Source organism: Micromonospora sp. RTGN7, from assembly GCF_033804645.1.
GTDB lineage: Bacteria > Actinomycetota > Actinomycetes > Mycobacteriales > Micromonosporaceae > Micromonospora.
The window spans coordinates 113547-169617 of sequence record NZ_JAPZLF010000012.1 but is presented as its reverse complement, the minus strand read 5'-3'; the positions used below and the strand labels follow the sequence as shown (position 1 = coordinate 169617).

Sequence of the window (56071 nt, the reverse complement as noted above, 5' to 3'; positions counted from 1 at the left end):
GCCGCCGCCCGCTCGGCCGGGGCGGTCGTCGCCCACTCGGCTGCGGCCTCCCGGGCGGCCTCCACCGCCTTGCCGACCTCGTCCGCCGTCGCCACCGGCACGGCGCTGACCGGGGTGTCGTCGGCCGGATCGCGGACGACCAGCTCGCCGCCCGCGCCGCCCGCGCCCCACACTCCACCGATGAGCTGCGAAACCGTATACATGCGGCAGCGGATCCCCCGGCCGACCCGACCCAAACGCGTTTCGCCTGGTGACCGGCCGGGTAGGCGGCTTCGATGATCTCGACGGGTGTCCAGACGGCGGATGCCGTGGTCATCGGCGCTGGCCACAACGGCCTGGTGGCCGCCAACCTGTTGGCCGACGCGGGCTGGGACGTGCTGGTGCTGGAGGCGACCGGGGCACCCGGCGGGGCGGTGCGCTCGGCCGAGGTGACCGCCCCCGGCTATCTCAGCGACCTCTACAGCTCCTTCTACCCGCTCGGGTACGCCTCCCCGGTGCTGGCCGGCCTGGAGCTGGAGCGGCACGGCCTGAGCTGGACCCACGCCCCCGACGTGCTGGCCCACCTGCTGCCCGACGGCCGGACGGCGGTGCTCAACCGGGACCTCGACGCCACGGCCGCCTCGCTGGAGGCGTTCGCGCCGGCCGATGGCGAGCGCTGGCGCAACGCGTACGCCGACTGGCTCGACATCGCCGGGCCGATGCTGGACACCATCACCACGCCGTTCCCGCCGGTGCGCGGCGGGGCCGGGCTGCTGCGCCGGCTGCGGATCGGCGGGGCGCTGCGGCTGGCCCGCCGCCTCGTCGTGCCGGTACGCAAGCTCGGCGACGAGCTCTTCGACGGCGAGGGCGGCACGCTCCTGCTCGCCGGCTGCGCCCTGCACACCGACCTCGCCCCGGAGGACGCCGGCTCCGGGGTGTACGGCTGGCTGCTGGCCATGCTCGGCCAACAGGTCGGCTGGCCGGTGCCGGTCGGCGGGGCGCAGAAGATCACCGACGCGCTGGTGGACCGGCTGGCCGCCCGGGGTGGCCGGATCCGCTACGGCGCCCGGGTCGAGCGGGTGCTCACCGCCCGGGGCCGGGCGATGGGGGTACGCGCCATCGGCGGCACCACCTGGCGGGCCCGCAGGGCGGTGCTGGCCGACGTCCCGGCCCCTGCGCTCTACCTGGACCTGGTCGGTGCCGCGGCGCTGCCGCCACGCCTCGTCGAGGACCTGGCCCACTTCCGGTGGGACGGCTCCACCCTCAAGGTCGACTGGGCGCTGTCCGGGCCGGTGCCGTGGACCAACCCGGCGGTGGCCGGCGCCGGCACCGTGCACCTCGGCGCGGACCTGGGCGGCCTGACCACGTACGCGGCCGAGTTGGCCCGGGGGGAGATCCCGAGGGACCCGTTCCTGCTGCTCGGGCAGATGAGCGTCGCCGACCCGAGCCACTCGCCACCCGGGACCGAGTCGCTGTGGGCGTACACCCACCTGCCGTTTCGGCGGCACTGGCGGGCCGAGGACGTCGCCGGGCACGTGGACCGGATGGAGGAGGTGCTGGAGGCGGCGGCCCCCGGCTTCCGTTCCCGCGTCGTCGGCCGGTACGTCGCCGGCCCGGCCGACCTGGAGCGGGGCGACCCGAGCCTGGTCGGCGGGGCGCTGGGCGGCGGCACCGCGGCGGCGTACCAGCAGCTGTTCCTGCGGCCGATCCCCGGCCTGGGCCGGGCGGACACCCCGGTGGACCGGCTCTACCTGGCCAGCGCCTCGGCCCACCCGGGCGGTGGGGTGCACGGCGCGCCCGGCGCGAACGCCGCCCGGGCGGCGCTGGCCCGCGACCGGGCCGTCACCGGGGGGCTCTACGCTCAGATGATCGGCGCGGCCCACCGGGCGGTCTACCGCTGACCCGCGACGGCGTCGCCACATACGCCGTGCCACGCCCGCCCCGGGCCATCCGCAGGGGTCCAGGGCGGGCGGTCAGCGCTCGATGTTGCGGTGCCGGGTGCGCAGCTTGAACGGCATCAGCGCACTTTCGATCTTGGTGGCGGTGGTCATCTTCGACAGCCCGTCGCGGCGCTCCTCGAAGCGGATCGGCACCTCCAGGATGGTGTGCCCGAGCTTCGTGGCCAGGTAGTGCATCTCCACCTGGAAGCTGTAGCCGTTGGACTGCACCCGATCCAGGCCGATGTCGCGCAGGGCGTCCGCCCGCCAGATCTTGAACCCGGCCGTGAGGTCGCGGATGCGCACCCGCAGCAGGGTGTGCACGTAGAGGTTGGCCCAGCCGCTGAGCGCGCGCCGGTACAGCGGCCACGCCTCGTCGAGCTGGCCGCCGGGCACGTAGCGGGAGCCGATGACCACGCCCGCCTGGGTGGAGAGCAGCGCGCCGAGCATCCCGGGCAGCGCCTCCGGCGGGTGGGACAGGTCGGCGTCCATCTGCGCCACGTACTCGGCGCCGCCGTCGAGCGCCCGGGTGATCCCGTCGACGTACGCCCGGCCGAGCCCCTCCTTGCCGGCACGGTGCACCACCCGGACCCGTTCGGGGTGCTCGACGGCCAGCTTGTCGGCCACCTCGCCGGTGCCGTCCGGGGAGTTGTCGTCGGCGACCAGCACCGTCAGGTTCGGCAGCGGCAGCGCGAGGAGCCGCTCGACCACCACCGGCAGATTGCCCGCCTCGTTGTAGGTGGGGACCACGACGGTCAGGCGCGCGTCCCGCCACGGCACGGGCAACTGCACGGGTTTGATCATGACGGACATCCTCGGTTCGCCGACAGGGTCATCAGAGAGGGTAGCCAGTTGCCCGCCCGGTGTCGTAAAGGCTCCCCGTCCGGCGGGTATGACGTGGTGTGTTGGCCCGTCCAGCCGTCGGCGAGGACGTCGAAGACGTGCCGGGGGGACGCCTCGATCACCTGGTCCACAACTGCCACTTCGCACCCGTACCCTGCCGCGAGCCGGCGCTAACGACCCGGGCGGGTTAGCTTCTCGGCGACGGCGGGTATCGCCGCACCGGAGGCGCGAGGCGCCTGCCACCGGGTGGGCGCGGTGGCGGTGGCGCGTCGGGGACGACGTTTACTCCCCGGGGCGCAGGGAACCCGCCGCGCGTGCGACGGGACCAGATGGAGCCGGATCGGCGCGAGTCAGCCCGGGTCGACCCGGGTGCTGACCGCCGGTGCGGTGGCGTCCTGTTCGACGCGGTGCTGCTGGACCGGGACGGGACGCTGATCGAGGACGTGCCGTACAACGGGGACCCGGAGAAGGTGCGGCCGGTGGCGGGGGCGCGGGAGGCGCTGGACCGGTTGCGGGCGGCCGGGCTGCGGCTGGGGGTGGTGACGAACCAGTCGGGGCTGGCCCGGGGCCTGTTCACCGCCGACCGGATGGCCGAGGTGCACGCCCGGGTGGAGGAGTTGCTGGGCCCGTTCGACTCGTGGCGGGTGTGTCCGCACGACGACGACGCGGGCTGTGGGTGCCGCAAGCCGGCGCCGGGGCTGGTGTACGCCGCCGCCGCCGACCTGGGTACGACGCCGGGGCGGTGCGTGGTGGTGGGGGACATCGGCCGGGACATGACGGCGGCGCTGGCGGCGGGGGCGGCCGGGATCCTGGTGCCGACACCGGTGACCCGGGGCGAGGAGATCGCGGCGGCGCCCTGCGTGGCGTCGACGTTGCCGCACGCCGTGGAGGAGATCCTGCGCCGGCAGGCGGCGGTGGTGCCGGTGCTGCCGCGGCGGGGTGGGACGGTGCTGGTGGTACGCGCCGACTCGGCGGGGGACGTGCTGGTGACGGGGCCGGGTGTCCGGGCGGTGGCGGCGCACGCCGAGCGGGTGGTGCTGCTGTGCGGGCCGCGGGGGCGGGCGGCGGCACGCCTGCTGCCGGGGGTGGACGAGATCGTCGAGTGGCCCCTGGAGTGGATCGACCCGGACCCGGCCCCGGTGGACCCGCGGCGCGTCGACCGTCTGGTGCGGCGGCTGGCCGCGATCGGGGCGGACGAGGCGGTGATCTTCACCAGCTTCCACCAGTCGCCGCTGCCGCTGGCACTGCTGCTGCGCCTGGCCGGGGTGGCCCGGGTGAGCGGGATCAGCGACGACTACCCGGGCAGCCTCCTCGACGTGCGCCACCGGGTGCCGGTGGGCGTGCCCGAGACCGAACGCGCCCTCTCCCTGGCCGCCGCCGCCGGCTACGCCCTGCCCGACGACGATCAGCCCCGACTGCGGCTGCGCCGAGACGCGGTCCCACCGCCGCCGCCCGAGGCCGACGAACCCGGGTACGTGGTGCTGCACCCCGGTTCGTCGGCCTCGTCGCGGGCCTGCCCGCCGGAGCTGGCCGCCCGGATCGTCCGGGTGCTCACCGGGGCGGGTTACCGGGTGGTGGTCACGGGAGGGCCCGACGAGCGGGACCTCACCGCCCGGACAGCCGCCGCCGGCGGCGTCGACCTCGGCGGGCGCACCGGACTCGCCGAGCTGGCCGGGATCATCGCCAACGCCGGCGCGCTGGTCGTCGGCAACACCGGCCCGGCGCACCTGGCCGCCGCGCTCGGGGTGCCGGTGGTCAGCCTGTTTGCCCCCACGGTCCCGTTCGGGCAGTGGGGGCCGTACCGGGTGCCGACCGTCCGGCTCGGCGACGCCGACGCGCCCTGCCGGGACACCCGTGCCGCCCATTGCCCCGTCCCCGGTCACCCCTGCCTGGCCGGGATCGACCCGGGCGCGGTGCTGGCCGCGGTGCGCCTGCTCGGCGTACCCCCGGGCACCGGCGGGCCGCGGACGCCGGCCCCGACCCGGACGGTCGTGCCGGCCGGCGGCGGCGGGAGCGGCCGATGAACGTCCTGGTGTGGCACGTGCACGGCTCCTGGGCCACCTCCTTCGTGCACGGCCGGCACCGGTACCTGGTGCCGGTCACCCCCGACCGGGGCGCCTACGGCCTCGGCCGGGCCCGCACCTACCCGTGGCCCGACAGCGCCGTCGAGGTCAGCCCCGACGCGCTCGCCCGGGCCGATGTTGATGTGGTGGTCCTCCAGCGTCCCGAGGAGTTCGACCTGGCCTGCGAGTGGCTGGGCCGCAGGGTCGGCCGCGACGTGCCCGCGATCTACGTCGAGCACAACACGCCCAAGGGCGACGTGCCCGACACCCGGCATCCGATGGCCGACCGCGACGACCTGCTCCTGGTCCACGTCACCGGGTTCAACGAACTCTTCTGGGACAGCGGCACCACCCGCACCACGGTGGTCGAGCACGGCGTCGTCGCACCGAAGGTCGAGTGGACCGGCGAGCTCGACCGGCTCGCCGTCGTGATCAACGAGCCGGTACGCCGCTGGCGGGTCACCGGCACCGACCTGCTGCCCCGGTTCGCCGCCGTCGCCCCGCTCGACGTCTTCGGCATGGGGGTGAGCGGGCTCGCCGACCGGCTGGGCCTGCCTGCCGACCGGGTTGTCACCCACGACGACGTGCCGCAGGAGTTAATGCACGCCGAGCTGGGCCGGCGGCGGGCGTACCTGCACCTGTGCCGGTGGACCTCGCTCGGGCTCAGCCTGATCGAGGCGATGGCCATCGGCATGCCGGTCGTCGCGCTGGCCACCACCGAGGCGGTGGTGGCGGTGCCGCCGGACGCCGGCGCCATCTCCACCCGGGTCGGGGAGCTGGTGGGGGCGACCCGCCGCCTCCTCGAGGACCCGGAGGCCGCCCGCCGGGCGGGCGCGGCGGCCCGGCGGGCCGCACGGGAGCGCTACGGCCTGGACCGTTTCCTCGCTGACTGGGACCGGCTGCTGGAGGAGGAAGTATGCGCGTCGCGATGATCTCGGAGCACGCCAGCCCGCTCGCCGTCCTCGGCGGCGAGGACGCCGGTGGCCAGAACACGCACGTCGCCGAGCTCTCCGCCGCACTGGTGGCCGCCGGGCACGACGTGCGGGTGTACACCCGCCGGGACGCGGTGGACCTGCTGGGAACGGTCCGTGGCCCCGACGGCTACGACGTGGTGCACGTGCCGGCCGGGCCCGCCGAGCCGGTCGCCAAGGACGCGTTGCTGCCGCACATGCCGGCGTTCGGCCGCTGGCTGGTCGACCGGTGGCGCGGCGGGGACTGGGCGCCCGACGTGATCCACGCGCACTTCTGGATGAGCGGCCTGGCCGCGCTCACCGCCGGCCGGCGGACCGGGGTGCCGGTGGTGCTGACGTACCACGCCCTCGGCACCGTGAAGCGACGCCACCAGGGCGTGCAGGACACCAGCCCGCCCGGCCGGATCGGCCACGAGCGGGAGCTGGGCCGCTCGGTCGACCGGGTGGTCGCCCAGTGCCAGGACGAGGTGGGTGAGCTGGTCCGGATGGGGGTGCCCCGGTCCCGGATCACCGTCGTGGCGTCCGGGGTCAACCTCGGCACGTTCGCGCCGCTCGGCCCGGCCGCCGAACGCGGCCCGGGGCGGGCCCGCATCCTCACCGTCGGCCGGCTGGTGGAGCGCAAGGGCTTCCAGGACGTGATCCGGGCGATGCCGCTGGTGCCCGAGGCCGAGTGCGTGGTGGTGGGCGGCCCGCCCGAGGGGCTGTTGGAGACCGACCCGCACGCCCGCCGGCTGCGGGCCCTCGCCGGATCGTGCGGGGTCGCCGACCGGGTCACCCTGGTCGGGGCGGTGCCCCGCGAGGAGATGGGCCGCTGGTACCGCTCCGCCGACCTGCTGGTCGCGGCCCCCTGGTACGAGCCGTTCGGGCTCACCCCGCTGGAGGCGATGGCCTGCGGCGTGCCGGTGGTCGGCACGGCCGTCGGCGGGCTGACCGACACCGTCCTCGACGGGGTGACCGGCGACCTGGTCCCAGCCCGTGACCCGGGCGCGCTGGGTGCCGCGATCCGGCGCCTGCTCGACGACCGGATCCGCCGGTTCGCGTACGCCGGCGCGGCCCGCGACCGGGCCCGCCGCAGCTACTCCTGGCCGGCGGCGGCCGAGCGGCTGGCCGAGTTGTACGGCCAGGTGGCAGCGGTGCGTCGGCCGACCCGGGTGGTCGCCTGATGGCCGCCAGGCCGACCCGACCGGCAGACCGGGCCGCCCCGTCGGTGCTCGACGCGCACCTGGAGAACCTGGCCGCCGCGCTGCCGCCGTTGCGCGGCTCGGAAGAGCTGCTGGCCCGGTGGGGCGGGGAGTTGGCGCACCGGCTGGCTGCCGGGGGGCGGTTGCTGGTGGCCGGCAACGGCGGCAGCGCCGCCGAGGCCCAGCACCTCACCGCCGAACTCGTCGGCAAACTCCGCGACGACCGCGAACCGCTCTCCGCCATCGCCCTGCACGCCGAGACCTCCGCGCTCACCGCCATCGGCAACGACTACGGCTACGACGAGGTCTTCGCCCGCCAGGTCCGCGCCCATGGCCGCCCCGACGACATCCTCCTGTTGCTGTCCACCAGCGGCGCCAGCAGCAACCTCCTCGCCGCCGTCGCCGCCGGCCGTCGCAGCGGCCTGCGCTGCTGGGCCTTCACCGGCCCCACCCCGAACCCCCTCGCCGACGCCTGTCACGACGTGCTCGCCATCGCCTCCCCGGACAGCCAGGTCGTCCAGGAGCTGCACCTGGTCTGCACGCACGTGCTCTGCGAGTACGTCGACCGGGTGCTCCCCGCCGCCCTCGCGGCGGCGGGCGCGACGGCGGCGCGGCCCCCGGGCGGCCCGCAGCCGTCGGAACGGCCGACGGTGCAGGCGGCCGGTGGGCCGGAAGGGCCTTCGATGGGCGCGGCCGGGGGACCGGACCGGCCGGTGCGCGCTGGGGTCGAGGTGGTGCTGGACGGCGAAGCCGACCGGCCGGTCGAGGCGGGATGAGGAGGCGAGCTGATGGCAGGACCGGTGGTGGTGCTCGGTGACATCCTGCTCGACCGGGACGTCGAGGGGGTGGTCAACCGGCTCTGCCCGGACTCCCCGGTCCCGGTCCTCGACGAGTCCACGGCCGTGGACCGGCCCGGCGGCGCCGGCCTGGCGGCGGTCTTCGCCGCCGCCCAGGGCGCCGAGGTGGCGCTGGTGACCGCTCTCGCCGACGACGCGGGCGGAGCCCGGCTCGCCGAGCTGCTCGCTGCCGCCGGTGTGCGGGTGTACGCGCTGCCGCTGCGCGGTGCCACCCCGGAGAAGGTCCGCCTGCATGCCCGGGGTCGGGTGCTGCTGCGGCACGACCGGGGCGGAGCGGACGGGGAGCCCGGTGAGCCGAGCGACGCCGTCCTGCGGCTGCTCGCCTCCGCGTCCGCCGTGTTGGTCAGCGACTACGGCCGGGGGGTGGCCCGGCAGCCGGCGCTGCGCTCCGCGCTCGCGGCGACCCGCGCGCCCGTGGTGTGGGACCCGCACCCGCGCGGACCGGCGGCGGTGCCGGGGGTGCACCTGGCCACCCCGAACGAGTCGGAGGTGCGGGAGCTGGTGAAGACCACGCCCGGTGCGTCCCGGCTGGCCACCGCGTCACGGGGCGCGCAGGAGCTGCGCCGGCGCTGGCGGGCCGGCGCGGTCACCGTGACCCTGGGCGGCGACGGCGCGTTGCTCTGCCACGCCGGATCGACCCCGCTGGTGGTGCCCGCGCCGGCCCGCGCCGAGGGGGACACCTGCGGCGCGGGCGACCGGTTCGCGGCGACCGCCACCATCGCGCTGTCGGACGGCGCGCTGGTCTCCGAGGCGGTGCAGGCGGCGGTCACCGAGGCGTCGGCATACGTCGCCGCCGGGGGAGTGTCCACCGCCCTGCCACCGGCCCGCCCGGTCACCGTGACGGGGTCCCGGCCGGCCGGCGGCGACCGGGTCGGGGTCGTCGCCGCCGCCACGGTGATCGCCGCGATCCGCGCCGGCGGTGGCACGGTCGTCGCCACCGGCGGGTGCTTCGACCTGCTGCACGCCGGGCACGTGGCCACCCTGGAGGCGGCCCGTCAGCTCGGCGACTGCCTGGTCGTCTGCCTCAACTCCGACGCCAGTGTGGCCGGCCTGAAGGGTCCGGACCGGCCGGTGGTGCCGCAGGGCGACCGCGGCCGGCTGCTGGCGGCGCTGGGTTGCGTCGACGCGGTGCTCGTCTTCGACGAGCCCACCCCGGAGGCGGCCCTGACCTGGCTGCGTCCGGACGTCTGGGTCAAGGGCGGCGACTATGCCACCGGGGGTGAGCCGGGGCTGCCCGAGGCGGAGCTGCTGCGCCGCTGGGGCGGGCACACGGTGGTGGTGCCGTACCTCGACGGGCGCTCCACCACCGACATGATCGCCGCCGCCCGTGCCGGCGGTGCGACGACCGGGCGCCCCGGCGACCGGACGCCCACCCCGCCGGGGCCGGGCGGCGCGGTGGGCGCGGACGGTGCGACGGCGAAGGGGGCACGATGACCGGCAACGCTGCGGGGACGGGACGGACCGTCCTGGTCACGGGTGGGTCGAGCGGGTTGGGGGCGGCCGTGGTGACGGCGGTCGCCCGGGCCGGCGGCCGGCCGCTGGTGCTGGACCGCAACGCGCCGGCCGACGGGGTGCCGTGGGTCGAGTGCGACCTGGCCGACACCCGGGCCGCCGAGGCGGCCACCCGGCAGCTCGCCGAACGCTCCGGCGGCCTCGACGCCGTCGTCACCGCCGCCGGCATCGACGTCCCCGGCAGGCTCGCCGACGTCCCGGGCGAGACCTGGGACAAGATCATCGCGGTGGACCTGCTCGCCACCGCCGCGGTGATCCGGGCCGCCCTGCCGTGGCTGGAGGCGTCCCGGGGCAACGTGGTCACCGTCGCCTCCACCCTCGGCGTCAAGGCGGTCAGTGACGCCACCGCATACTGCGCCGCGAAGTTCGGCGTCGTCGGCTTCACCCGCGCCCTCGCCGCCGAGCTCGCCGGCACCGTCGGCGTCACCCTGCTCGTCCCCGGCGGCATGCGTACCGCGTTCTTCGACACCCGGGACGCGCAGTACCGGCCGGGGCCCGACGCCAACCTGAACGACCCCGCTGACACCGCAGCCGCCGTCATGTTCGCCCTCTCCCAACCGCCAGGCAGCGCCGTGCGCGAACTGGTGGTCTGCGCAGAGCGAGAGTCGTCGTACCCGTGATCCTCGTGCTGCGCGCCCTGGGCGTCGGGGACCTCGCCACCGGGGTCCCCGCGTTGCGTGCCCTGCGCGCAGCCCACCCCGGCCGGGAGCTGGTCCTGGCCGCTCCCCGCTGGCTGGCACCCCTGGTCGGCCTCGTCGGCGGCATCGACCGCCTTTTGCCCATCGACGGCCTCGGCTCCCTTCCGCGAGCCGGTCCCGCCCCGGACCTCGCGGTCAACCTGCACGGACGAGGCCCCCGGTCGCACCGCGTGCTCGCCGCCACCCGCCCCCGCCGGCTGCTGGCCTTCGCCAACCCCGCGGCCGGCCACACCGACGGACCGCAATGGCGCGAGGACGAACACGAGGTCGACCGCTGGTGCCGCCTGCTCGCCTGGTACGACATCCCCGCCGACCGCTCCGATCTCGCCCTGCGCCGCCCCGCACCCGACCGGGTGCCGACCGGGGCCACCGTCGTGCACCCCGGCAGCAAGATCCCGGCCAAGCGCTGGCCGGCACGGCGGTTCGCGGCGCTGGCCCGGGAGCTGACCGACCGGGGCCACCGGGTGGTGGTCACCGGCTCGGCGGAGGAGCGGGAGCTGGCCGGTCAGGTGGCGTACCACGCGGGGTTGCCGCCGCAGGCGGTGCTCGCCGGCCGGACGGACCTCGGCGATCTCGCCGCCCTCGTCGCGCACGCCCGCCTGGTGGTCAGCGGCGACACCGGCGTCGCCCACCTCGCCACCGGCTACGGCACGGCGTCGGTGGTGCTCTTCGGACCCGTCCCGCCGGCCCGGTGGGGGCCGCCGCCGGACCGCCCCCGGCACCGGGTGCTCTGGGGTGGCGACGGTGGGCACCGGCACCCGGCCGACGGGCAACCGAGGGATTGGCCCGCAAATGATGGGGTGTCAACCAATTTGATGCTGGCGGCCGTCGGCGTCGACGAGGTGCTGGCTGCGGTGGACGACGTGGAACGGGCGGTGCGGGTCTCCGGTGCGGTTACGGCGTAGCGATCCGGGCAGCACGGGGTACGGCCGACGGCGACGCGGCCAGGGCTGGCTCTTCCTCGACCCGGCGGGCGAACGGGTCCGGCACCCCGACGAGCTGGCCCGGCTGCGGGACCTGGTGATCCCGCCGGCCTGGCAGCACGTGTGGATCTCGCCCCACCCCAACGGGCACATCCAGGCCACCGGGATCGACGCCGCCGGCCGCAAGCAGTACCTCTACCACCCCCGATGGCGGCAGAAGCAGGACGAGGCGAAGTTCGACCATGTGCTCCAGGTCGCCCATCGGTTGCCGGTGCTGCGCGAGCGGGTGGAGCGTGACCTGTCCGGCCGTGGCCTCAACCGGGACCGGGTGCTCGCCACCGTTGCCCGCCTGCTCGACATGGGGATGTTCCGGGTCGGTAGCGACCAGTACGCGGTCGGCGACGACGCCACCTTCGGCGTCGCCACGCTGCGCCCCGAGCACGCCCGCAGCCGGGGCGGCTGCGTGGTGTTCGAGTTCCCGGCCAAGGGCGGGATCGACCAGGTGCGGCGGATCTCCGACCCGGAGTTGTGCCGGGTGCTGATCGACCTGCGCCGCCGCCGGCGCAGCGCCGAGCGACTCTTCGGCTACTGGGACGACCGGGACTGGCGGGACGTGCGCAGCGACGAGGTCAACGAGTACCTGCGCGACGCCAGCGGCGGCGAGATGACCGCGAAGGACTTCCGCACCTGGCACGCCACCGTGCTGGCCGCCACCGAGCTGGCGACCAGGGGGCCGGCCCGCTCCGCCACGGCCCGGAAGAAGTCGGTGGCGGCGGTGATGCGCGAGGTCGCCGAGCTGCTCGGCAACACGCCGACGGTGGCCCGGAACTCGTACGTGGACCCCCGGGTGGTCGACCTGTTCCACGACGGGGTGGTCGCGCCGGTGGACCCGGACATGCCCCGGGGCGAGGCCGAGCGGAGGGTGTTGGAGCTGCTGGAGGACGCCTGAGCCGGCCCCGCCGACACCGGGCGGTCGCCCGCGACCGCGCGGGTCGCGGGCGCCTCGCCACGGCCCCCCGTTACCTGTGGGCCGTCGCACCGGTTGCCCGGTGGCCGGCCCAGGCCCAGTATGCGGCGCGGGCCGGCCGGGGAAGTTGACCGTCGACGCCGGGCGGTTGACGATCCGTGCCGACTCCGGGTCGGCGTGTCGGCGTCATCCGGGCGGCGGGTCGCCCTCCGGCCGCTGCCCCTCCCGCCAGGCCCGGGGGCTGACCCCGTACGCGGCGCGGAATGCGCGGCTGAAGTGGGCCTTGTCGCGGAAACCCCAGCGGGCGGCGACGGCATGCACGGTCTGGCCCTGCAGCAGCAGGTCGGCCAGGTCGCGCCGGCAGCGTTCGAGCCGGCGGCGGCGGATGGCGCCGCTGACGGACTCGTCCTGGTCGGCGAAGAGCCGGTGCAGCGTGCGCAGGGCGACGTGGTGGGCGTCGGCGACGGACTGGGGGGACAGGTCGGGGTCGGCGAGGTGGCGCTCGATGAAGTCGTGAACCTGGATGAGCAGCGCCTGCTGGCGTACCTCGGCCGGGAGCGCGGTCTCGGCGTCGAGGTGTCGGGCGAGCAGCAGGGAGATCAGGGTGAGGGTGATGTCGGCCAGGTGCGGGGCGTCTGCGGCGCGGAACTGTCGGGGGTGGCGGGTGATCTGGTCCAGGTGCCGGGCCAGTAGCGCCCCGGGGCCCTCAGTGCCCGGCATCCGGGCCGTGGCGAGCCGGTCGACCCGGTCCGGGTGCAGGGGCAGCCGCGAGCGGGGGAACAGCGCGGTGACCGAGCTGGTGGGTTGCCGCCCGTCGTCCCGGCCGAGGTGCAGCAGCTCGTGCGGCCGCCCCCAGTCGAGCAGGGTGAAATCGCCCACCGGGATGGTGTTCGTGGCCCGGCGTGCGCCGATCGAGCTGGTGCCGGAGAGGGTGAGGGCGACCTGGTACACCTCCGGGTCGGCCTGCCGGATCAGGCGCGGCGTGCGTCGGCCGACGAGGGACTGGTAGCGGAACCGGCTCAGCTCGATGCCACCCAGCGCGATGATGTCGGCGCTGGCCCGAAAGTCCGCTGTGTGCTCGCTGTCCATGGCCATCGGGGCGGAGACTCGGGAGGCGATCTCCGTGAAGTAGGCCCAGCGCTCCGCCTTCGGCCGCCGCGTTGTGTCCAAACTCTCGACGTGCAGCCCGCTCATCACCGACCTCCCCCAGATGTTGCCCGTGCCGGGTCCATGACACGGCCGTCGATCAATCATCGCCAACCGACACGTTTGTTGCCCAGGTTCTTCGCTGTGGCATAAATCCATTCTCGACGGTCTCCGTCGTCGACGCGGTAAGCGGCCGGGCGGATGACCGCGAGGAGGTTCTGTGCGGCGGTAGCCGGTCACCGGTCAGGCCGACGAGGGCGGCCAGGCGGAATGACCGCCATCGTGCTCCACGACCTCGGCAACCGCGCGAAGCGCACGCCTGGTTCCGCACCGCAGCACGCGCCGGCCCCGAGGGAATCAACCGCCGCTGGAACTCCCCATAAGGGCCGGGCCGTTTGGTGCTGTGCCACCGCGTTACCGCTACGAGGAGATCGCCGACGATCTCGCCGTACGCATCGCGGCGGGAGAGTTCCCGCCCGGCTCCAAACTGCCCAGCCGACGAGAGCTGATTGAGCAGTACGGGGTCACCGAGCCAGTGATCGACCGTGCCATGCAGGTCCTACGGATCAAGGGAATGACCGAGACGCTGCCGGGTGTCGGCGTCTTCGTCGCCGAGTAGCCCGCCCCGGACGATCAGCCATCCTTTCGCGCCCGATTCCTGGTTCGGCCACTGCGAACAGAAACACCGGGCGCACCTCTCCCATGCCCTCACCGGGCTCGGCGAGACCACCCGAGCCGGCAGAATGGGGAACGGTGGTGCCACACCGGCGACCGGCCCCGCCACACCCGTCGCCGCTTCAGGAACCCATTAGGAACCCATTGGGCCCTCGGTGCGGGCTCGACCCGGCCGTCCCCGCACCGGGGACGGCCGGCGTGACGCCTGCGGATCAGTCGTTCAGCACCTGGGAGAGCCGGTCGCGGAACCGCCGCTCGGAGTCGCTGACCTGGTCGCCGCCGAGGCCGAGGATGCCGCCGCTGGAGGACGCGCCCACCACCTGGTCGGCGACCTTCGTGAGCCAGTGCTTGTAGGCGCCGGCCTCGCCCTCGTCGACCTTGTCGGACAGCAGTCGGGCCGCCGAGGCCGCCCGGTTCAGCACGTCCTCGATCATCGCCCGCGGGTCGGCGGGTGCGATGACCGGCAGTTCCTCGCCGGCGTCCGGGTCGCCCACCCGGGAGACGATCTCGCCCGCCACGGCGGCGACGAGAGGGCTGGCCGACTCCCGGCCGGCGGCGATGGTCTCCAGGCCGGCGGCGTTCTCGGCCATGGTGCGGCGGGCGCTGTCGTGCTCGGCGGCGCTCGCCGCGGTCAGCACCGACTGCGGCAGGCCGACCAATAGCCCCCACTCCGCGTCGGAGAAACCGAAATCGGTGTACGCAGGCTGCTCGATCACGGCCGCGCTCCTCTCATCTGATCTTATTCGGCTCGACTGCCGCCGCCCCGGTCGTCGGGGCCCGGCTCAGGCTAGTTGAGGGTCAGCAGGCCCTGTTCGGACACCACGCGCACCGACAACGTCTTGTACCCGACCTCGTCGAAGAGCACCGTCATCCGGTCCTCCTCGTAGCTGAGCACCATGCCGGGGCCCCATTCCGGGTGCCGCACCTGGCTGTGCACCGGGAACGGCCCGCTGGACCCGTCGTCGGCGACGCTCGTGCCGGCCAGACAGTTGTCGCAGTGCCCGCAGACCTCGGTCATCTGCTCGCCGAAGTAGGCCAGCAGCGACTGCCCCCGGCAGCCGGTGGTCTCGGCGAAGGCCCGCATCATGTCGGTGCGGGAGCGGGTCACAGTCTGCTGGCGTTCCGCCTCGGCTCGCGCGGCCTCGCCGGCGTCGGCCGGCTTCGGGGCGTACCGGGGCACGCCGATCCGCTGCTGCGACCGCGGCTCGGCGGCCCCGACCTGTTCCAGCAGGGCGAGGTGCTGGCCGAGCTTGCGCGGCCCCAGGCCGGTCAGCTCCCGTAGCTCCTTCTTCGTGATCGGCTTCTTGCGCAGCAGGGCGGCCAGGTCGCGAAGCTCGGTGGCGTCCGGTAGGCCGCCGGAGAAGAAGCGTTGCAGCCCGACGTCCTCGGCCTGCCACAGCAGCAGCACCCGGGCCTGCGCCCCGTCGCGGCCGGCCCGACCGATCTCCTGGAAGTAGCTGTCCGGCGAGTCGGGCAGGGCCATGTGCACCACCCAGGCGATGTTGGGCTTGTCGATGCCCATGCCGAACGCCGAGGTGGCCACCATGATCGGCACCCGGTCGGCGAGGAACGCCTCGTGCAGTTCGTTGCGCGCCCCGGTGGCCATGCCGCCGTGGTAGTACTGCGCCGGGTAGTCGGCGTCGGTGAGCCGGGCGGCCAGTTCCTCGGCCGCGCGTCGGGTCGGCACGTAGATGATCCCGGGGCGCTGGTCCTCGCGCAGCAGCGCGATCAGCCGCCGCCACCGGTAGTCCTCGGTGGGGCAGTGCGCCACCTCCAGGAAGAGGTTCGCCCGGTCCAGCCCGGAGACCACCACCTCGGCGTCGCGCAGCCGCAGCCGGGCGATGATGTCGTCGCGTACCGGCGGCGAGGCGGTGGCGGTCAGGGCGACCACCGGGGGCCGGCCGATGCCCTCGATGAGGTGGCCCAGCGCCAGGTAGTCGGGGCGGAAGTCGTGCCCCCACGCCGAGATGCAGTGCGCTTCGTCGATCGCGACGAGGGCCGGCTTGAGGGACTTCACCTCCGCCATCCGGTCGGGGTTGGCGAGCTGCTCCGGGGTGATGAACAGGAACTCGGCCCGGCCCTCCCGGATCTCCGCGACCGCCTCCGCCTGCTGGGCGGGTGTCTCGTCCGAGCTGATCCGCACCGCCCGCAGTTCCGGGCGCTGGCGCTCGTTGAGCGCCGCGATCTGGTCCTGTTGGAGGGCGAGCAGTGGGGAGATCACCACGGTCGGACCGGGGATCAGGCTGGCCGGGATCTGGTAGATCGCCGACTTGCCGGCGCCGGTGGGCAGTACCACCAGGGCGTCGCGTCGCTTCATCACCGCGCGCATGGCGGCGAGCTGGTTGGGTCGCAGGGCGGTCCAGCCGAACAGGCTGCGTGCCGCGCGGCGCAACGTCATCGCGTGCGTGGACAGTTTCATCGAGGTCCGGAGGTACCCGAGACGATCACTGGTGAAACCCGGTGCGGGGAGAGCTCGCGGGCTCAGCGCCGGCCGAACATCGCCCGGATGGCGGCGAGCAGGAGCAGGCCGCCGACGACCAGGCCGAGCAGGCGCACGCCCGGCACATCGGCCGCCCCGGTCGCGTCGGCGAGGGGCACGAGTGGCATATGGGAACTCTCCCATGTGCGGCCGGCCCACGCCACAGCGCAACAGTAAAGTTTCTTGACTATTTAGGGGTGCCGGTGTGACCATGGCAAGCGGCCGCCGCAGCCGGCGGCTGGTCGGGCAACGGAACGAGACGGGGGTACGGCAGCCGCATGAGCAGCGCATCGACGGGGAAGCTGGCGAGCTTGGCGGCCGCCGTCCTGCAACCGGGATTCGTCGGCACCACCCCACCGCCCTGGGTCTGCCGGTGGCTCGGCGAGGGGCTCGGCTCGGTGGTGCTCTTCGCCCGGAACATCGTCGATCTCGACCAGGTCGCCGCCCTCACCGCCACCCTGCGCGCGGAGCGGCCCGACGTGATCGTCGCCATCGACGAGGAGGCCGGCGACGTCACCCGGATCGAGTCCGCCCGGGGCAGTTCCCGCCCCGGCAACTTCGCCCTCGGCACTGTGGACGACCCGGAGCTGACCCGCGAGGTGGCCGGCGATCTCGGCCGCGAACTGGCGGCGGTCGGCGTCACCCTCAACTACGCCCCGGACGCCGACGTCAACTCCAACCCGGCCAATCCGGTCATCGGGGTGCGCGCTTTCGGCGCCGACCCGGCCCTGGTCGCCCGGCACACCGTGGCGTGGGTCCGGGGCCTCCAGTCCGGTGGGGTCGCCGCGTGCGCCAAGCACTTCCCCGGCCACGGCGACACAAAGGTCGACTCGCACCACGACCTGCCCCGCATCGGCGGGACCCGCCAGCAGCTCGACGCCGCCGAACTGGTCCCGTTCCGAGCCGCCGTGGCGGCCGGGGTGCGGGCCGTGATGACCGGCCACCTGCTCGTCCCCGCGCTGGACCCGGAGCTGCCGGCCACGCTCAGCCCACGCATCCTCGGCGGCCTGCTCCGCGACGAGCTCGGCTTCTCCGGTCTGGTGGTCACCGACGCGGTGGAGATGCGGGCCGTCGCCGACCGGTACGGCTTCGCGGGGGCAGCCGTCCGCGCCCTCGCCGCAGGCGCGGACGCGATCTGCGTCGGCGGCGAGCGGGCCGACGAGGACGCCGCCCGCGAGCTGCGCGACGCCATCGTCGCCGCCGTGCTGGCCGGCGAGCTGACCGAGGATCGCCTGGCCGAGGCGGCCCAGCGGGTCGGCCAACTCGCCACCTGGACGACGGCCGCCCGGGCCGGCCTCCCGCCCCACCGCAGTGGGGCGGACTGCTCCCCGGTCGGGCTGGCCGCCGCCCGCCGGGCGGTCCGGGTGACCGCGAGGCTCGGCGCCGAGTCGGCGCTGCCGCTGGCCGCCGCCCCGCACGTGGTCGAGTTCGCGCCGCCCCACAACATCGCCATGGGCCCCGAGACCCCCTGGGGGCTTGCCGCCCCGCTCGCCGGCCTGCTCCCCGGCACCACCTCGCTACGCCTCGGCGAGGCCGACCTGCCGGTCGACCCGACCGCCGGGGCATCCGGCCGACCGCTGGTGTTGGTGGTCCGTGACCTGCACCGGCACGAATGGATGGGCGTCGCCGTGCGGCGGGCCATCGCCACCCGCCCCGACGCGGTGGTGGTCGAACTCGGCGTGCCCGCCCTGGTCGCCGGAGCGGTCCACGTGGCCACCCACGGCGCCACCCGGGCCGGCGCCTGCGCCGCCGCCGAACTGCTCGCCGGCACCCGATCCGCCGCCGAACCGCTGCTGGCCGACCTCGGGGATACCGTCGTCCGCTGACGGGCCCGCGGCCGGTTGTCGGGCCCGCCGGTGGGAGGGGGCCCGCCGGTGGGAGGGGGCCCGCCGGTGGGGCCTGCGGGTCAGACGGTGGTGACGAGGTCCGCGTACTCGGGGTGGCGCTCGATGAATGCCGCCATGAAGGGGCACCTCGGCACCAGCCGGTCGCCGCGCTCGCGGACCTGGTCCAGGGTGGCCCGCATCAGCGCGGAGCCCACCCCCATGTTCTGGAAGCCAGGGTCGATCTCGGTGTGGGTGAAGACCAACACCTCGCCCCGGGGCAGGTACGCCGTGAAACCGGCCAGCGCGTTGTCGACCAGGATCTCGAAGCGGTGGCGGGCGGGATCGTCCTCGACCAGGAAGCTCACCCTGCCATTCTGCCCCCGCACTCCGCCAGCCGGTCCAGTTCGGCCAGCAGCCGGTCCACCTCGTCGACGGTGTTGTAGTGGTACACGCTGGCCCGTACCGCGCCACCGCTGTCCCGCAGCCCCATCGCCTGGAAGTACTCGTAGGCGTAGTAGTCCCCGTAGGAGAGGCAGAGACCCCGCTCGCCGAGCGCCGCGGCGGTGTCGGCCGGGGTCAGCCCGGCCACCCGGAACGACACCGTGGGACAGCGCCGGGCCGGTGACCCGTACACGGTGATCGCCGGCCGGGCGGTCAGGCCGGCGAGCAGTCGGTCGAAGACCTGCTCCTCGTGCATCTGGGCGGCGGCCAGCCCGGCCCGCACACGCTCCCGCCGGTCGCCGGTGGCGGCCGGGTCCAGCCCGGCCAGGTGGTCCACGGCGGCGGCCACCCCGGCGAGCAGCGGAAAGCTGGGAGTGCCCGCCTCGAACCGGTCCGGCACCGCGTCGGAGGAGGGCCGCAGCTTGGCCGGGCGCAGGGTCTCCCACCCGGCGGGGTCGGCGACCATCGCCGCCAGGTGTGGCCCGGACCACTTGTACGCGCTGGTCACCAGGAAGTCCGCGCCGAGCGCGGCGACGTCGGTGGGACCGTGCGGCACCGAGTGCACCCCGTCCACGCAGACCAGCGCCCCGACCGCGTGCGCCACCTTGGCGATCGCCGGCACGTCCGGCACCGTGCCGATCGCGTTGCTGCCGGCCGTCACCGCGACCAGCCGGGTCCGCTCGCCGATCAGGTCGGCGTACTGGTCGGTCGGCAGTTCGCCGGTGGCCCGGTCGAACTCCGCCCAGCGCACGGTCGCCCCGGCCGCCTCCGCCGCCTGCACCCAGGGCCGCACGTTCGCGTCGTGGTCCAGGCGGGAGACGACCACCTCGTCGCCCGGCCGCCAGCCCGCCCCGAGGGTACGGGCCAGCGTGTATGTCAGCGCGGTCGCGCTCGGCCCGAGCACCACGCCCTCCGGCCGCGCCCCGAGCAGGTCCGCCACCGCCGAGCGGGCAGCGGTCACCATCTCCAGCGACCGACGACCCGGGACGAACGCGGCGCTGCGGTTGCCGACGGCGGCGCGCATCGCGGCGGTGACCGCGTCGACGACGGGCGCGGCGGTCTGGGTGCCCCCGGCGCCGTCGAGGTGGACGTAGCCCTCGGCCAGGGCGGGGTAGGCAGCCCGGATGCGGGCGAGGTCGAACGGCATGAACCGCACCCTAGTCCCGCAGCCCCACCGCAAGAAGGGGATCCTGCTCTACCCGGAGGCGTTAAGAAGGGGCTCCTTTTCCTTATCCCAAGGTGGTCGCGGGCGTCTCGTACCCTTGATCGGGTGACGAACCGACCCGGTATCCCCCCGTCCACCCCCATCCGCCGGGCCGCCGGCCTGCTCGCCGGCCTCGCGCTGGGTGCCGCCCTGCTCGCCGGTTGCAGCTCCGAGGGCGCCTCCACCGACTGTGGCCTGGACGCCTGCACGGTCACCTTCGACCGCGGCGTCGAGGCCAGCGCCACCATCCTCGGCGTCGAGGCCAAACTCATCGGTGCCCAGGGCGACCAGGTAACCGTCGAGGTCGCCGGCGAGCAGCTCTCACTGACCGTGGGCCAGCAGGCCACCGAGGTCGCCGGCTTCGCGGTCACCCTGGACGGCGTCACCGACCAGGAGGTCAAAATCCGCGTATCGCGTAATCCCAGCAACTAGCGCCGCCCGCGAGGCGGTGGCCGACGTTTGGGAATCTCCGTAATCGGAGATTGTGGCGCCATGTCACTAACCCGGAACGCCGAAGCCACCACCTCGCAGGCCGCGAACAGCCGGTGGCTCGAACTACTCGCCCGGGCCGGCTTCATCGGCTACGGCGTGGTGCACCTGCTGATCGCCTGGCTCGCCCTGCAGATCGCCTTCGGCGGTTCGGGCGGTAAGAGCGGCGACCAGTCCGGCGCGCTGAGCACCCTGGCCGAGAAGCCGATGGGCAAGTTCCTCTGCGTCGCCATCGCCGTCGGCATGCTCGCCATGGCGATCTGGCAGGCGCTGGAGGCGGCCGTCGGCCATCAGGCCGAGCGCGGCAAGGAGCAGATCTTCGAGCGCGTCACCTCCGCCGCCCGCACCCTGGTCTACCTCTACTTCGCGTGGACGGCCTGGAAGGTCTTCTCCGGCGCCGGCTCCAGCAACGCCGACCAGTCGGAGGCGCTGACCGGCAAGCTGATGACCTCCACCGGTGGCCGCTGGCTGGTCGGGCTGGCCGGGCTGGTGCTCGCCGCCGTCGGCATCGGCCTGGTGATCTACGGGTGGAAGAAGAAGTTCGAGAAGCGCCTGAAGACCGGGGAGATGAACGCACACACCCGGACCCTGGCCCGCCGCCTCGGCATGGCCGGCTACATCGCCAAGGGCGTCGCGTACGGCATCGCCGGCCTGCTGGTCGTGCTGGCCGCGGTCAACTACGACCCGGAGAAGGCCCGCGGCCTCGACGCCGCGCTGCGCACCCTGCGCGACCAGTCCTACGGTCCGGTGCTGCTCGTCCTGGTCGCCCTTGGGATCGCCTGCTACGGCGTCTACTGCTTCCTCCAGTCCCGGTACCGCAAGGTCTGAACTGGCCGGATCGGCAAGCAGCGGGCACCATTGGGCCTTTGCCCGGAATAGGGCTGTCCGCTGGAGGGGGAGAAACACCCGTGCAGAGCTTTCTCACGACGGTCGTCGCCGTGCTCGCCGCGGCGGCGATCGCCGTTTTTCTGGCCGGGGTGGTCCACCGGGCCACCAGGAGGTTCGGCCGGCGCTCCCTGCTGATGAGCGAGCTGGGTGACCACACGCACCGGCCGTTCCAGGTCGCCGCGACCGTTCTCGCCGTACAGTTCGCGGTCCGCTTCTCCACCGGCTACGCCGTCGGCGACTGGTGGCGGCAGGTCGTGCTGCACACGCTGGTGCTCGGCATCATCGCCACCGTGGCCTGGCTGGTCGCCTCGCTGCTGGTGGTGGTCGAGGACGTGGCCCTGGCCCGGTTCCGGGTCGACGTGCCGAACAACCGCAACGCCCGGCGGGTACGCACGCAGGTGGTGATGCTGCGCCGGCTGACCATCGCGGTGATCGTGATCCTGACGCTCGGCGTGATGCTGATGACCTTCCCGAGCGTCCGGGGGATCGGGGCGGGCGTGCTGACCTCGGCCGGGGTGGTCGGCGTGGTGGCCGCGCTGGCCGCGCAGAGCCTGCTCGGCAACGTCTTCGCCGGCCTCCAACTCGCCTTCAGCGACGCGGTGCGTCTCGACGACGTGGTGGTCATCGAGGGGGAGTGGGGCCGGATCGAGGAGCTGACCCTCAGCTACGTGGTGGTGCAGATCTGGGACGATCGGCGGCTGATCCTGCCCACCTCGTACTTCACCAGCAAGCCCTTCCAGAACTGGACCCGCACGGAGGCCGCGGTGCTCGGCACCGCCGAGTTCGACGTCGACTGGTCGATCACGGTGCAGGCGATGCGGGAGGAGCTGCGCCGGCTGGCGGAGAGCAGCGACCTGTGGGACGGGCGGGTCTGCGTACTCCAGGTGACCGACGCCACCGGCGGCATGCTCAAGGTCCGGGCCCTGGTCAGCGCGGCGGACGCCGGCAGCCTGTGGGACCTGCGCTGCCTGGTGCGCGAGCACCTGGCCGCCTGGGTCCGCGACCACCGCCCGACGGCGCTGCCCCGGATGCGCACCGAGGTCGGTGACGCCTCCGGTGCCCTGCCCTGGCAGTCGGTGCGGCCCCGCCCGGCGCGGCAACGCGCCGACGCGGACCTCCCCGACGACGCCCGGGTCTTCGGCGGCAGCGACGACGGTGCGGCCCGCAGCGAGGCTTTCGTCGGCCCGGACGAACCGGCCCCCCACGCCGAGGCGCCGGTGCCCATCTCGCACCCTGCCGGTTCTTCCCGCTGACCCTCCGTTCACCGCACCCGGTGGGGCGGTGTCGCGTCGCGCCCCCGGGGCCGGATCCCGAGTTTGCGGTGGTGACCGTGGGCGGGTGGGACGCGTTCCCGCGCCGCACCGGCCGCGTTTGGTGGCCGACCGGGGGTTTGACCCCGCGTTCCCGGGGGACTGCTGCGCGGCACGATCGGTGCGACTGGCCGCTCCGGACAGGATTGGCCGGCGGCGACTCCGGGCATACAGCGCGGTGATGATGAAAGGAGGACAGCATGGCTGACGTCGCGAATCACCGCACGTCTCGGACCGGGAGCGAGCCGTCCACCGCCGAACTGGTGCAGCGGGCCACGGAGCAGGTTTCCCGACTCGTCCGGGACGAGTTGGCGCTTGCTCGGGCTGAGCTGACCCAGAAGGGCAAGCACGCCGGCATCGGGATCGGCCTGTTCGGCGCCGGCGGGGGCCTGGCGTTCTACGGGCTCGGCGCGCTGATCACCGCCGTGATCCTGCTGCTGGCACTGGTTATGCCCGCATGGCTGGGGGCCCTGATCGTTGCGGTGGCGCTCTTCCTGGTGGCCGGGATCCTCGCCCTGGTCGGCAAGAAGCAGGTCAGCCAGGCGGTCCCGCCGGTTCCGGCGGCGGCGGTACGCAGCCTCCGGGCGGACGTGGACACCGTCACCGCCGCGGTGAAGGACAGGGGGCGGGCATGACGGGCAACGGGACCGGCGACACCGAGGCGCTCCGCGAGGAGATCCGGCGGACCCGGGTGGAGTTGGGCGAGACGATGGAGGCGCTGGCCGCCAAGGCCGACGTCAAGGCCCGGTTGAGGTCCTCCGCGGAGCAGGCGAAGGACCGGATGCGGGAGCAGACCGCGCAGACGGTGGCCCGGGTGCGGGGGCAGGTGGCGCAGAGCGTCGGGGCGTCCGGCAGCCGGACGAGCCTGGTCGGGTCCGACCTTCGGGGTGGCCCGGTGCCGTGGGTGGCCGTCGCGGCCGGTGCGGTGGCCACCGTGATCGTGTTGTTGATCGTTCAGGGGAGACGCAGGTGAGCAGGAGAATCGGCAAGACGGCGTACAAGCCGGTCGGGGTGCTGCTCGGCCTGGCGGCCGGCACGGTCGCGGGCGCGATCTTCCGGCAGGCCTGGAAGGCGACCGCCGGCGACGGCGACGCCCCGAGCGCCACCGACGAGGACCGCGGCTGGGGCGAGGTCCTGGCCGCCGCCGCCCTCCAGGGCGCGATCTTCGCGGTGGTCCGGGCTGCGGTGGACCGCGGCGGGGCGGTCGGGTTACGCCGGCTGACCGGTCACTGGCCCGACTGACGGGTCGGCATCGAGCACGGGCCCCTCTCCGCCTCGCGTGAGGAGGGGCCCGTCTGCGCGCCCCGGTCGGTCTCCTCGCCCGGCGGATCCGGCTCATCCGGCCGGGATTCTGACGCTCTTCGGGGCCCCTTTCGGAGAATCTCTTCGGGTACGCTGTGCGAAGTTTTCGTTACGTGGTTCGCTGTTCCGCGCTGTGAAAGACAGTGTGGTGTGAGAAGTCTCCTGCACAGGGGGCCGCCTCAGGCGCCGCTGCTCGAAAACGGCCAAACGGCCGCACGGCGTGCTCGGCCGCCAGTTTTAGAAGGAGATTCACATGGCGCAGGGAACCGTGAAGTGGTTCAACGCAGACAAGGGCTTCGGCTTCATCACCGTCGACGGCGGGGGTGCTGACGTCTTCGTCCACTTCTCGGCCATCCAGTCCAGCGGCTACCGCTCGCTGGAGGAGAACCAGCGGGTGGAGTTCGAGATCGCCCAGGGCCAGAAGGGTCCGCAGGCTGAGCAGGTCCGCCCGATCTGAGCAGCCCCGGTCGGCGGGCCCGTCCAGGGGCGGCCGACCCGGATCACCGTGAAGCCTCGCTTCCCTTCCGGGAGGCGGGGCTTTCCGTTGCCCGCGTCTGCTCGTGCCCGCGTCTACTCGTGCCCGCAGGTTGCTCGGGCCCGCGTCTGCTCGTGCCCGCAGGTTGCTCGGGCCCGCGTCTGCTCGTGCCCGCAGGTTGCTCGGGCCCGCTGCCGGCCAGCCGCCGGAGCGGTCAGGTCCGACGGCGGCCGCGCAGGCCGCGCCAGAGCGTCCCGAGTCCGATCAGGACCAGGAGCGGGCCGAGTAGCGCCCAGGCCCGCTGGTCGGTCATGACGCTGCCGCCGACGTAGCCGAGGCCCTGCACCGTCCAGACCGCGCCCATGACCACCGCGAGCAGGCCGAGGGTGAGCGGGAGCCACCCCTTCATCGCGTTCCTCCTCCGTCGGCTAGCCGGACCCGTCGGCCCGGTCCAGCATGCGCCTCGTCGCCGGGGTGCGCGAGCACCGCCGCGGGGCGGGTCACCACCGGTCGTGCACCTGGGGCCGGACCAACTCGTCGTAGGTGTCCCGGACGGCCGTCAGCTCCGCGGGGGTCAGCGGCGGCAGGCCGGCGGCGGCTGCGTTGCGGCGGGCCTGGTCGGCGTCGCGGGCGCCGGGGATGGCCACGGTCACGCCCGGCTGGTCGATCACCCAGCGGAGCGCGAACTGGGCCACGGTGCGTCCCGCCCCGGCGAGCGGGGCGAGCCGGCGCACGGCGGCCAGACCGGTGCCGAAGTCGACCCCGGAGAAGGTCTCCCCGACGTCGAACGACTCCCCGTGTCGGTTGAAGGCGCGATGGTCGTCGGCGGCGAAGGTGGTGTGCTCGTCGTACCGGCCGGAGAGCAGGCCGCTGGCCAGCGGCACCCGCGCGACGACGCCGACCCCGGCGGCCGAGGCGGCCGGCAGCACCCGTTCGAGGGGCTTGAGCCGCAGCGCGTTCAGGATGATCTGGACGCTGGCCACGCCCGGTCGGGCGATCGCGGTGAGCGCCTGGTCGCACGTCTCCACGCTGACCCCGTAGCCGGCGATCCGCCCGGCGGCGACGAGGGCGTCCAGGGCGTCGAAGACCCGGTCGTCGCCGAAGACCGCCGTGGGCGGGCAGTGCAGCTGCACCAGGTCCAGGGTGTCCACGCCGAGGTTGGCCCGGGACCGGTCGATCCAGGCCCGGAAGTTCTCCGCCGTGTACGCCTCCGGCCGCTGCTCGACCCGGCGGCCCATCTTGGTCGCCACGGTCAGCCCCGCGTCGGGCCGGGCCGCCAGGAACCGGCCGATGAGCCGCTCGCTGCGCCCGTCGCCGTACACGTCGGCGGTGTCGAGGAAGGTGACGCCGGAGTCCACCGCGGCGGCGAGGACGGCCATCGCGTCGTCCTCGTCAACCTGGCCCCAGTCCGCGCCGAGCTGCCAGGTGCCGAGCCCGACCACGCCGACGTGGCGCCCGAGCCGGGGGAAGGTGCGCTGCTCCATCCCCCGAGCCTAGTGATCGGCTTGCCCGGTCCCGCAGCGGGCCGTACGGTGAAACAAGACGGACGTACGGTTTGGGAGTGACGATGTGGGATCCGACCGCATACCTGCGCTACACCGACGAGCGGTCCCGGCCGTTCCACGACCTGCTCGCCCGGGTCCCCGCCGAACGGCCCCGCACCGTGGTCGACCTGGGCTGCGGGCCCGGCACGCTGACCGCCCGGCTGGCCGACCGCTGGCCGGCCGCCCGGATCGTCGGCCTCGACTCGTCGGCGCAGATGATCGACCGGGCCGCCGCCCTGGGCGCGCCGGTCGACTTCGCGGTCGGCGACGTGCGCGACTGGCGCCCCGGCCCGGACGTCGACGTGGTGGTCAGCAACGCGACGCTCCAGTGGGTGCCCGGGCACCGGGAACTGCTGACCCGCTGGGCCGCCGAGCTGCCCCTCGGAGCATGCCTCGCCGTCGCAGTGCCGGGGAACTTCGACGCCCCCTCGCACCGGGCGTTGCGCGAGGTGGCCGGCGCGGGGCCGTGGGCCGCCGAGCTGACCCCGCTGCTGCGCGAGGCCCCGGTCGACGACGCGGTCGGCTACGCCGCGCTGCTGACCGGGTCCAGCTGCGGGGTCGACGCCTGGGAGACTACCTACGTGCATCTGCTGCCGGCCCCCACCGACGCCGACCACCCGGTGCTGACGTGGATGGAGGGCACCGCGCTGCGCCCGGTCCGCGCGGCGCTGGACGGCCCCCGGTGGGCCGACTTCCGCGCCGCCCTGCGGGAACGCCTCGCGGCGGCTTACCCGGTCCGGCAGGGGCAGGTGTCCTTTCCGTTCCGAAGGGTCTTCGTCGTCGCCCGCATCAACGCCCACGTCTAGGAGAGCTCGTGACCGACCTGTCCACGTTCATCGCCGGACTGCCCAAGGTGGAGCTGCACGTGCACCACGTCGGCTCCGCGTCACCGCGCATCGTGGCGGAGTTGGCCGCCCGGCACACCGGGCGCAGCCCGGTCCCGGCGGACCCGGACGCCCTCGCCGACTACTTCGCCTTCCGCGACTTCGCCCACTTCATCGAGGTATACCTCAGCGTGGTGGACCTGATCCGGGATCCCGAGGACGTCTGGATCCTCACCCACGAGGTCGCCCGCGAACTGGCCCGCCAGCAGGTCCGGTACGCCGAGCTGACCGTCACCCCGTACTCGCACGTGCGCCGGGGCATCCCCGCCCCGGCGTTCTGCGAGGCGATCGAGGACGCCCGCAAACGGGCCGAGGCCGACTTCGGCATCGCGCTGCGCTGGTGCTTCGACATCCCTGGCGAGGCGGGGCTGCCGGCGGCCGAGGAGACCCTGCGGATCTGCCTGGAGGAGCGCCCCGACGGGCTGATCAGCTTCGGCCTGGGCGGCCCCGAGATCGGGGTGCCCCGTCCCCAGTTCAAGCCGTACTTCGACCAGGCCCGGGCGGTCGGGCTGCGCTCGGTGCCGCACGCCGGGGAGACCACCGGTGCGCAGACCGTCTGGGACGCGCTGCACGACCTCGGCGCGGAGCGGATCGGCCACGGCGTCTCTGCCGCCGAGGACCCGGCACTGCTCGCCCACCTCGCCCAGCGGCGGATCGCCCTGGAGGTCTGCCCGACCTCCAACGTGCGCACCCGGGCGGTGGCCTCCCTCGACGAGCACCCGCTGCCCCGGTTCGTCGAGGCGGGCGTGCTGGTGACGATCAACTCCGACGACCCGCCGATGTTCGGCACCACCCTGAACGAGGAGTACGCCGTCGCTGCCGGCCTGCTCGGCGTCGGCTGCGAGGGGGTGGCCGCGCTGGCCACCGACGCGGTGACCGTCTCGTTCCTGGAGCCGTGGGAGAAGGCCCGGCTCACCGCCGAGATCGATGCCTACCTGGCCGCGGCGGCCCGCTGACCCGTACCGTTGCCGGGAGCGCCGGCCGCCACGGGGATGGGCGCCGGCCGCCACGGGGATGGGCGCCGGCCGCCACGGGGATGGGCGCCGGCCGCCACGGGGATGGGCGGGGGCCGAGTCGTCGGGGTGGTGCGCGCGGCGGGAGCTGGGTGTGGGGGACCGGACTCCCGCCGCGCGCATGAACTCCACCGGCCTCGAAGAATCCGGGGGGCACGGCCGGTGGAACTGGTGGGTACGTCCGAAATCCTCTCAGCTCACGCCCGCTGTACCGGCGTTGTTAAGCCGAATCTAAGGAAGACTTGCGTCTGTCCACAGCCGCAGGCGGCCCATCTCGTCGCCGAGGAGTCAGCGCTCCGCCGGAGGCTGCCGGAGCCAGCGCCGACCGCCGCTCTTCTGTTCCCGGGCCTCCCGGGTCATCCGGCCGACCAGGCCGAACCGGCTGACCTGCCGTGGCGTCGCCTCCGGGTCGGCCAGCAGCATCACCACGCTGGCCCCGCCGAGCCGGGCCCGGTCGATGCTCACCGACCCGTTGGCCTGCAACGCCACCCGCTTGAGGATGTCCAGGCCCAGGCCGGTGGAGCCCTGGTCGCTGGAGCCTCGACGCAGCGCCCGGTCGGGATCGGTGATGCCCGGCCCGGCATCGTCGATCCGAATCGCCACATACCCGTCGCGCCGGGAGACCGCGACCTCGAACGCCGTGCCCTGCGGGGTGTAGCGGAACACGTTGCCGATCACCGCGTCGAGGGCGGCGGCCAGCTCGGCCCGGGGCACCGGCGCCGGGATGCGCAGCTGCGCCCCACTGACGCGGTGCGGCCGGTTCTGGTCACCGGCGAGGGCCGCCCAGAACACCATCCGGTCCCGGACCACCTCGCTGACGTCGCACATCGCCGGCCCGGTCTCGTGGACGACCGCCTTGCGGGTGGTCTTGATCAGCACGTCGATCTCGCCCTCAAGGGTGACGATGGCCTGCCGGATCCGTCGGATCGTGCGCCGCCGGTCCAGCTCCGCCTCCGTGAACGACCCGACGCTGGTGTCGTCGGAGTCCAGCCCCTCCGCGTCCAGCCGCAGCACGGTCAGCGGGGTGCGCAGCCGGTGCGACAGGTCTGCCACCAACTCCCGCTCGTCGGTGCTCGCGGTCGCCATCCGGTCGGCCATCCGGTTGAACGCGTACCCGGCCTCGGCAAGCTCACGCGGGCCGCTCGGCTCGACGCGCACCGCGAGGTCGCCGTCGCCCACGGCGAGGGCGGCCTTCACCAGCCCCCGGGCCGAGTCGACCGTGCGGGCCGCCACCCGGTCCACCACCAACACGGTGGCCCCGACCATGGCCACCGCTACCGCCCCCAGCAGCAGCCACCGGCCGCCGGAGCCCTCGTCGAGCGCCGAGTCGGGGACGAACACCTCGACCACGGCCACCGTGTCGCCGAGCACTACGGGGTCGAGCCGGAGCACACCGCCGGACACGTCGACGACCAGCGACCGCCGGTCCGCGACGGCCCTGGCCACCGCCGCCGCGTCGGCCCGGCCGGCCTGAGCGGCGTCGCCCAGGCCGTGCACCACCGGCCGGGTCGCCGGATCCTCGCCGCTGGCCTGCACCGCGCGCCGCACCACGGCCGGCTCGGTGCTGACCGCGAGCGCCCCGGTGACCAGCGCGCTGCGTCGGGCGGCGTCGGCGAGGGCCTCCTCGCGGGTCTGTTCGCCCAGGCTGATGCCGAGGGGTACCAGGAACGCGAGCGCGACGAGGGCTCCCATGCCGGCCGTGACCCGGGCCAGCGCGCCCCTCAGTCCGGGGCCACCAACCGGAATCCGACCCCCCGCACGGTGCGCAGGTAACGCGGCTTCGCCGCGGACTCGCCCATTTTGCGGCGCAGCCAGTACAGGTGAACGTCGATGGTCTGGTCCTCGCCGACCGATGGCTGCCGCCATACCTCCTCCAAGAGTTCCCGGCGGGACACTACCCGCCCAGGGCGGGCGGCGAGATACGCCAGCAGGTCGAATTCCTTGCGGGTCAGCGCGAGCGGCACCCCGTCGAGCAGGGCGCTGCGCTCGCCGACGTCGACCCGCAGGCCGCCGACGGTGTACACGGCCGGCTGTGTGCTCCGACTGGCCCGCCCGGCCCGGCGCAGCACGGTGGTGATCCGGGCATCCAGGTGCGCCCCGGTGAACGGCTTGACCATGTAGTCGTCCGCGCCCGCCCGCAGCAGCCGAACCACCGACTGCTCGTCGTCGCGGGCCGTGGCGATGATGATCGGCACGTCGGTGATGCCGCGCAGCATCCGTAGCGCGTCCGAGCCGTCCAGGTCAGGCAGGCCGAGGTCGAGCACCACCAGGTCGGGGGTCTGCGCGGCCACCCTGCGCAGTGCGTCCAGCGCCGTGCCGACGGCATGCACGGCGTGCCCCCGGTCGGTGAGGGACCGCAGCATCGCGCCGCGTACGACGTGGTCGTCTTCGACCAAGAGGACGGTGGCCACGTCAGAACCGTACTCGGAGTGGCAAGCCGACGGCGGTGCGGCGCACCTGGGAACCGGGCAAGCTGGTACGACCATGTCCTTTACGATCTTTCCGGACACCCGCCTGGCGCTCGCCCGGGACAGCCTCGCCGGGCTCTCCGTCGGTGACGCCCTCGGGTCGCAGTTCTTCGTTCCGGGGCGGCGGCCCGCCGACCTCGCCGCCGGCCGGCTCCCCCCGCCGCCTGGCAGTGGACCGACGACACCGAGATTGCCTCCTCCGTGCTGGCCGAGGTGGCCGGGGCCGCCGCCTCGACGCGGGAGGCGAGGTGCACCAGGGGGTACGCCGGGCCGCCGGCCTGCTCGGCCGCCCCGTGGCGGTCGCCGCCGACGCGCTCGGCAACGGTTCCCGGGTGACGGCACAGGACACCGTCCCCTTCACGCTCTGGGTCGCCGCCACCTTCCTCGACGACTACCCTGCGGCGATCCGGGCCTACGTCGAGGTCGGCGGGGACGTGGACACCGCACCGGCGATCGCCGGTGCGGTGGTGGCCGCCCATGCCGGCGTGGGTACGCCGGGCGGGGTGCCCGCCGACTGGCTCGCCGCCCGCGAGTCGCTGCCGCAGTGGGTGGGCTGTTAATAAGGCGCCCTTGCGCTACCGAATGCGATAAGAAGGTGTCCTTCCTTGCCCGCTAGCATCAGCGGGGCGGCCAGCAGGCCGCAGTCGTCGTTCAGTTGGAGGAGTCACCGTGTCCGCACCCCGTACCCCCGTCGTGGCCGACCCCGTCGTCGTCGCCGCCGGGACGACGGCGGCCGACGCGGTGGCCGCGGCCGGGCTGCCGTCCAACGGCCCCAAGGCGATCGTCGTGGTCCGCGACCCACGCGGGCAGCTCCGTGACCTGGACTGGGCCCCGGCCGAGGACACCAGCGTCGAGCCGGTCGCCCTCGACTCGCCGGACGGGCTGAACGTGCTGCGCCACTCGACCGCGCACGTGCTCGCCCAGGCGGTGCAGGACATCTTCCCCGAGGCGAAGCTCGGCATCGGCCCGCCGATCGAGAACGGCTTCTACTACGACTTCGCCGTCACCAAGCCGTTCCAGCCCGACGACCTGGCCAAGATCGAGAAGCGGATGCAGGAGATCGTCAAGTCCGGTCAGCGGTTCCGGCGGCGGCGCTTCGAGGGCCTGGACGAGGCGAAGGTCGAGCTGGCCGCCGAGCCGTTCAAGCTGGAGCTGATCGACGTCAAGGGCGAGGGGCTGGATACCGCCGAGGTGATGGAGGTGGGCGGCGGCGAGCTGACCATCTACGACAACCTCGCCGCGAAGGAGGACAAGGTCTGCTGGTCGGACCTGTGCCGGGGCCCGCACCTGCCGAACACCCGGCTGATCGGGGCGTTCAAGCTGATGCGCTCGGCCGCGGCCTATTGGCGGGGCAGCGAGAAGAACCCACAGCTCCAGCGGGTGTACGGCACGGCGTGGCCGACCCGCGACGAGCTGAAGGCGTACCTGAAGGTGCTCGAGGAGGCCGCCCGGCGCGACCACCGCAAGCTCGGCACGGACCTGGACCTGTTCAGCTTCCCCGACGAGCTGGGTTCGGGCCTGGCGGTCTTCCACCCCAAGGGCGGCATCATCCGCCGGGAGCTGGAGAACTACTCGCGCATCAAGCACGAGCAGGCCGGCTACGACTTCGTCAACACCCCGCACATCACCAAGGGCAACCTGTACGAGGTCTCCGGCCACCTGGACTGGTACGCCGACGGCATGTTCCCGCCCATGGAGGTGGACGGCGCCAAGTACTACCTCAAGCCGATGAACTGCCCGATGCACGACCTGATCTTCCGGTCCAGGGGGCGGTCCTATCGGGAGCTTCCGCTACGGATGTTCGAGTTCGGGACGGTCTACCGCTACGAGAAGTCCGGCGTGGTGCACGGGCTGACCCGGGTGCGCGGCATGACCCAGGACGACGCCCACATCTTCTGCACCGAGGAGCAGATGGCGGGCGAGCTGAAGTCGCTGCTCGCCTTCGTGCTGGAGCTGCTGCGCGACTACGGCCTGGACGACTTCTACCTGGAGCTGTCCACCCGCAACCCGGAGAAGTCGGTCGGCACCGACGAGAACTGGGAGCGGGCCACCGAGGCCCTGCGCTCGGCCGCCGAGGAGTCGGGGCTGGACCTGGTGCCCGACCCGGGCGGCGCGGCCTTCTACGGCCCGAAGATTTCGGTGCAGGCCAGGGACGCGATCGGCCGGACCTGGCAGATGTCCACCATCCAGGTCGACTTCAACCTGCCGGAGCGCTTCGGGCTGGAGTACCAGGCCGCCGACGGCACCCGGCAACGGCCGGTGATGATCCACCGGGCACTCTTCGGCTCGATCGAGCGGTTCTTCGGGGTGCTTACCGAGCACTACGCGGGGGCGTTCCCGGCCTGGCTGGCCCCGGTGCAGGTGGTGGGCATCCCGATCCGTGAGGAGCACACCGACTACCTGCACGGGTTCGTCGCGGCGCTGCGCGCCGAGGGCATCCGGGCCCAGGTGGACGTCGGCGACGACCGGATGCAGAAGAAGATCCGCACCGCCCAGCAGCAGAAGATCCCGTTCATGGTGATCGCCGGCGACGACGACGTGGCCGCCGGGACCGTGTCGTTCCGGTACCGGGACGGCTCGCAGCGCAACGGGGTGCCGATCGCCGACGCGGTGGCCCACGTGGTCGACGTGGTCACCTCCCGGTCGAACACCGGGCCGACCGCCCCCGATCCGGCCTGACACGCGAGGTGGGGCTCCTCCCGTCGCCTGGGCGACGGGAGGAGCCCCACCTGTGTCGAGCCGGCCGAATCAGATGCCGCAGCTCGACGCCGACCAGCCGCCGACCGCCGCAACGTGCGTGTGGGTGCTGTGGCCCGGGTAGCCGGGGCCGAGGATGTTCCCGAAGCCGTGGTAGCGGGCCTGCTGGGCCAGCCGGCAGAACGACGGGGAACCGACCAGGTCCACCCCGTCGCCGTACAGGTGCCGGCTGTTGGACGTCCCGCCGACCGCGTTGTTACAGGCGACGCTGCGGAAGCCGCTGCTGATGTTGATGTTCACGTCCCCGAGGGCGTGCCGCATGGCCTGGAGCTTCCACATCGAGACGAGCGCGTTGAACCTCGCGGTACTCGCCGCCACCGCGCCGCCGGCCCAGGTGCTGTTGCACCGGTTCAGCTCGGCGTAGGTGAAGTTGATCGGTGTGCAGTCGTCGTCCTGGAGGGCGTACAGCTTGCTGAAGGTCTGTGCGCCGGCGATGCCGTCGGCGGCCAGGCCGTACGCCTGCTGGAAGCGGATCACCGCCGAGCGGGTCCCCGCGCCGAACACGCCGTCGAGGCCGAGGACCGAGTTGTAGCCGGGGTAGCCGGCGAGCCGGATCTGCAACTGCCGGACGTCCTCGCCGGTCGAGCCCTGGGTGAGTCCCCGGCCCCAGGTGTAGCAGCCGTCGGCGTGCGCGGCTCCGGTGGTCACGGTCAGGCCGACCAGGGTGGTGGCGGCGGCGAGCGCACAGGCGGCGAGCACTCTGCCGATCCGGCGAAATGCGGTCCTCACGGGGGCGACTCCCATCGATGATTATCGTTGTCGTTTGGAATGTAAGTTTCATCGATGAATGCCTTTGCGTCAAGAACCTTCACCCCCTATTCATCCCCCTGGCCATGCCCCGGACTGCGGGTCCCCGGACGCGGGGCGCCAGCCGCCGTGCGGCGTCGGGGTGCCGGCCACCGGGAACGTAGGATCGGTGGCGTGACAGGGGAGGAACGGCACACGGACAGCGGCATGACCGACGGGCTGGAGCGGCTCTGGACCCCGCACCGGATGACCTACGTCTCCGGTGAGGACCGGCCCGAGGGTGGATACGAGAGGCCCACCGGCTGCCCGTTCTGCCGGGGGCCGGGGCTGCCGCCGGAGGAGAGCCTGGTGGTGGCTCGGGGTGAGCACGTGTTCGCGGTGCTCAACCTCTACCCCTACAACCCGGGGCACCTGCTGGTCTGCCCCTACCGGCACGTGGCCGACTACACCGACCTGGACCTGGCCGAGACCACCGAGCTGGCGGCGTTCACCCAGACCGCGATGCGGGTGGTGCGCAAGGTCAGCAACGCGCACGGGTTCAACCTGGGGATGAACCAGGGCGGGGTGGCCGGTGCCGGGATCGCCGCGCACCTGCACCAGCACGTGGTGCCCCGCTGGGGCGGCGACGCCAACTTCATGCCGGTGATCGGGCGGACCAAGGTCCTGCCGCAGTTGCTCACCGACACCCGCGAGCTGTTCACCCGCGCCTGGCCGGGCTGACCCGGCGTAGTCGCCCACGTCCTTTCGGTGAGGCCCCTGCCCTCGACCGGGCTCCGGATGGCACGATCTGGCGATGGCAGTGACGACACGGACGTTGGGCCGCAGCGGCATCGAGGTCAGCGCCCTCGGCATGGGGTGCTGGGCGATCGGCGGCCCCTGGGCCGAAGGCGTCCAGCCGCTGGGTTGGGGCGCGGTCGACGACGACGAGTCCGTCCGCGCGGTCCGCCGCGCGCTCGAACTCGGGGTGACCCTCTTCGACACCGCCGACACCTACGGGACCGGGCACGGCGAGCGGATCCTCGGCCGGGCCCTCGCCGGCCGGCGCGACGAGGCCGTGATCGCCACCAAGTGGGGCTACACGTTCGACGAGGGCAGCCGCCAGGCCACCGGGGAGGACCCCTCGCCGGAGTACCTGCGCCGGGCGGTGACCGACTCGCTGCGCCGGCTGGGCACCGACCGCATCGACCTCTACCAGCTGCACCTCGGTGACCTGTCGGTGCCGAGGGCCGAGGCGCTGCTCGGTGCCGGCGAGGAACTGGTCACCGAGGGCCTGGTCCGGGCGTACGGATGGAGCACCGACCGGGTCGACCGGGCCACCTGGTTCGGGCAGGCCGCCCCGCACGCCACCGCTGTGCAGCACACCCTGTCGGTGCTGCGTGACGCCCCCGAGCTGCTCGCCGCCTGCGAAAAGTACGACCTGGCCAGCGTCAACCGCAGTCCCCTGGGGATGGGGCTGCTCACCGGCAAGTACGGTGCGGGCTCCACGCTGCCCCGCGACGACGTGCGGGGGGCCACGGCGAACTGGCTGGAGTGGTTCCGCAGCGGCCGACCCGCCCCGGAGTGGCTGCGCCGGGTCGGCGCGGCCCGGGCGGCGCTCACCGCCGACGGGCGCACCCTGGCCCAGGGCGCGCTGGGCTGGATCTGGGCCCGCAGCGACCGCACCGTGCCGATCCCGGGCTGCCGCACCGTCGCCCAGGTCGAGGAGAATGCCGCCGCACTGGCGCTCGGCCCGCTGGCCCCCGACCACTTCGCAGAGGTGGAACGCCAACTGGCGGCCCTGCGCTCGGCTGCCCTCCGCTTCGCCGACCGCCCCCACTGGCCCATGCCCCCCACCCCCTCAGCCCGCCCCTAACCCCCACCCCCCACCCCACCCCCACCCCACCCACCCCACCCCACCCCACCCACCCCACCCCACCCCACCCCACCCCCACCCAGCCCCGTCGATCTTGCAGTTGCGGCCCTCGGAACGAGGCTTTCGTGCCATTTGTCGAGGCCGCAAGTGCAAGATCGCGTTGTCCAGGCCGTAAGTGCAAGATCGCGGGGTGCGGGGGTGCGGGGGTGCCGGGGTGCGGGGGTGCGGGGGTGCGGGGGTGCCGGGGTGCCGGGGTGGGGGTGCCGGGGTGGGGGGGGTTAGGGGGTGGGGGGGTGTTCGGTGCGGGTCTGGCCGGTTAGATGGGCGGGCATCGGGTCGTAGCGGGTGAAGTGGCGGCGGAAGGTGCCGGTGCCGGAGGTCAGCGCGCGCAGCTCGACCGCGTACCGCAGCAGTTCGGTGGCCGGGACCTCGGCGCGGACCACGGTCCGGCCGTCGGCGTCCGGGTCGGCCTCGGTGCCGAGCACCCGGCCGCGCCGGCCGGAGAGGTCTCCCAGCACCGCGCCGACGACGTGGTCCGGCACCCGGACGGCCACCTCGTCCACCGGTTCCAGCAGGGTCGGCTGGCCCTTCTCGGCGGCATCGCGCAGCGCCAGCGCCCCGGCGGTCTGGAACGCCGCGTCCGAGGAGTCGACGCTGTGCGCCTTGCCGTCGACGAGGGTCACCCGCAGGTCCACCACCGGGTACCCGGCGAGCAGGCCACGCTCCAGTTGGGCCCGTACGCCCTTCTCCACCGACGGGACGTAGTGGTGCGGCACCGCCCCGCCGACCACCCGGTCGACGAACTCGACGCCGGCCCCCCGGGGCAGCGGCTCCACCTCGATGTCGCAGACGGCGTACTGACCGTGGCCGCCGGACTGCTTGACGTGCCGGCCGTGTCCGGTGGCCGGGGCGGCGAGGGTCTCCCGTAGCGCCACCCGGACCGGCTCGGTGTCCAGCTCGACGCCGCCACCGCGCAGCCGGTCGAGCACCACGTCGGCGTGCGCCTCGCCCATGCACCAGAGGACGAGCTGGTGGGTCTCCGGGTTGCGTTCCAGCCGCAGCGTCGGGTCCCCGGCGACCAGCCGGGCCAGGTTGCGGGCCAGGGCGTCCTCGTCGGCCCGGCTGCGCGCGACGACCGCCACCGGCAGCAGCGGCTCGGGCATCTCCCACGGGGCGACGAGCAGCGGGTCGTCCTTGGTGGAGATCGTGTCGCCGGTCTCGGCGCTGCCGGACTTGGTGATCGCGCAGATGTCGCCGGCCACGCAGGCCGGCACCTCACGCAGGGCCGTGCCCAGCGGGGTGTAGACGTGCCCGATCCGCTCGTCGGCGTCGTGGTCGGGGTGACCCCGATCGGCCATGCCGTGCCCGGCGACGTGCACCGTCTGCTCGGGGCGCAGGGTCCCGGAGAAGACCCGGACCAGGGAGACCCGGCCGAGGTGCCGGTCCACGGTTGTCCGGACCACCTCGGCGACGAGCGGGCCGTCCGGGTCGCAGGTCAGCGGCGGCCGGGGGGAGCCATCCACCCCGTCGATGGCGGGCAGTTCGTGCTCCAGCGGCGACGGGAACGCCGAGACCATCCCGTCGAGCAGCACGTCCAGCCCGAGGCCGGTGGCCGCGCAGACCGGCAGCACCGGGTGGAAGTGCCCCCGGGCGACGGCCTTCTCCAGGTCGGCGACGAGTACGCCGGTGTCGATCTCCTCGCCGGCGAGGTAGCGGTCCATCAGGGTCTCGTCCTCGCTCTCGGCGATGATCCCCTCGATCAGCTCGTTGCGGGACTCGGCGATCGCCGGCAGGTGCTCCGGCTCCGGCTCGCGCACCTGCGCCGGCAGGCCGGCGGTGTAGTCGAGGACCCGGCGGGTGACCAGCCCGAGCAGCCCGGCCACCGACTCGCCGTCGTCGCCGAGCATCGTCAGGTGCAGCGGCAGCACGTTGTCGCCGAAGACCCGCTGGCACAGCGCCACGGCGTTGTCGAAGTCGGCGCGTGGGTGGTCGAGCCGGGTCACGGCGACCGCCCGGGGCATGCCGACCGCGGCGCACTCCTCCCAGAGCGCGGCCGTGGCGGCGTCCATCCCATCGACGGCGGAGACCACGAAGAGCGCGGCGTCGGCGGCCCGCAGGCCGGCGCGCAGCTCGCCGACGAAGTCGGCGTAGCCGGGGGTGTCCAATAGGTTGATCTTTACGCCGTCGTGCACCAGCGGGGCGCAGGCCAGACTCACCGAGCGTTGCTGGCGCACGGCGGCCGGGTCGCGGTCGCAGACCGTGCTGCCGTCGACGACCGTGCCGGCCCGACCGATCGTGCCGGTCGCCGCGAGCAGCGCCTCGACCAGGGTCGTCTTGCCGGCCCCGGAGTGCCCGACGAGCACCACGTTGCGAACCTTCTTGGGATCGGTCACCACCGGCACGCCGCCGGTGGCACCCTTGTCCTGATTCTTTTGCGCCATCGGGCGCACCTCCATCAGCCGGTGGTTGGTGGCGACCGCCGCGCACGACGGGGAAGCGGCCCCGGTACGGGTTCCGCGGCGACATCCTCCGGTGACCTGCCGGGCGGCGGGTACGCAACGGCTCCGAGGGTGAGCTGACTCACTCCCAGGCTCGATCTCACACCCGTTTGCGGGCCACGCACAAGACTTCCCCGGGCGGGTCGGCGACCCGGGGCGTACCGTCACCGGGGGACGGCCGTTATCGTGGGGACCGCCATGGCGAAGATCTTCCAAGTGTCGGTCCGGGCGGGGATGACCCGCATCGTCGAACCGATCGCACGCGGCCTGCTCCGTGCAGGTGTGTCCCCCAACGCTGTCACCGTGACCGGCACCCTCGGGGTGCTCGCCGGTGCGCTCGGCCTCGGCGCCCGCGGCCACCTGGTTGCCGGCGCCATCATCGTGACGTTCTTCGCGCTCACCGACCTGCTCGACGGGACGATGGCCCGGATGAGCGGCGGCTCGACGAGATTCGGGGCGTTCCTCGACTCGAGCATGGACCGGGTGGCCGACAGCGCAGTCTTCGGCGCGGTCGCGTTCTGGCTGGCCACCCAGGGAGACCACGCCGGGGTCGCCGCCGCGCTGCTCTGCCTGGCCGCCGGCGGCCTGGTCTCCTACGTCAAGGCCCGCGCCGAGGGGCTCGGGATGACCTGCAACGTGGGCATCGCTGAGCGCACCGAGCGGCTGCTCATCGTCGGTGTGGGCGGAATCCTCACCGGTGTCGGCGTCCCGTACGCCCTGCAGATCGCGCTCTGGCTGCTGGCCGCCCTCTCGATCTTCACCGTGGGCCAGCGGATGGCACACGTCTACCGGCAGGCCCGCGCGGACACCCCGGGCGGGCGGCAGGGGTGAACCTCACCGAGCTCGGCTACGTCGCCGGCTGGCGACTGGTCCGCGCGCTACCCCGGCCCGTCGTCGCTGCGGCGTTCCGGGCGGGCGCCGACCGCGCCCACCGCTCCGGCGGCGGGGGTACGGCCCGGCTGCGCGCCAACCTGCGCCGGGTGGTCGGCCCGGAGTTGCCCGAGGCCGAGCTGAACGACCTGCTCCGGCGCGGGCTGCGCTCGTATGCCCGGTACTGGATGGAGGCGTTCCGGCTGCCCGCGCTGAGCCGGGAGCAGATCCTCGCCGGGTTCCGGCTCGCCCCCGAGGGGGTCGACCTGCTCGCCGCGGACGTCGCCGCCGGCCGGGGCGCGGTGGTGGCGCTGCCGCACGCCGGCAACTGGGACGCCGCCGGCGCCTGGGTGGCCGCCACCGGCTGGCCGATCACCACGGTCGCCGAACGACTCAAGCCCGAGGGCGTCTACCAGCGATTCCTCGCCTTTCGACGGGGCCTGGGCATGGAGATACTGCCCACCCAGGGCGGCGAGCGGCCCGCGTTCGACGTGCTGGTGGACCGGCTGGGGGCCGGTACGGTGGTGCCGCTGCTGGCCGACCGGGACCTCTCCGCCCGGGGGATCGAGGTCGACTTCTTCGGCGCGCGGACCCGGATGCCGGCCGGCCCGGCGCTGTTGGCGATCCGCACCGGAGCCCCGCTCTACGTCGCCTCGTTATGGTACGAAACGGACGCGGCGTGCGCCTCGCTCGAGGGCCCGCTGCCCGTGCCCGGGCAGGAGCGCGGGTCGCTCGAGCAGCGGGTCCGGGAGCTGACCCAGCGAATTGCCGACCGTCTGGCGGCGGGCATCGCCCGACATCCGGAAGACTGGCACATGTTGCAGCGGATGTGGCTGGACCAGCGGGGCAGCGGCGACGATGGGCCGCGACCCGTCTCCACGCCGCCGGCCGCCACCGGGACGGTCTGAGGCGGAAGGGCGCTGGAATGCGGATCGGCATCGTGTGCCCGTACTCCTTCGACGTGCCCGGCGGGGTGCAGAACCACGTCATAGACCTGGCTGAGGCGCTGATCGGGCTCGGGTACGAGGTGAGCGTCCTCGCGCCGGCCGACGAGGACTCTCCGCTCCCGCCGTACGTGGTGTCGGCGGGCCGGGCCGTGCCGCTGCCGTACAACGGGTCGGTGGCCCGGATCGCGTTCGGCCCGGTCTCCACCACCCGGGTGCGGCGGTGGATCGCCCGGGGCGACTTCGACGTGCTGCACGTGCACGAACCGCTGACGCTGAGCCTGTCGATGCTCGCGGTGCTCTCGGCCCGGGGGCCGGTGGTGGCGACCTTCCACACCGCGATGACCCGGTCCCGGGTGCTCTCCGCGGCGCAGGGCCTGTTGCAGATCGTGCTGGAGCGGATCACCGCCCGGATCGCGGTGAGTGCCCTGGCCCGTAAGGTGCAGGTGGAGCACATGGACGGGGGCGCGGTGGAGATCCCCAACGGGGTCGCCGTCGTCAAGTTCAGCCACGCCACGCCACTGCCCGGCTGGCCGGGGGAGTGCGCCGCCGGTGCCGGCGGCACGCTGGGTTTCCTCGGCCGGTTCACCGAGGCTCGCAAGGGCTTCCCGATCCTGCGCGACGCCTTCGTCGAGCTGGCCCGATCCCGCCCCGGGCTGCGGCTGCTGGTGGCCGGGCCGGGCGACCCGGACGACCTGTTCGGGCGGTTCCCCGCCGAGCTGCGCGACCGGGTCACCTTCCTCGGTCTGGTCCCCGAGGAGGACAAGGCGCGGATGCTGCGCAGCGTCCACCTCTACGTGGCCCCGAACACCGGGGGGGAGTCGTTCGGGATGATCCTGACCGAGGCGCTGGCCGCCGGCACCACGGTCGTGGCCAGCGACCTGGACGCGTTCCGCCGGGTGCTCGACGGGGGCCGGGCCGGGCAGCTCTTCCCCACCGGGGACGCGGCGGCGCTGCAAACGACCCTGGTCGAGCTGCTCGACGACCCGGCGCGGCGGGCCGCGCTGACCGCCTGCGGCGACCAGGTGGTGATGTCCTTCGACTGGCCGGTGGTCGCCCGGCGGGTCGTGGAGGTGTACGCGGCGGCGATCGAGGCGACCGACGGGCGGGTCATCGACCAGGAGTGGGCGGAGCTGGGCTGACCGCCGTGGCCGGTGATATCCGGTGGTGCCGGTGTAGGCCGGTGGTGCCGGTGTGACGCGGGTGTCGGGGCGGGTCACGCCCCGGCCGGAGGCGAACGGAGCAGCACTACGATGCCGGGCATGTGGTGGTGGGTGGGCGCGAGTCTGGTCGTCGGGCTGATCTCGGCGTACCTGATCTGGACCGCCGGCCGGGTCGATCGGTTGCGCCTGCGCGCGGAGGCCGCGGCCCGGGCCCTCGAGGCGCACCTGCTGCGCCGGGCCGCCGCCGCCGCGGTGCTGGCGGAGCGGCGCTACGGCGTCGAGCTGTACGCGGCGGCGCGGATCGCCCTCGACGCGGAGCCGGAGGAGCGGGAGGCCGCGGAGAACGACCTCACCCGGCAGCTGCGGGCGGTACGGCTGGACCCGGCCGACCCGGAATGCGAGACGGTGATCGCCGCGAGCCGGCGGCTCGCCCTGGCCCGCCAGGTGCACACTGACCTGGTCCGTGACGCCCGTGCGGCGCGCGGCCGACCGGTGGTGCGGTTGTTGCGGATGGGTCGACGGCACCCCTGGCCGCGCTACTTCGACATCGACGACCCGACCGTCGCGCTCCCCGCCGATGTGCCCGCCTGACTCTCCGTGGCGAGGTGATGCCGGCCACAGAGCAGGCCACCCGGGGTCTGATTGGCTGTCGGAGCGGCGTTGATCCCGTCGTAACATTCAGCCTGAGTCACCCCCCAGAGCACGCCGAGGAGCGATAACCCGTGCCCGACACCACTTCCCCGAACGCCGGCGCCACCACCGTCGTCGGCACCGCCCGCGTGAAGCGCGGCATGGCCGAGATGCTCAAGGGTGGCGTGATCATGGACGTGGTCACCGCCGAGCAGGCCAAGATCGCAGAGGACGCCGGAGCCGTCGCGGTGATGGCCCTGGAGCGGGTGCCCGCCGACATCCGCGCCCAGGGCGGGGTGTCCCGGATGAGTGACCCCGACATGATCGACAGCATCATCAACGCCGTCTCGATTCCGGTGATGGCCAAGGCCCGTATCGGCCACTTCGTCGAGGCCCAGATCCTCCAGGCGCTCGGCGTGGACTATGTCGACGAGTCCGAGGTGCTGACCCCGGCGGACTACGCCAACCACATCGACAAGTGGGCGTTCACCGTCCCCTTCGTCTGCGGGGCGACCAACCTGGGCGAGGCGCTGCGCCGGATCACCGAGGGCGCGGCCATGATCCGTTCCAAGGGCGAGGCCGGCACCGGTGACGTCTCCAACGCCACCACCCACATGCGCAAGATCCGCCAGGAGATCCGCCGGCTCCAGACGCTGCCGACCGACGAGCTGTTCGTCGCGGCCAAGGAGCTTCAGGCCCCGTACGATCTGGTCAAGGAGATCGCCGAGACCGGCAAGCTCCCGGTGGTGCTCTTCACCGCCGGCGGCATCGCGACCCCGGCCGACGCTGCCATGATGATGCAGCTCGGCGCGGAGGGCGTCTTCGTCGGTTCCGGCATCTTCAAGTCCGGCAACCCGGCCGAGCGGGCCGTCGCGATCGTCAAGGCCACCACCTTCCACGACGACCCGGACGTGCTGGCCAAGGTCTCCCGCGGCCTCGGCGAGGCGATGGTCGGCATCAACGTCGACGAGATCCCGCAGCCGCACCGGCTGGCCGAGCGCGGCTGGTAACGGTAGGGAAGGGCACCTTCTTAACGCCTCCGGTAGAGGAGGGGCCCCTTCTTAACAGCACCCGAGTAGAGGAGCGACCGTGACGGCCCCCGTGATCGGCGTGCTCGCGCTCCAGGGCGATGTCCGTGAGCACGTCGCGGCCCTGACCGGCGCGGGCGCCGACGCCCGCCCGGTCCGGCGACCCGAGGAGTTGGACGCGGTCGACGGCCTGGTGATCCCCGGGGGCGAGTCCACCACCATCAGCAAGCTCGCCGACATCTTCGAGATGCGTGAGCCGATCGACAAGCGGATCGCCGTCGGGATGCCGGTCTACGGCTCCTGCGCCGGCATGATCATGCTGGCCACCGAGGTGCTGGACGGCCGCCCCGACCAGCACGGCTTCGCCGGCATCGAGATGACGGTCCGGCGCAACGCGTTCGGCCGGCAGGTCGACTCCTTCGAGGCGCCGGTGACGATCGCCGGGGTCGAGGGCGGGCCGTTCCACGCGGTGTTCATCCGGGCGCCGTGGGTCGAGCGGGTCGGCGCGAGCGTCGACGTTCTCGGTGAGGTGACCGAGGGGCCGTCGGCCGGGCGGGTCGTCGCGGTCCGGCAGGGTAACCTGCTGGCCACCTCGTTCCACCCGGAGCTGACCGGCGACCTGCGCCTGCACCGCTACTTCGTGGACCTGGTCCGCGCCACGGCGTGACCGGCGAGCGGCACCCGGTTCGGGGATGCTGCACGCCGGGCGCTGCACGCCGGGCGCTGCACGCCGGGCGCCGCACGCCGGCGGGTCGGCCCGGTGGCGCCGGGCGGTCAGTGGTGCCGGGGGTTGGGGCGGGCCCAGCCCCGCAGCACCGGGTCGGTGAGGTGGTTGAACCGGGTCATCCGCGTCGGCCACTCGCTCTTGAAGGCGACCACCTGCTCCTGCGGCGAGAGTTGCAGCAACTCGCCGACGTTGCAGCCGAGCCGGTTGGACAGGTCACGAGCGGCGCCGAAGTTGGCCGGGCCGAACACCTGCAACACCCCCGAGTTGTTGATCATCGTCTCGCCCGCCACCTCGTAGAGGCTGGTGAGCTGGGCCAGGTCCTGCCAGAAGGTCCAGGTCCGCAGCCCGTACCCGCGCAGCAGGGTGATCGCGTCCTGCAGCAGCGAGAACCGGCCCAGCTGGGCCGCCTCGTCGATGAGGAAGAGCAACCGGGACTGGTTCACCGACCGGCTGTTCATCACGTAGTAGAGCAGGCAGCCGACCCAGGCGCGGAGTAGCCGCTGGTGGGTCCGCAGCTTGTGCGGGGGAATCACCACGTAGATCGAGATCCGCCGGGCCGGGTCCACCAGGTCGGTGAGGCGGAAGCTCGTCGTGGTGGTGGCATCCACCGTGCGTTGGGAGCTGAACGGTGCCAACTGTTGGGCCGCGGTGGCCAGGATGCCGGAGAAGGTCTTGTCGGCCTCCATGCTCACCAGCATCTCGAACTCCTGCCGGGTGCCGGGCGGCATTTTCTTTCCCCGAGTGTCCAGCGCCACGCTCAGCCGGTAGCGCAGGTCGCTGTCGAAGAGTTGGGCGCGCAGCTCGTGCAGGGAGTTCTGGCGGTCCGGCTGGCCGGTCATCAGGTCAGCGGTCAGCCCGCCGATCAGCAACTGGGCCATCTCGTCCCAGAACGGGTCGGTGAGCGAGCGCTGGCCACCCATGAGGATGTCGGAGAGCACCCGGCCGAAGTCCTCCGCCTCCTCGGCGGTGGCCTTGTCCTCGCGGCGCAACGCGTCGAACACGTCGAACGGGTTGAGCGAGCCCCGCGCGTCCCGGCCGCTGTGGCTGGCCCCGAACGGATCCAGCAGGACGATCTCGTTGCCGAGGACGGTCCTCCGGTGTTCGTGCGTGACGTCGTAGTTCTCGCCCTTGGGGTCGAACACCACGACCGATCCCTCGTACGTCAGCAGGTTGGGGATGATCACGTCTCGGCCCTTGCCGGCACCGGTGGGCGCGACGGTCATCAGGTGGCTGTCGTCGTCGGAGGCGACCACCGTGCCCAGCGCGTCGTCCTCGACGACGTGCTGTTCACCGACGCCCTGCCGGATGCGCGCGCCGGTGACGCTCGGCCGCCGCTGGGCGAAGCGGCTCCTAGCCGCCGGCTTAGGGTCGAGGCGGCGGACCGCGGCACGCCCGAGGATCAGCTTCGACACCAGCAGGCTCCTACGTCAGGCGGCGGGTGACCCGGGCGGGCAGGAAGCCGGTCATGGTGCCGCTGCCCGAACCGGCGGAGACGATCAGGTTGAGGGACTTGTCGTGCTGGTGGCCGAGGACGTCGAAGTAGCGGACGTCCACCGTCAGGGAGCCCTGCGCGGGGATGCGTGGCGGGTGGGTGAAGCGCAGGCGCTGCTCGACGTCGGTCGCCGGCTGCACCACGTCCGCCTTGGGCCCGGCCAGCTCGGCGAAGCCCAGCGTGGCCCGGTCGAGCCGGATGCCGGCGATGTGCAGGCCGAGCATCGGTCCGGCCCCCACGTTGCGGAGCCGGACGGAGAGCACGATCAGGTCCTGACTCCGCCAGGTCAGTCGGGAGTCTTGAATCATCGCGACCGGCACCACGGACGTCTCCAACTGCTGCCCGGCGATCCGGGCCTCCTGCGCGGAGGCCCGGTTGTTCTGCCAGGAGAGCGCCAGCGCGACGACGCTGAACGTCAGGGTGATCGCCAGCCCGACGATCTGGAGGACGTTGACGGTGTCCTGGGTCACGGCATCGCCCCGACCGCACAGGAGAAGTTCCAGTCCTTGAAGAAGTCGGCCATGAACCCGCTGACCACCCGGTCACGGAAGAAATCGCGGTAGGGGACCTCGTAGTGCTCCAGCAGGAATTCCGGGTGGGGCGCCAGCCGGGAGCCGGGCGCCGAGTCGTCCCCGTCGATGGTCTCGGCGATGCAGTGGAAATCGAGCCAGATGCCCCGGTAACCCTGGTTGCCAGGCGCCTGGATGTCGTAGATCTCGCGCAGGTGCACGCCGGGGGCGGCCTCCCGGAAGTTGGACACCTTCAGGTCCAGCCGGCCGGTGCGCAGCGAACTGGCGGCGTCCCGGCCGGCGAGCACGGGACGGAATCGACCGTTCTCGTCGGGGCGGCGGGCCAGCAGCGGGCCGATCAGTTCGTGACTGCTCACCGGCTTCTGCCCGCGTACCGGGATGAAGTCGTAGACGATCAGCGAGAAACGGCAGCCGGCCCGCAGCGGTTGCAGGTCGAAGTCCGACTCCACCACCTCGGTCAGATCGATGGCGATCCGGGACACCAGACCCTGGATGTACGGCATCAGGAGGCGGTACCAGTTGTGGAACAGCCGCAGTGACGATCCGGAGCGGCTGAGGGTGATCCGGAGGTCCCGCCGGATGTCGATGCGGAAGCCGAAGGACGGCTCCTTGTAGACCACGCCGATGTCGCCCTCGGACCAGTCGAGCTGCAGGGTGTCGACCTCGTACAGCTCGGAGGCCTCCAGGACCTCGGCCACCGCGCGGTAGAGGCGGGCGCCCACGATGCGTCGCAGCCCGTCGGGCAGTTTCAGGTCGTGCGCGGCGGGCAGCTCGACGGTGAGGGAGAAACCGTTCAGCGCGTCCACCCCGTCGGGGCCGATCATCGTCAGCCCGGCGGAGAATTCGTCGAAGGTTTCGAGCACGGGGGCCCTCCCGGTCCGGATGCGAAGCGACCCCACGTTATCGGGCGATCACCACTGGTGGCAGGAGTGGACAGGGCAGAGGAAGGGCGACCCGAGGTCGGGTTCGGCACGCCGTTCGGCGGACGAGCCGACCGGACGGCGGTAATCGCGCAGGTCAGCGGCGCTGTGAGTCGCACCGCGAGTGCCGTGTGCGGCGTAGGCGTGCTGTCACGTCCGGCGTGGGGCACGCGGAGGGTGTCGGATGCCCGTCATCCGGGCCGGGGCGCCCCGGCGCAGGCCGGCGGTGGCGGGTGTGACGCCGAGGGGTGCCGTCTCGGTAGGATTGCCGCGGTTCGGCAGGGCTCCGCGCCCGCTGCGGCCCTCCACGCGGAGCCGGCCGTTGTCCTCGTCGGTGCAGCGGTGGAGTGGCGCGGGCCGTCGACGCAGGCGTGATCAACAGACGGAGGTAGCAGATGTCCGGCCACTCAAAGTGGGCGACCACCAAGCACAAGAAGGCCGTGATCGACGCCAAGCGCGGCAAGATGTTCGCCAAGCTGATCAAGAATGTCGAGGTCGCGGCCCGCACCGGCGGCGGTGATCCCTCCGGCAACCCGACGCTCTACGACGCCATCCAGAAGGCGAAGAAGACTTCCGTACCGAACGACAACATCGAGCGGGCGGTCAAGCGCGGCTCCGGCCTTGAAGCCGGCGGCGCCGACTGGCAGACCATCATGTACGAGGGGTACGGCCCGAGCGGCGTCGCGATGCTCATCGAGTGCCTGACGGACAACCGCAACCGGGCGGCGACCGAGGTGCGTACCGCGCTGACCCGCAACGGCGGTTCGCTCGCTGATGCCGGCTCGGTGTCGTACATGTTCTCCCGCAAGGGCGTGGTGATCGTCCCCAAGGCCGACACCAGTGAGGACGACGTGATGATGGCCGTCCTCGACGCCGGCGCGGAGGAGGTCAACGACCTCGGCGAGGCGTACGAGGTGGTCTCCGAACCGGCCGACCTGATCGCCGTGCGCACCGCCCTGCAGGACGCCGGCATCGAGTACGAGTCGGCCGAGTCCTCCCTCATCCCCAGCATGAATGTGCCGCTGGACGAGGACGGCGCCCGCAAGATCTTCAAGCTGATCGACGTCCTCGAGGACTGCGACGACGTGCAGAACGTCTACGCCAACTTCGACGTCTCCGACGAGATCCTGGCCGCGGTCGACTGAGCCGTGGCGGCCGGGGGGCAGCGGCGGTTCGCGCCGGGCGACGTGGTCGTCCGGCGCGAGATCCTGCGCGCCGAGGTCTGGTTCGCCGTACCGACGATCTGCGTCTGCGACACGCCCGACCTGCTCGCCCTCTACCTGCCCACCGGGGCCGAGTTCGGCTTTCCCGAGCACGGGAGCTTCCCCTGCGGCCGGCATCCGTGGCAGTTGGCCGGGGCGCGGGCGTGGCGGGGGCACGGCAAGCTGATGCTGCACCGCCCCGGCGAGGCGCACTCCGTCGACGTGTTCTGGACCGGCCCGCGGCGGGAGTTCGCCGGCTGGTACTTCAACCTCCAGGACCCGCCGAGGCGTACCCCGATCGGCGTGGACACCCTCGACCACGAGCTGGACCTGTGGTGGGCCGCCGACACCGATCGGTACGTCTTCAAGGACGTCGAGATGTTCGCCCAGCGCATGGTGGAGGGGCGCTACCCGGGGATGGCGGAGGCCATCCGCGCGGAGGGGGACCGGATCGCCGCGCTGCTCGACGCGGGGGAGCGCTGGTGGGATCCGGCGTGGTCGCGTTGGCGTCCCGACCCCGCCTGGCCGGTGCCGGCGTTGCCCGCAGGCTGGGACACCGTCCCCTGCTGACCCCGGCCGCGCCGTCGGCCATCGCGTCGGTACGCTTCACCCCCGGTTGGCCGTGTTCTTCCCGCTCTCCGGATAGCGTCTGGGACCGTCGGGTCCACCGGAGCAGTTCGGAGAGGCAGTGCGCAGGAACGCCGTAGCCGTCGTCGTTGCGGCCGTGCTGCCGCTCGTGGCGGCGCTCGCCCCGGTCAACGTGCTGGGCCAGTCGGCCCGCGGCGTCCTCTCCCCGCTCGGTGTGGGCGCCCTGGCCGACCGGCTGCCGGACCGGCCGTCCCGGGCCGATGCCCGCCCCCGCCAACGCCCCGGCGGGCTGCCGGAGACGATCTACGGCGGCTCCTGGCCCACCTCGCACGTGCAGGGCGTGGCGGTCGACCGGCGGCGCGGGGTCATCTACTGGTCGTTCACTGAGGCGCTGGTCAGAACGAACCTCACCGGCCGGGTGCTCGGCACGGTCACCGGGATCACCGGGCACCTGGGCGACCTCGACCTCGACCCGCGTGACGGCCGGGTGTACGGCTCCCTGGAGTACCGGAGCGCCGGCGCCTTCTATGTGGCGATCTTCGACGGCACCCGGATCGACCGGGTCGGCATCGACGCCGAGAACGGCGGGGTGCTGACCACCGTGCACCTGCGGGACGTCACCGAGGACGTCGCCGCCCGCCCGGCCCGTACCGAGGGGGAGACCGGAGCGTCCCGGCGGCACCGCCACGGCGCCAGCGGCGTGGACGGGATCTCGTTCGGGCCCCCGCTGGGTGACCCGGACGGCGGGGAGGTGCTGATGGTGGCCTACGGCGTCTACCCCGACACTCGCCGGCGCGACAACGACCACCAGGTGCTGCTCGCCTACGACGTGCGCGGCTGGGAGCGTTGGGCCCGGCCGCTCAACCAGCGACGCCTGCACCGCAGCGGCCCCCTGGCCGCCGACGACAAGGTCTTCGTCCGCACCGGGAACACCGCCTACGGCGTGCAGAACCTGGAGTACGACCGGCACACCGGCAACTGGTTGATGGCCGTGTACCCGGGCGAGAAGCGGGGCTGGCCGAACTACTCGCTCTACGTCGTCGACGGGGCGGTCCCGCCCCGGCGGGGGGCGGTGCGGGGGCAGCCGGCGGGGGAGACCGGCCAGCTCGCCACCCTGGCCCCCGGCGGGCTGTCCGACCGGCGCACCGGGGTGCGGGGCTGGATGTCGCCCGGCAGCCGGGGGCTGGAGTCGCTCGGTGACGGCAGCTTCTACGTGGTCGACGGCGGGCGGATCGTGGTGGACGGGCAGCGCCGCCAGGACGCCACCGCCACCCTGTACCGGTGGACGGGTGGCACCCCGATGCCGTTCGAGCGGGTCTCGACGGACCGGCCGATGTCCGCGCCGGCACCGTACCCACTCTGACCCGCCGCGGTGGCGGCCCGGCACGTCCGCGACGACGGGCCGGGCCGGCACCGGGTCAGTCGGTGCGGCGGGCCCGGATGGCGCCCTCGATGAGGTCCCAGACCACGATCACCACCGTCGTGATGACCGCGATGGTGGTGACCGCCTCCCAGTTGCCCTCGTCCTGCAGCCACGTGTAGCGGCGCACCAGGTCGGGATTGAGCAGCCGGTCGTCGAGCAGCAGCCAGACCAAGGGCACCATGAACGCCAGGTCCAGCGCCACCTTCGCCGCGACCAGCGGCCAGGTCCAGCGACCGATGCGGTATTTCACCAACTCGACGACCACGCCGGCCAGCAGCACGGCGACCAGCACCGGCAGCCATGATCGCCACAGCGCCGGATCGAGCAGCGGGATGCGCTCGCCGGTGGTCTCCCTCGCCCACGACCAGAAGTGCTGCCAGGGCAGGAAGGCCGCCGTGAAGAGCAGCAGGAGGACGGAGGCGGTGATGTCGGGCAGCGTCATGTCCCGCTTCGCCGGCATCTCGGGCAGTTGGTCGACCGTCCACGCCGGCAGCTTCAGCGACTTGTCGGTGCGTTCGATGATGGCGAAGGCCAGGGTGACCCAGAACGCGATCTGGATGGCGACCTCGAAGGCGGCGGACAGCCCGGCGGTGAGCGTGGCACCCAGGTCGCCCCCGGAGGACGCCCGGACCACCCCGACGATCGTGCCCACCAGCGCCGGGACGAAGGTGAGTAGCCGCTGCAGCAGCCGTTGCCAGTGCAGGTAGTAGGTGGGGCCGATGAGCTGCAACCGGCGGTCGGCGTACCGGGCGGCGAGCCGCTCCGGGCTGCCGAGCTCGGTGAGCACCTCCCGCTCGGCGGAGCCAGCGTCCCGCCCGGCGTCGGTCCGGGCCTCGATCATGTCCTCGATCGAGCCCCGTAGCTCGGCGGCGAGCTCCTCCCGCCGGGGGGCCGGCACCGCGCGCAGGGTAGCGGCGAGGTAGCGGTCGGTCAGGGAACTCATCGGTCCACTCCTTCGATCAGGCCGGTGAGGGATTTCTGCACGGCGGCGAGGTCGGTCAGCAGCAGGCGCAGCACCGTCTCGCCGTCCTCGCTGGTCCGGTAGAACTTCCGCGGCCGGCGTTCCTCGGTGTTCCACTCGCTGGTCAGCAACCCCTGCTCCTCGAGTCGGCGCAGCAGAGGGTAGAGCGTGTTGGCGTCCACCGGGAAGCCGTGATCGGTGAGCCGCTGGAGCAGTGCGTAGCCGTAGCCCGGCTGGCGCAGCGCGACCAGGCTCGCCACCACCACCGTGCCCCGGCGCAGCTCCTGGAGATGGGTCCGCAGAATGTCGTCGGTCACCATGCTTCACACAATACTGTGTGCCACACACTATTGCCAGCCGGCACATCATTGTTTCTGGCCGGGGAGACCCACACCACCCGTCGCGGTCCGCCCCGCGCGGCTGCTGGAGGTCGCCGTCGGGCCGGGGATAGGGTGAGCCGACCGACCTCGACAACCCATGAAACCGACCCGGGGGGCGCCACACATGGGCGATTCGTTCGCGCATCTGCACGTGCACACGGAATACTCGATGCTCGACGGCGCGGCCCGGCTCAAGGACCTCTTCGCCGAGGCCAACCGGCTGGGCATGTCGGCGGTCGCGATGACCGACCACGGCAACATGCACGGCGCGAACGACTTCTACAAGCAGGCGATGGCCGCCGGGATCACCCCGATCCTGGGCGTCGAGGCGTACGTCGCGCCGGAGTCGCGCTATCACAAGGCGCGGGTGAAGTGGGGCCGACCGGAGCAGAAGAGCGACGACATCTCCGGTAACGGCGCGATCACCCACAAGACCCTGTGGGCGAAGAACGCGCAGGGCTTGAAGAACCTCTTCACCCTCAACTCCCGAGCCTCTATGGAGGGCCACTACGTCAAGTGGCCCCGGATGGACATGGAGCTGATCGCCGAGCACGCCGAGGGGATCATGGCCACCACCGGCTGCCCCTCGGGCGCGGTGCAGACCCGGCTGCGGCTCGGCCAGTTCGACGAGGCCCTCAAGGTCGCCTCCGCCTACCAGGACATCTTCGGCAAGGAGAACTACTTCCTGGAGCTGATGGACCACGGGCTGAGCATCGAGCAGCGGGTCCGCGAGGGGCTCACCGAGATCGGCAAGAAGCTCGGCATCCCGCCGGTGGTCACCAATGACTCGCACTACACCCACGAGGCGCAGGCCGAGGCGCACGACGTGCTGCTCTGCGTGCAGACCGGCAGCAACGTCGCCGACCCGAACCGGTTCCGTTTCGAGGGCGGTGGCTACTTCATCAAGTCCGCCGACCAGATGCGCGCCGTGGACTCCTCGGAGTTGTGGCTGGAGGGCTGCCGCAACACCCTGCTGATCGCCGAGAAGGTCGACCCGGCCGGGATGTTCGAGTTCCACAACCTGATGCCGCGCTTCCCGGTCCCGGAGGGGGAGACCGAGGAGTCCTGGTTCCGCAAGGAGACCTTCGTCGGTCTGGCCCGCCGCTACCCGGGCGGTATCCCCGAGGGCCACCTCGTGCAGGCCGAGTACGAGCTGGGCGTCATCAACCAGATGGGCTTCCCGTCGTACTTCCTCGTGGTCGCCGACTTCATCCAGTGGGCGAAGAACCAGGGCATCGCGGTGGGGCCGGGCCGTGGTTCGGCCGCTGGCTCCCTGGTCGCGTACGCGTTGGGCATCACCGACCTGGACCCGATCCTGCACGGGCTGATCTTCGAGCGGTTCCTCAACCCCGAGCGCGTCTCCATGCCGGATGTCGACATCGACTTCGACGAGCGTCGGCGCGGCGAGGTGATCAAGTACGTCACCGACAAGTGGGGCGAGGACAAGGTCGCCCAGATCGCCACCTTCGGCACGATCAAGGCGAAGGCCGCGATCAAGGACTCGGCCCGGGTGCTCGGCTTCCCGTACGCCGTCGGCGACCGGATCACCAAGGCGATGCCGCCGGCCGTGATGGGCAAGGACATCCCGCTCACCGGCATCTTCGACCCGAAGCACCCCCGCTACGCCGAGGCCGGGGAGATCCGCGGCCTGTACGAGTCCGACCCGGACGTACGCAAGGTGATCGACACCGCGAAGGGCATCGAGGGGCTGATCCGGCAGACCGGCGTACACGCCGCCGGCGTCATCATGTCCGCCGAGCCGATCATCGACCACATCCCGCTGACCCGCCGCGACGCCGACGGGGCCATCATCACCCAGTTCGACTACCCGACCTGCGAGTCGCTCGGGCTGTTGAAGATGGACTTCCTCGGCCTGCGCAACCTGACGATCATCGACGACGCGGTCAAGAACATCCAGCTCAACCACGGCAAGGAACTCGACCTGCTGGGGCTGCCGCTGGACGACCAGGCCGCCTACGACCTGCTTGCCCGGGGCGACACCCTCGGGGTGTTCCAGCTCGACGGCGGGCCGATGCGCTCGCTGTTGCGGCTGATGAAGCCGGACAACTTCGAGGACATCTCCGCCGTCCTGGCGCTCTACCGGCCCGGCCCGATGGGCGTGGACTCGCACACCAACTACGCGCTGCGCAAGAACGGCCTTCAGGAGATCACCCCGATCCACCCGGAGCTGGAGGAGCCGCTGCGGGAGATCCTTGCCCCCACCCACGGCCTGATCGTCTACCAGGAGCAGGTGCAGCGCGCCGCGCAGATCCTCGCCGGCTACACCCTCGGCCAGGCAGACCTGCTGCGTCGGGCGATGGGCAAGAAGAAGAAGGAGATCCTCGACAAGGAGTTCGTCCCGTTCCGGGACGGCTGCCGCGAGCGCGGCTACTCCGACGAGGCCATCCAGGCGGTGTGGGACGTGCTGGTCCCGTTCGCCGGGTACGCCTTCAACAAGGCGCACTCCGCCGCCTACGGGCTGGTCTCCTACTGGACGGCTTACCTGAAGGCGCACTACCCGGCCGAGTACATGGGCGGGCTGCTCACCTCGGTGGGCGACGACAAGGACAAGATGGCGCTCTACCTGGCTGAGTGCCGTCGGATGGGCATCCAGGTCCTGCCACCCGACGTCAACACCTCGGCCGGGCCGTTCACCCCGGTCGGCAAGGACATCCGGTTCGGCCTCGCCGCGATCCGCAACGTCGGCGCGAACGTGGTCGCCGCGATCATGCGCTGCCGCCAGGAGAAGGGCGGTTACGTCGACTTCTACGACTTCCTGTCGAAGGTCGACGCGGTGGTCTGCAACAAGAAGACCATCGAATCGCTGATCAAGGCCGGGGCGTTCGACTCGATGCAGCACCCCCGCAAGGGCCTGCTCGTCGTGCACGCCGACGCCATCGACGCGTACGCCGACGTCAAGCGCAAGGAGGCCGTCGGCCAGTACGACCTCTTCGGCGCCGGCTTCGGCGACGCCGAGGCCACCGGCAGCACCACGGTCATGCCCATCATCGGCGAGGCCGAGTGGGACAAGCGGGACAAGCTCGCCTTCGAGCGCGAGATGCTCGGCCTCTACGTCTCCGACCACCCCCTGTTCGGCCTGGAGCACGTGCTCGGCGCGGCGGCGGACTGCACCATCGCCTCCCTCTCCGAGGAGGGCACCGTTCCGGACGGGGCGGTGATCACCCTTGCCGGCATCCTCTCCGGCGTGCAGCGCCGGGTCACCAAGCAGGGCCGGGCCTGGGCGTCGGCCACCCTGGAAGACCTCGCCGGCGGCGTGGAGACCCTGTTCTTCCCGAACACGTACGAGGTGATCGGCCAGTACATCGCCGAGGACGCGATCGTGGTGGTCAAGGGGCGGGTGGACCGTCGAGACGACACCCCGCGCATCATGGCGATGGACATGCAGATGCCGGATGTCAGCAGCACCCCGGGGAGCAAGCCGGTCATCCTGACCATTCCGGTGCACCGGTGTACTCCCCCGTTGGTGGAGCGGCTCAAGGAGACGCTGGTGCTGCACCCGGGCGACACCGAGGTGCACGTCAAGCTGCTCAACGGCGGCAAGACCACCACGCTGCGGCTCGGGCCGTTCCGGGTCGCCGCCACCACCGCGCTGATGGGCGATCTGAAGAGCGTCCTCGGCCCGGCCAACGTGGGTTGACCCGTACCGTCACCGCCACTGCACCGAAGGTGGCGGCCACCGTCGATGGATTGGCCCTGCCCCGGACACGTCCGGCGCAATAGCGTCGACATCATGGAGTTGGAACAGGCGCGGAAGTTGTGGCATCCGGAACCCGGCTGGCTGAACACGGCGGCCTACGGGCTGCCGCCCGAGCCGGCCTGGACGGCGTTGCAGGCGGCGTTGGCCGACTGGCGGGTGGGACGTACCTCGTCGGAGGGCTGGGAGGAGTCGGCCGGGCGGTCCCGGACGGCCTTCGCCAGCCTGGTCGGCGTGCCGACGGCCGATGTCGCGGTCGGCAGCACGGTCTCCCAGTTGCTGGGCCCGGTCGCGGCGGCGCTGCCGGCCGGCGCGACGGTGGTGGTGCCGGAGGTCGAGTTCACCGCCAACCTCTTCCCCTGGCTGGTGCAGGTGGAGCGGGGGGTGACGGTGCGGACGGTGCCGGCCGCCGGGCTGGTCGACGCGATCGACGCCGGCACCGACCTGGTCGCGTTCAGCCTGGTGCAGTCCTCCGACGGCACGATCGCCGACTACGACCGGATCGTCGCCGCCGCCCGCGCGCACGACGCGCTGGTGGCCGTGGACGCCACCCAGGCCTGCGGCTGGCTGCCCTTCGACGCCGGCCGCGCCGACGTGGTCGTGGTCGGCGGGTACAAGTGGCTGATGGCGCCGCGCGGCACCGCCTTCGCCTATCTGGCCCCCGCCCTGCGCGAGCGGCTGCGTCCCGACGCCGCCGGCTGGTACGCGGCCGAGGACCCGCACGCCGCCTTCTACGGCCCGCCGCTGCGGCTGGCCGGCGACGCCCGGCGCTTCGACCTCTCCCCGGTCTGGTTCAGCTGGGTCGGCGCCACCCCCGCCCTGGAACTGCTCGCCGAGGTCGGCGTGCCGGCGGTACGCGAGCACAACGTGGCGCTGGCCAACCGGTTCCTCGCCGGGCTGGGCCGGCCGCCCGGCGAGAGCGCGATCGTCACCGTCGACATACCGGGAGCGCCGGAGAGGCTGGAGCGCGCCGGGGTACGGGCGGCGGTCCGCGCCGGACGGGTTCGGGCGTCGTTCCACCTGTACTCCACCGAGGCGGACGTCGACCTGGCCCTGGATGCGCTGACCGGCTGACGGGGGTGGGCGGGTGTGGGGCGGGCGAACTCGGTCCGTGCCGCATCCGAACCGCGCCGCCCCGACGAACCCCCGGTAGTGACCGTCGTGGTCTGGGCGCAGACTCCGGTCACCGGCCGCGCGTACCGCCTGGTCCGCTTCGGCCGCGACTTCCCGGGGGTACGCGTACACGCGGCCGGACCCGGCTGGATCGAGCCCCTGCCGCCCCCGTCGGCCCGTCTCACCACCCTCACCGCCGCGACCACCCTGCCTGCGCTGAGGGGGCGGGCTCCCTTCGCGACGGTGCCCGGGCGGGGTGCCGGCGTGTCCCCGACGGGGGGTCTCCGGGGCGACCAGTAGGGTGTCGAACACACGTACTGCTGGCGGTCGGGGAGGAGGCGGCGTGCGCGTGCTCGGCGTCGACCCGGGGCTGACCCGGTGCGGGGTGGGCGTGGTCGAGGGCGTGCCGGGGCGGCCCTGCACCCTGATCGCCTACCACGTCGTCCGCACCGACCC

General features: G+C 73.1%; 55 protein-coding genes and 1 pseudogene (2 of these 56 only partly in view). 37 read left to right on the top strand and 19 right to left on the bottom strand.

Features of this window, described 5'->3' with window-relative positions; genetic code table 11:
- Nucleotides 1-203: the start of an aldehyde dehydrogenase family protein gene (locus SNR22_RS19470; protein WP_320068032.1), read on the bottom strand. The gene continues 1231 nt to the left of window position 1, outside the view; only the first 203 of its 1434 coding nucleotides appear in the window; the start codon lies at nucleotides 201-203; its stop codon lies off the left edge, out of view.
- A gap of 72 nt (nucleotides 204-275) precedes the next feature.
- Here SNR22_RS19470 and SNR22_RS19465 point away from each other — a divergent pair, with 72 nt between their 5' ends.
- Nucleotides 276-1880, top strand: a complete 1605-nt coding sequence (locus tag SNR22_RS19465; RefSeq protein ID WP_320068031.1) for an NAD(P)/FAD-dependent oxidoreductase — start codon at nucleotides 276-278, stop codon at nucleotides 1878-1880.
- 72 nt (nucleotides 1881-1952) lie between these two features.
- Here SNR22_RS19465 and SNR22_RS19460 read toward each other — a convergent pair whose 3' ends face one another.
- On the bottom strand, nucleotides 1953-2720 hold the full coding sequence (locus tag SNR22_RS19460) for a polyprenol monophosphomannose synthase (RefSeq protein ID WP_320068030.1): 768 nt from the start codon (nucleotides 2718-2720) through the stop codon (nucleotides 1953-1955).
- A 368-nt stretch (nucleotides 2721-3088) separates the two neighbouring features.
- Here SNR22_RS19460 and SNR22_RS19455 point away from each other — a divergent pair, with 368 nt between their 5' ends.
- The 8 genes from SNR22_RS19455 to SNR22_RS19420 are packed head-to-tail and all read left to right on the top strand — an operon-like array spanning nucleotide 3089 to nucleotide 11913.
- The gene (locus SNR22_RS19455) at nucleotides 3089-4783 is read left to right on the top strand and encodes an HAD-IIIA family hydrolase (RefSeq protein ID WP_320068073.1); all 1695 of its coding nucleotides are present in this window, start codon (nucleotides 3089-3091) and stop codon (nucleotides 4781-4783) included.
- Complete coding sequence (locus tag SNR22_RS19450) at nucleotides 4780-5754, top strand: glycosyltransferase (protein WP_320068029.1); 975 nt, start codon at nucleotides 4780-4782, stop codon at nucleotides 5752-5754. The genes SNR22_RS19455 and SNR22_RS19450 overlap by 4 nt, the downstream gene beginning before the upstream one ends.
- On the top strand, nucleotides 5739-6956 hold the full coding sequence (locus SNR22_RS19445; RefSeq protein WP_320068028.1) for a glycosyltransferase: 1218 nt from the start codon (nucleotides 5739-5741) through the stop codon (nucleotides 6954-6956). The genes SNR22_RS19450 and SNR22_RS19445 overlap by 16 nt, the downstream gene beginning before the upstream one ends.
- A complete protein-coding gene (locus tag SNR22_RS19440; RefSeq protein ID WP_320068027.1) occupies nucleotides 6956-7750 on the top strand; it encodes an SIS domain-containing protein in 795 nt (264 codons plus the stop codon). The genes SNR22_RS19445 and SNR22_RS19440 overlap by 1 nt, the downstream gene beginning before the upstream one ends.
- 12 nt (nucleotides 7751-7762) lie before the next feature.
- Nucleotides 7763-9265, top strand: a complete 1503-nt coding sequence (locus SNR22_RS19435; protein ID WP_320068026.1) for a PfkB family carbohydrate kinase — start codon at nucleotides 7763-7765, stop codon at nucleotides 9263-9265.
- Nucleotides 9262-9963 carry an SDR family oxidoreductase gene (locus SNR22_RS19430; protein ID WP_320068025.1) on the top strand — a complete coding sequence of 234 codons (702 nt, stop codon included), beginning with the start codon at nucleotides 9262-9264 and terminating at the stop codon, nucleotides 9961-9963. The genes SNR22_RS19435 and SNR22_RS19430 overlap by 4 nt, the downstream gene beginning before the upstream one ends.
- The gene (locus SNR22_RS19425; protein ID WP_320068024.1) at nucleotides 9960-10946 is read left to right on the top strand and encodes a glycosyltransferase family 9 protein; all 987 of its coding nucleotides are present in this window, start codon (nucleotides 9960-9962) and stop codon (nucleotides 10944-10946) included. Before SNR22_RS19430 ends, SNR22_RS19425 begins: the two co-directional genes overlap by 4 nt.
- Complete coding sequence (locus tag SNR22_RS19420) at nucleotides 10930-11913, top strand: DNA topoisomerase IB (protein ID WP_320068023.1); 984 nt, start codon at nucleotides 10930-10932, stop codon at nucleotides 11911-11913. Before SNR22_RS19425 ends, SNR22_RS19420 begins: the two co-directional genes overlap by 17 nt.
- Before the next feature lie 204 nt (nucleotides 11914-12117).
- On the opposite strand, the gene SNR22_RS19415 is transcribed toward SNR22_RS19420, so the two are convergent.
- A complete protein-coding gene (locus SNR22_RS19415) occupies nucleotides 12118-13125 on the bottom strand; it encodes a helix-turn-helix domain-containing protein (protein WP_320068022.1) in 1008 nt (335 codons plus the stop codon).
- A gap of 355 nt (nucleotides 13126-13480) precedes the next feature.
- Here SNR22_RS19415 and SNR22_RS19410 point away from each other — a divergent pair, with 355 nt between their 5' ends.
- Nucleotides 13481-13696, top strand: a complete 216-nt coding sequence (locus SNR22_RS19410; protein ID WP_320068021.1) for a FadR/GntR family transcriptional regulator — start codon at nucleotides 13481-13483, stop codon at nucleotides 13694-13696.
- Nucleotides 13697-13964: 268 nt separating this feature from the next.
- On the opposite strand, the gene SNR22_RS19405 is transcribed toward SNR22_RS19410, so the two are convergent.
- From SNR22_RS19405 to SNR22_RS19395, 3 genes are all read right to left on the bottom strand, one after another.
- On the bottom strand, nucleotides 13965-14468 hold the full coding sequence (locus SNR22_RS19405) for a hypothetical protein (RefSeq protein ID WP_320068020.1): 504 nt from the start codon (nucleotides 14466-14468) through the stop codon (nucleotides 13965-13967).
- 71 nt (nucleotides 14469-14539) lie between these two features.
- Nucleotides 14540-16171, bottom strand: a complete 1632-nt coding sequence (locus SNR22_RS19400; RefSeq protein WP_320068019.1) for a RecQ family ATP-dependent DNA helicase — start codon at nucleotides 16169-16171, stop codon at nucleotides 14540-14542.
- 62 nt (nucleotides 16172-16233) lie between these two features.
- Nucleotides 16234-16359, bottom strand: a complete 126-nt coding sequence (locus tag SNR22_RS19395) for a hypothetical protein (RefSeq protein ID WP_320068018.1) — start codon at nucleotides 16357-16359, stop codon at nucleotides 16234-16236.
- Between the two features lie 150 nt (nucleotides 16360-16509).
- Between SNR22_RS19395 and SNR22_RS19390 the strand changes: the two genes are divergently transcribed.
- Nucleotides 16510-18057: a glycoside hydrolase family 3 protein gene (locus SNR22_RS19390; RefSeq protein ID WP_320068017.1), complete on the top strand. Its 1548-nt coding sequence runs from the start codon at nucleotides 16510-16512 to the stop codon at nucleotides 18055-18057.
- 80 nt (nucleotides 18058-18137) lie between these two features.
- Here the strand turns inward: SNR22_RS19390 and SNR22_RS19385 are convergent, their stop codons facing one another.
- Both SNR22_RS19385 and SNR22_RS19380 read right to left on the bottom strand, forming a co-directional pair.
- Nucleotides 18138-18422, bottom strand: coding sequence for a GNAT family N-acetyltransferase (locus tag SNR22_RS19385; protein WP_320068016.1), 285 nt, complete (start codon nucleotides 18420-18422; stop codon nucleotides 18138-18140).
- The gene (locus SNR22_RS19380) at nucleotides 18419-19645 is read right to left on the bottom strand and encodes a cysteine desulfurase-like protein (RefSeq protein WP_320068015.1); all 1227 of its coding nucleotides are present in this window, start codon (nucleotides 19643-19645) and stop codon (nucleotides 18419-18421) included. Before SNR22_RS19380 ends, SNR22_RS19385 begins: the two co-directional genes overlap by 4 nt.
- A 123-nt stretch (nucleotides 19646-19768) precedes the next feature.
- Between SNR22_RS19380 and SNR22_RS19375 the strand changes: the two genes are divergently transcribed.
- The 7 genes from SNR22_RS19375 to SNR22_RS19345 all read left to right on the top strand — a co-directional run bounded on the left by SNR22_RS19375 (nucleotide 19769) and on the right by SNR22_RS19345 (nucleotide 24148).
- Nucleotides 19769-20134: a hypothetical protein gene (locus SNR22_RS19375; protein ID WP_320068014.1), complete on the top strand. Its 366-nt coding sequence runs from the start codon at nucleotides 19769-19771 to the stop codon at nucleotides 20132-20134.
- 60 nt (nucleotides 20135-20194) lie between these two features.
- Nucleotides 20195-21019 (top strand): DUF1206 domain-containing protein, encoded by an 825-nt coding sequence (locus SNR22_RS19370; RefSeq protein WP_320068013.1) that lies wholly within the window; start codon nucleotides 20195-20197, stop codon nucleotides 21017-21019.
- Between the two features lie 80 nt (nucleotides 21020-21099).
- Nucleotides 21100-22332 carry a mechanosensitive ion channel family protein gene (locus tag SNR22_RS19365; RefSeq protein WP_320068012.1) on the top strand — a complete coding sequence of 411 codons (1233 nt, stop codon included), beginning with the start codon at nucleotides 21100-21102 and terminating at the stop codon, nucleotides 22330-22332.
- A 257-nt stretch (nucleotides 22333-22589) separates the two neighbouring features.
- Nucleotides 22590-23024, top strand: a complete 435-nt coding sequence (locus SNR22_RS19360) for a phage holin family protein (protein WP_320068011.1) — start codon at nucleotides 22590-22592, stop codon at nucleotides 23022-23024.
- Nucleotides 23021-23362, top strand: a complete 342-nt coding sequence (locus tag SNR22_RS19355; protein ID WP_320068010.1) for a DUF3618 domain-containing protein — start codon at nucleotides 23021-23023, stop codon at nucleotides 23360-23362. The genes SNR22_RS19360 and SNR22_RS19355 overlap by 4 nt, the downstream gene beginning before the upstream one ends.
- Nucleotides 23359-23631, top strand: a complete 273-nt coding sequence (locus tag SNR22_RS19350; protein ID WP_320068009.1) for a DUF4235 domain-containing protein — start codon at nucleotides 23359-23361, stop codon at nucleotides 23629-23631. Before SNR22_RS19355 ends, SNR22_RS19350 begins: the two co-directional genes overlap by 4 nt.
- A 313-nt stretch (nucleotides 23632-23944) precedes the next feature.
- Nucleotides 23945-24148 (top strand): cold-shock protein, encoded by a 204-nt coding sequence (locus SNR22_RS19345; RefSeq protein ID WP_088962828.1) that lies wholly within the window; start codon nucleotides 23945-23947, stop codon nucleotides 24146-24148.
- 232 nt (nucleotides 24149-24380) lie between these two features.
- On the opposite strand, the gene SNR22_RS19340 is transcribed toward SNR22_RS19345, so the two are convergent.
- Together SNR22_RS19340 and SNR22_RS19335 are read right to left on the bottom strand one after the other, a co-directional pair.
- A complete protein-coding gene (locus SNR22_RS19340; protein WP_320068008.1) occupies nucleotides 24381-24575 on the bottom strand; it encodes a hypothetical protein in 195 nt (64 codons plus the stop codon).
- Nucleotides 24576-24666: 91 nt separating this feature from the next.
- Complete coding sequence (locus SNR22_RS19335; protein ID WP_320068007.1) at nucleotides 24667-25650, bottom strand: aldo/keto reductase; 984 nt, start codon at nucleotides 25648-25650, stop codon at nucleotides 24667-24669.
- 83 nt (nucleotides 25651-25733) lie between these two features.
- On the opposite strand from SNR22_RS19335, the gene SNR22_RS19330 reads away from it, so the two are divergent.
- Nucleotides 25734-26516 (top strand): trans-aconitate 2-methyltransferase, encoded by a 783-nt coding sequence (locus tag SNR22_RS19330; protein ID WP_320068072.1) that lies wholly within the window; start codon nucleotides 25734-25736, stop codon nucleotides 26514-26516.
- 8 nt (nucleotides 26517-26524) lie between these two features.
- Nucleotides 26525-27550 carry an adenosine deaminase gene (locus SNR22_RS19325; RefSeq protein WP_320068006.1) on the top strand — a complete coding sequence of 342 codons (1026 nt, stop codon included), beginning with the start codon at nucleotides 26525-26527 and terminating at the stop codon, nucleotides 27548-27550.
- A 345-nt stretch (nucleotides 27551-27895) separates the two neighbouring features.
- Here SNR22_RS19325 and SNR22_RS19320 read toward each other — a convergent pair whose 3' ends face one another.
- Complete coding sequence (locus SNR22_RS19320) at nucleotides 27896-29299, bottom strand: HAMP domain-containing sensor histidine kinase (RefSeq protein WP_320068005.1); 1404 nt, start codon at nucleotides 29297-29299, stop codon at nucleotides 27896-27898.
- A gap of 29 nt (nucleotides 29300-29328) precedes the next feature.
- Complete coding sequence (locus SNR22_RS19315; protein WP_320068004.1) at nucleotides 29329-30018, bottom strand: response regulator transcription factor; 690 nt, start codon at nucleotides 30016-30018, stop codon at nucleotides 29329-29331.
- Nucleotides 30019-30091: 73 nt separating this feature from the next.
- Between SNR22_RS19315 and SNR22_RS19310 the strand changes: the two are divergent.
- Nucleotides 30092-30635 (top strand): annotated as a pseudogene (locus tag SNR22_RS19310) (ADP-ribosylglycohydrolase family protein).
- 109 nt (nucleotides 30636-30744) lie between these two features.
- Nucleotides 30745-32754, top strand: a complete 2010-nt coding sequence (gene thrS / locus SNR22_RS19305; RefSeq protein WP_320068003.1) for a threonine--tRNA ligase — start codon at nucleotides 30745-30747, stop codon at nucleotides 32752-32754.
- Between the two features lie 69 nt (nucleotides 32755-32823).
- Here thrS and SNR22_RS19300 read toward each other — a convergent pair whose 3' ends face one another.
- Nucleotides 32824-33561: a D-Ala-D-Ala carboxypeptidase family metallohydrolase gene (locus SNR22_RS19300; protein ID WP_320068002.1), complete on the bottom strand. Its 738-nt coding sequence runs from the start codon at nucleotides 33559-33561 to the stop codon at nucleotides 32824-32826.
- 225 nt (nucleotides 33562-33786) lie between these two features.
- Between SNR22_RS19300 and SNR22_RS19295 the strand changes: the two genes are divergently transcribed.
- Both SNR22_RS19295 and SNR22_RS19290 read left to right on the top strand, forming a co-directional pair.
- Nucleotides 33787-34299, top strand: a complete 513-nt coding sequence (locus SNR22_RS19295) for an HIT domain-containing protein (RefSeq protein ID WP_320068071.1) — start codon at nucleotides 33787-33789, stop codon at nucleotides 34297-34299.
- Nucleotides 34300-34372: 73 nt separating this feature from the next.
- Entirely contained in the window at nucleotides 34373-35431 is a 1059-nt protein-coding gene (locus tag SNR22_RS19290) for an aldo/keto reductase (protein WP_320068001.1), read from the top strand.
- 278 nt (nucleotides 35432-35709) lie between these two features.
- Here SNR22_RS19290 and SNR22_RS19285 read toward each other — a convergent pair whose 3' ends face one another.
- Nucleotides 35710-37872, bottom strand: coding sequence for an elongation factor G-like protein EF-G2 (locus tag SNR22_RS19285; RefSeq protein ID WP_320068000.1), 2163 nt, complete (start codon nucleotides 37870-37872; stop codon nucleotides 35710-35712).
- 255 nt (nucleotides 37873-38127) lie between these two features.
- On the opposite strand from SNR22_RS19285, the gene pgsA reads away from it, so the two are divergent.
- The 6 genes from pgsA (at nucleotide 38128) to pdxT (ending at nucleotide 43231) form a co-directional block, all read left to right on the top strand.
- A complete protein-coding gene (gene pgsA / locus SNR22_RS19280) occupies nucleotides 38128-38760 on the top strand; it encodes a phosphatidylinositol phosphate synthase (RefSeq protein ID WP_320067999.1) in 633 nt (210 codons plus the stop codon).
- Nucleotides 38757-39707: a phosphatidylinositol mannoside acyltransferase gene (locus tag SNR22_RS19275; protein WP_320067998.1), complete on the top strand. Its 951-nt coding sequence runs from the start codon at nucleotides 38757-38759 to the stop codon at nucleotides 39705-39707. Before pgsA ends, SNR22_RS19275 begins: the two co-directional genes overlap by 4 nt.
- Before the next feature lie 17 nt (nucleotides 39708-39724).
- Nucleotides 39725-40885, top strand: a complete 1161-nt coding sequence (locus SNR22_RS19270) for a glycosyltransferase family 4 protein (protein WP_320067997.1) — start codon at nucleotides 39725-39727, stop codon at nucleotides 40883-40885.
- 111 nt (nucleotides 40886-40996) lie between these two features.
- The gene (locus SNR22_RS19265) at nucleotides 40997-41497 is read left to right on the top strand and encodes a hypothetical protein (protein ID WP_320067996.1); all 501 of its coding nucleotides are present in this window, start codon (nucleotides 40997-40999) and stop codon (nucleotides 41495-41497) included.
- Nucleotides 41498-41628: 131 nt separating this feature from the next.
- The gene (gene pdxS, locus SNR22_RS19260) at nucleotides 41629-42546 is read left to right on the top strand and encodes a pyridoxal 5'-phosphate synthase lyase subunit PdxS (protein ID WP_320067995.1); all 918 of its coding nucleotides are present in this window, start codon (nucleotides 41629-41631) and stop codon (nucleotides 42544-42546) included.
- A 79-nt stretch (nucleotides 42547-42625) separates the two neighbouring features.
- Nucleotides 42626-43231: a pyridoxal 5'-phosphate synthase glutaminase subunit PdxT gene (gene pdxT, locus SNR22_RS19255; RefSeq protein ID WP_320067994.1), complete on the top strand. Its 606-nt coding sequence runs from the start codon at nucleotides 42626-42628 to the stop codon at nucleotides 43229-43231.
- Nucleotides 43232-43338: 107 nt separating this feature from the next.
- On the opposite strand, the gene SNR22_RS19250 is transcribed toward pdxT, so the two are convergent.
- From SNR22_RS19250 to SNR22_RS19240, 3 genes are read right to left on the bottom strand one after another with little or no spacing between them, the layout of a single operon-like run.
- Complete coding sequence (locus tag SNR22_RS19250; RefSeq protein WP_320067993.1) at nucleotides 43339-44703, bottom strand: type IV secretory system conjugative DNA transfer family protein; 1365 nt, start codon at nucleotides 44701-44703, stop codon at nucleotides 43339-43341.
- A gap of 10 nt (nucleotides 44704-44713) precedes the next feature.
- The gene (locus SNR22_RS19245; RefSeq protein WP_320067992.1) at nucleotides 44714-45253 is read right to left on the bottom strand and encodes a hypothetical protein; all 540 of its coding nucleotides are present in this window, start codon (nucleotides 45251-45253) and stop codon (nucleotides 44714-44716) included.
- Complete coding sequence (locus SNR22_RS19240; protein ID WP_320067991.1) at nucleotides 45250-46176, bottom strand: hypothetical protein; 927 nt, start codon at nucleotides 46174-46176, stop codon at nucleotides 45250-45252. The genes SNR22_RS19245 and SNR22_RS19240 overlap by 4 nt, the downstream gene beginning before the upstream one ends.
- Nucleotides 46177-46628: 452 nt before the next feature.
- Between SNR22_RS19240 and SNR22_RS19235 the strand changes: the two genes are divergently transcribed.
- From SNR22_RS19235 to SNR22_RS19225, 3 genes are all read left to right on the top strand, one after another.
- Nucleotides 46629-47378 (top strand): YebC/PmpR family DNA-binding transcriptional regulator, encoded by a 750-nt coding sequence (locus SNR22_RS19235; RefSeq protein WP_320067990.1) that lies wholly within the window; start codon nucleotides 46629-46631, stop codon nucleotides 47376-47378.
- A gap of 3 nt (nucleotides 47379-47381) precedes the next feature.
- Nucleotides 47382-48005 (top strand): DUF402 domain-containing protein, encoded by a 624-nt coding sequence (locus SNR22_RS19230; RefSeq protein ID WP_320067989.1) that lies wholly within the window; start codon nucleotides 47382-47384, stop codon nucleotides 48003-48005.
- Nucleotides 48006-48123: 118 nt separating this feature from the next.
- Entirely contained in the window at nucleotides 48124-49386 is a 1263-nt protein-coding gene (locus SNR22_RS19225) for a hypothetical protein (RefSeq protein WP_320067988.1), read from the top strand.
- Between the two features lie 55 nt (nucleotides 49387-49441).
- Here the strand turns inward: SNR22_RS19225 and SNR22_RS19220 are convergent, their stop codons facing one another.
- Both SNR22_RS19220 and SNR22_RS19215 read right to left on the bottom strand, forming a co-directional pair.
- A complete protein-coding gene (locus tag SNR22_RS19220) occupies nucleotides 49442-50389 on the bottom strand; it encodes a permease prefix domain 1-containing protein (protein WP_320067987.1) in 948 nt (315 codons plus the stop codon).
- Nucleotides 50386-50727 carry a PadR family transcriptional regulator gene (locus SNR22_RS19215; RefSeq protein WP_320067986.1) on the bottom strand — a complete coding sequence of 114 codons (342 nt, stop codon included), beginning with the start codon at nucleotides 50725-50727 and terminating at the stop codon, nucleotides 50386-50388. The genes SNR22_RS19220 and SNR22_RS19215 overlap by 4 nt, the downstream gene beginning before the upstream one ends.
- 184 nt (nucleotides 50728-50911) lie before the next feature.
- On the opposite strand from SNR22_RS19215, the gene dnaE reads away from it, so the two are divergent.
- The 4 genes from dnaE to ruvC all read left to right on the top strand — a co-directional run.
- Nucleotides 50912-54445, top strand: coding sequence for a DNA polymerase III subunit alpha (dnaE, locus tag SNR22_RS19210; RefSeq protein WP_320067985.1), 3534 nt, complete (start codon nucleotides 50912-50914; stop codon nucleotides 54443-54445).
- Between the two features lie 93 nt (nucleotides 54446-54538).
- A complete protein-coding gene (locus SNR22_RS19205) occupies nucleotides 54539-55576 on the top strand; it encodes an aminotransferase class V-fold PLP-dependent enzyme (RefSeq protein WP_320067984.1) in 1038 nt (345 codons plus the stop codon).
- Between the two features lie 78 nt (nucleotides 55577-55654).
- Nucleotides 55655-55915, top strand: coding sequence for a hypothetical protein (locus SNR22_RS19200; RefSeq protein WP_320067983.1), 261 nt, complete (start codon nucleotides 55655-55657; stop codon nucleotides 55913-55915).
- 43 nt (nucleotides 55916-55958) lie between these two features.
- A protein-coding gene (gene ruvC, locus SNR22_RS19195) for a crossover junction endodeoxyribonuclease RuvC (protein ID WP_320067982.1) crosses the window boundary here: on the top strand, nucleotides 55959-56071 show its beginning. It continues 415 nt past the right edge of the window; 113 of the gene's 528 nt are visible here — the first part of the coding sequence; it begins with the start codon at nucleotides 55959-55961; its stop codon lies off the right edge, out of view.

Bases quoted from the DNA above. Each gene is read 5' to 3' on its own strand.
- SNR22_RS19465 (WP_320068031.1), top strand. From the start codon at position 276: ATGATCTCGACGGGTGTCCAGACGGCGGATGCCGTGGTCATCGGCGCT.
- SNR22_RS19460 (WP_320068030.1), bottom strand. From the start codon at position 2,720: ATGATCAAACCCGTGCAGTTGCCCGTGCCGTGGCGGGACGCGCGCCTG.
- SNR22_RS19455 (WP_320068073.1), top strand. From the start codon at position 3,089: ATGGAGCCGGATCGGCGCGAGTCAGCCCGGGTCGACCCGGGTGCTGAC.
- SNR22_RS19450 (WP_320068029.1), top strand. From the start codon at position 4,780: ATGAACGTCCTGGTGTGGCACGTGCACGGCTCCTGGGCCACCTCCTTC.
- SNR22_RS19445 (WP_320068028.1), top strand. From the start codon at position 5,739: ATGCGCGTCGCGATGATCTCGGAGCACGCCAGCCCGCTCGCCGTCCTC.
- SNR22_RS19440 (WP_320068027.1), top strand. From the start codon at position 6,956: ATGGCCGCCAGGCCGACCCGACCGGCAGACCGGGCCGCCCCGTCGGTG.
- SNR22_RS19435 (WP_320068026.1), top strand. From the start codon at position 7,763: ATGGCAGGACCGGTGGTGGTGCTCGGTGACATCCTGCTCGACCGGGAC.
- SNR22_RS19430 (WP_320068025.1), top strand. From the start codon at position 9,262: ATGACCGGCAACGCTGCGGGGACGGGACGGACCGTCCTGGTCACGGGT.
- SNR22_RS19415 (WP_320068022.1), bottom strand. From the start codon at position 13,125: ATGAGCGGGCTGCACGTCGAGAGTTTGGACACAACGCGGCGGCCGAAG.
- SNR22_RS19400 (WP_320068019.1), bottom strand. From the start codon at position 16,171: ATGAAACTGTCCACGCACGCGATGACGTTGCGCCGCGCGGCACGCAGC.
- SNR22_RS19395 (WP_320068018.1), bottom strand. From the start codon at position 16,359: ATGCCACTCGTGCCCCTCGCCGACGCGACCGGGGCGGCCGATGTGCCG.
- SNR22_RS19390 (WP_320068017.1), top strand. From the start codon at position 16,510: ATGAGCAGCGCATCGACGGGGAAGCTGGCGAGCTTGGCGGCCGCCGTC.
- SNR22_RS19380 (WP_320068015.1), bottom strand. From the start codon at position 19,645: ATGCCGTTCGACCTCGCCCGCATCCGGGCTGCCTACCCCGCCCTGGCC.
- SNR22_RS19370 (WP_320068013.1), top strand. From the start codon at position 20,195: ATGTCACTAACCCGGAACGCCGAAGCCACCACCTCGCAGGCCGCGAAC.
- SNR22_RS19360 (WP_320068011.1), top strand. From the start codon at position 22,590: ATGGCTGACGTCGCGAATCACCGCACGTCTCGGACCGGGAGCGAGCCG.
- SNR22_RS19355 (WP_320068010.1), top strand. From the start codon at position 23,021: ATGACGGGCAACGGGACCGGCGACACCGAGGCGCTCCGCGAGGAGATC.
- SNR22_RS19345 (WP_088962828.1), top strand. From the start codon at position 23,945: ATGGCGCAGGGAACCGTGAAGTGGTTCAACGCAGACAAGGGCTTCGGC.
- SNR22_RS19340 (WP_320068008.1), bottom strand. From the start codon at position 24,575: ATGAAGGGGTGGCTCCCGCTCACCCTCGGCCTGCTCGCGGTGGTCATG.
- SNR22_RS19335 (WP_320068007.1), bottom strand. From the start codon at position 25,650: ATGGAGCAGCGCACCTTCCCCCGGCTCGGGCGCCACGTCGGCGTGGTC.
- SNR22_RS19330 (WP_320068072.1), top strand. From the start codon at position 25,734: ATGTGGGATCCGACCGCATACCTGCGCTACACCGACGAGCGGTCCCGG.
- SNR22_RS19320 (WP_320068005.1), bottom strand. From the start codon at position 29,299: ATGGGAGCCCTCGTCGCGCTCGCGTTCCTGGTACCCCTCGGCATCAGC.
- SNR22_RS19295 (WP_320068071.1), top strand. From the start codon at position 33,787: ATGACCGACGGGCTGGAGCGGCTCTGGACCCCGCACCGGATGACCTAC.
- SNR22_RS19290 (WP_320068001.1), top strand. From the start codon at position 34,373: ATGGCAGTGACGACACGGACGTTGGGCCGCAGCGGCATCGAGGTCAGC.
- SNR22_RS19285 (WP_320068000.1), bottom strand. From the start codon at position 37,872: ATGGCGCAAAAGAATCAGGACAAGGGTGCCACCGGCGGCGTGCCGGTG.
- pgsA (WP_320067999.1), top strand. From the start codon at position 38,128: ATGGCGAAGATCTTCCAAGTGTCGGTCCGGGCGGGGATGACCCGCATC.
- SNR22_RS19270 (WP_320067997.1), top strand. From the start codon at position 39,725: ATGCGGATCGGCATCGTGTGCCCGTACTCCTTCGACGTGCCCGGCGGG.
- SNR22_RS19265 (WP_320067996.1), top strand. From the start codon at position 40,997: ATGCCGGGCATGTGGTGGTGGGTGGGCGCGAGTCTGGTCGTCGGGCTG.
- SNR22_RS19235 (WP_320067990.1), top strand. From the start codon at position 46,629: ATGTCCGGCCACTCAAAGTGGGCGACCACCAAGCACAAGAAGGCCGTG.
- SNR22_RS19220 (WP_320067987.1), bottom strand. From the start codon at position 50,389: ATGAGTTCCCTGACCGACCGCTACCTCGCCGCTACCCTGCGCGCGGTG.
- SNR22_RS19215 (WP_320067986.1), bottom strand. From the start codon at position 50,727: ATGGTGACCGACGACATTCTGCGGACCCATCTCCAGGAGCTGCGCCGG.
- dnaE (WP_320067985.1), top strand. From the start codon at position 50,912: ATGGGCGATTCGTTCGCGCATCTGCACGTGCACACGGAATACTCGATG.
- SNR22_RS19205 (WP_320067984.1), top strand. From the start codon at position 54,539: ATGGAGTTGGAACAGGCGCGGAAGTTGTGGCATCCGGAACCCGGCTGG.